The sequence below is a fragment of the Rathayibacter sp. AY1D5 genome, assembly GCF_002932515.1.
In the GTDB taxonomy this organism is placed as follows: Bacteria; Actinomycetota; Actinomycetes; order Actinomycetales; family Microbacteriaceae; genus Rathayibacter.
Genome location: NZ_PSVU01000012.1, coordinates 1 through 57,310 on the forward strand (window position 1 = coordinate 1; position 57,310 = coordinate 57,310).

The window sequence follows — 57,310 nt, forward strand, 5'->3', positions numbered from 1 at the left end:
CCAGGCCCCGCCGATCACATGCCGGTGTCGAGGCCGGAGTAGGCGTGGAGTCCCTTGAAGAACACGTTGACGACGCCGAAGTTGAACATGACGGCGGCGAAGCCGACGATGGCGAGCCAGGCGGAGGGGGTGCCGCGCCAGCCGCGGGTGGCGCGGGCGTGGATGTAGCCGGCGTAGATGGTCCAGATGATGAAGGTCCAGACCTCCTTGGTGTCCCAGCCCCAGTAGCGGCCCCAGGCCTTCTCGGCCCAGACGGCGCCGGCGATGAGCGTGAAGGTCCAGAGGATGAAGCCGAGGATCGTGACGCGGTAGGCGAGGTTCTCGAGGGTGAGGGAGCTGGGCAGGGTGCGCAGGAAGCGGAGGACCGAGCGGGGGCTGTCACCGGAGGATTCGCGGCGGGCCTGGAGGAGCTGGGTGACCGAGAGCGCGAAGCCGAGGGCGAAGAACGCGGTGCCGAGGATCGCGACGAGCACGTGGATGACCAGCCAGTAGGACTGGAGTGCCGGCGGGAGCGGGACGACGGCGACGTAGTAGTTGACGGTCGCGATGCCGAGGAGCACCAGGACGAGGCCGGTGATGAACGCTCCGAGGAAGCGGAGGTCCCAGCGCAGCTGGACGGCGAGGAAGACGCCGATGATGATGAGCGTCCCGGTCATCGAGAACTCGTACATGTTCGCCCAGGGGACGCGGCCGGCGGCGACACCGCGGAGGACGGTCGCGCCGAGGTGGAGCACGAAGCCGAGGAGCGTGAGCGAGAACCCGATGCGCATGGTCTTCGAGCGGGCGGGGGCGCGGTAGACCTCGTCCTCGACGCGGCTGCCGATGCGGGAGAGAGTCGCGGTGCGTCCGGAGCCTGCGGCGGCGACGGTGGCCTTGCCGCTGGCCGCGCGGTCGGCGGCGGCCGCGGAGGCGACGCGCTCCGCCTCCTGCACGACCTCGATCGACTCGCCGTCGGCCAGGGAGGCGCGGCGGGCGAGGTCGATCGCGAAGAAGACGAACGCCATGGCGTAGATGCCCATGGCGGAGGAGAGGCACAGCACCGAGTACTGCGAGAGGGTCGCGATCACCTCCTCAGGGTAATCGCTCGCCGCCCCGCCCGCCCCTTCGCGCTTGCACAGACTCGGCCCCTGCCCAGCCGGGCGGCGCCTGTGGAGGGGTCTCCGGCGCGTCCGGGAGCCGGGTCAGTCGAGCGGGGCGTGCCGGTCGGCGATCGTCCGCACGGCGCGCACCAGCTGGGGGTCCTCGCCGCGGGCGAGTCCCGCGTACTCGAGGAGGAGGCCGCCGTCGTCCTGGGCGGTCGCCTTCACCCACACGCGGCGCCGCGGGACGAACAGCGAGGTGAGGAGTCCGGCGAGCACGAGGATCGCGAAGAGCAGCACCCAGCCCTGGGTCGCGTCGTGGTGGATGTCGAACGAGGCGAAGCGCTTGACGCTGTCGGTGCCGATCCGCGTCGGGTCGGCGCCCGTGTTGTCGAAGGTCACGCTGCCGAGCCCGTTCGGGAGCTCGGCCGTGTCGCCGGGCTTGAGGGTGATCGGCGCGACGCCGGTGGTGCCGCCGGTGAGCCGGGTCAGCGAGTCGGTGTTGAGCACGTAGACGGATGTGGGCACTCCCCCGTCGAGGCCGAGGTCGCCCGCGAAGACGTTCAGCGAGAGCACGGGGTACTGCAGGTCGGGGAAGATCGAGGTCGACGCCCCGGAGGCCAGCGTGTCCTGCGTCGGGTAGAAGAAGCCGGTGAGGCCCAGCTGCTCCGAGAGCCCGTCCGGCACCTTCACGACGCCGACGGAGGTCAGGTTCGCGTCCTGCGGGAGGAACGGCACCGAGTCGGTGAAGATCGCCCGGCCGGAGGGGTCGCGGACCGTGATCGTCGGGGCGTAGCCGTTGCCGAGGAGGTAGACGTTCGTGCCGCCGATCGCGAGCGGGTCGTTGACCTTGATCGTGCGGTCCTCGGTGCCCCCGCCGCGCTCGGAGGTCGTGACGTTCGCGGTGAAGTCGACGGGCTGGCCGAGCGCCGACTGGTTCTGCTCCTCGTACTTCACGTCGAGGCTGTCGAGGGTCAGCTGGTACGGGTCGAGCTGGCTGCTGTCGAAGAAGCGGCCGGGGTTGAAGGAGTCGTAGGCCGCGAGGTTGTTCGCGAACCCCTGGGAGCCCTCGACCAGCACGCGCTGCCCGCTGTAGCCGAACCCGCCCCCCACTCCGACGGCGACGAGGATGCCGACCAGGGCGGAGTGGAAGACCAGGTTGCCGGTCTCGCGGAGGTAGCCGCGCTCGGCCGAGACGCTCGACCAGCGGCCGCGCGGGTCGTCGTAGCGCTCGACGCGGTAGCCCGCCCGGCGCAGGACGGAGTGGGCGGAGGCGACGGCCTCCTCCTCCGTCGCGCCCTCGACCTCGCGGACGGTGTAGCCGGCGAGGCGCTGCAGGCGCGCGGGGGTGCGCGGCGGGCGCGACCGCATCGCCTGGAAGTGGTGGCGCGTGCGCGGGACGATGCAGCCGATCAGGGAGATGAACAGCAGCAGGTAGATGCTCGAGAACCAGGCGGAGGTGTAGGTGTCGAACGCCTGCACCCTGTCGAGCAGGGGCGCGAGGTCGGGGTTGTCGACGAAGTACTGGGTCACGCCGTTGGGGTCGGAGGAGCGCTGCGGCACGAGCGATCCGGGGACCGCCGCGATCGCCAGCAGCAGCAGCAGGAACAGCGCCGTGCGCATGCTGGTGAGCTGGCGCCACATCCAGCGGAGCCAGCCGGTGAACCCGAGCGCCGGCTGGGTGACGGTGCCGTCGGAGTCGTAGTGGTCGGCGGGGCGGAAGGAGGCGTCCGTCCTCCGCTGCGCGGCCTCGTCGGGGCGGCGCGTGCTCTCCTCGGGCTCAGATCGCCGGCTGGAAGCCATCGATCACCGCCGAGAGGGATCCGTAGACGAGGGTGTTCCAGATGCCCGTGACCATCAGGACTCCGATCAGGACGAGGGCGGCGCCGCCGAGGATGTTGACCACGCGGATGTGGCGCTTCACGAAGGCGAGCGTGCTGGTCACCCAGCTGAAGCCGAAGGCGACGAGGAGGAAGGGGATGCCGAGTCCGAGGCAGTAGACCAGGGCGAGGAGGGCGCCGCGCCAGGGCGAGCCCACGCCGTAGCTGAGGGCGAGGATCGAGCTCAGCGTCGGGCCGAGGCAGGGCGTCCAGCCGACGCCGAAGACGATGCCGAGCAGCGGCGCTCCGATCAGCCCGGTGGCGGGACGGATCCCGGGCCGGAGCGTGCGCTGGAGGAACGAGAACTGGCCGATGAAGACGAGCCCCATCGCGATCACGACGAGCCCGAGGACGCGGGTGATCAGGTCGGTGTACTGGCGCAGCCAGAATCCGACCGTGCCCGCCGCCGCACCGTAGAGGACGAACACCAGCGAGAATCCGAGCACGAAGAGGAGGACGCCCAGCACGACCCGGCGGCGTCCGCGGGCCGCACGCTCGTCGGCGTCGGTGAATCCGCCGACGTAGGCGAGGTAGCCGGGCACCAGCGGGAGCACGCAGGGCGACGCGAAGGACACGAGCCCGGCCAGGAGCGCGATCGGCACGGCCAGCAGGAGCTGACCGCTGACGACGATGTCGCCCACGCCGCTACTGCCCCTCGGCGAGCGTGTCGCCCACGAGGGTCGAGAGGATCGACGCCTCCTGGAGCTGGCCGAGGATGCGCGACGCGACGCGCCCCTCCCTGTCGAGGACGAGCGTCGTGGGCACGGCGTTCGGCGGGACGGTGCCGGTGAAGGCGAGCTGCACCGACGAGTCGGTGTCGACGATGGAGGGGTAGCCGAGCCCGAAGGTCTCGGCGAAGGCGGCCGCGGTGGGGGCCTGATCGCGCACGTTGACGCCGACGAACGACACGCCCTTGTCGGCGAACTCCGTGTTCACCGTCTCGAGGTCAGCGGCCTCGGCGCGGCACGGGGCGCAGCTGGCGTACCAGAAGTTGACGACGACGACCTGCCCGGCGAGGTCGGCGGAGTCGATGGTGGCGCCGGTCTCGTCGGTGCCGGAGAAGACGATGGGGTCGTCCCGGTCGGCGGCGGCGATCTCGGTGACGGTGCCGTCCCCCGAGATGTAGCCCTTGTTGCTGCCGTTGCGGTACTGGTCGGCGAGCGGATCCTCGGAGCAGCCCGTCAGCGCGAGCGCGGCGGCCAGCGCGAGGACGCCCGCGGCGCGGAGCCGCCCCGTCCGGCGCATCAGACCGCTCCCACGTCGGTGGCCAGGCCCTGCAGGCCGGCGGCCGGGTCGGAGTAGCCGACCTCGACGAATCCGTCGCCGCGCCGCTCGAGGGTCGTGATGCTCGAGAGGGCGCAGCGGCGCTTGCGCGGATCGTGGAAGAGGCGCTCGCCGGCGAGGGCGCGGTGGACCGTCCAGATGGGGAGCTGATGGCTGACGATCGCGGCGTCGCCCTCCTCGGTGCCCTGCCACGCCGACTCGATCGCCGCGTACATCCGCGCCGAGATGGAGAGGTACGGCTCGCCCCAGCTGGGCTCGAAGGGATTGCGGAGCCACGGCCAGTGCTTGGGGTTCCGCAAGGCGGAGGTGCGCGCGGCGAGGGACTTCCCCTCGAAGCGGTTGCTCGGCTCGATCACCCGCTCATCGGTGCGGATCTCGAGCTCGAACGCCTGCGAGATCGGCTGCGCGGACTCCTGCGTGCGCTGGAGCGGCGACGCGATCAGCGCCGTGACGTGGCGCCGGCGCTCGAGCAGGTCGTCGGCGGCGGAGCGGGCCATGCGGTGGCCCAGATCCGAGAGCCGGAAGTTCGGGAGTCGTCCGTAGAGGACCCGGTCGGGGTTGAACACCTCGCCGTGCCGCACGAGATGGATCTGATCGGCAACCACGAACGTCAAGTGTACGGAACGCGGCGTGGGGGAACGCCGGGAAAAGGGTCGCCTGAGCCGGACCTGAGCGGAGCCTCAGCGCCGCGCCGAGACCGCCGCCGACAGCCGCCGCACGAGCGGTCCGGGCAGGTGCCGCACCACGGCCATCGGGACTCCGAAGCGCACCGACGGCACCGAGACGACGGAACCGCGCGCGACGTCGCGGAGGAACTCCTCCACCACTGCGTCCGCATCGAGCCAGAGGAAGGAGGGGATGGAGGAGGTGTCCATCGCCGCCCGCTCGTGGAACTCGGTGCGCACCCAGCCCGGGCAGAGCGCGGCCGAGCGGACGCCGGTGCCGCGCAGCTCGACGGCCAGCGACTGCGCGAAGGCGGTCGCCCACGCCTTCACCGCGGAGTAGGGGCCGAGGTGCACGAAGCCCGCGACGCTCGACACCGTGAGGATCGCGCCGCGGCCGCGGGCGGTCATCGCCTCCGCCGCCGCACCCGAGAGCACGGCGACCGAGCGCACCATCACCTCGAAGGCGTGGTCCTGGGCGGCGACGTCCGGCTCGGCGAAGGTCCCGTCGATCCCGAAGCCGGCGTTGTTGACGAGGACGCGGACCGGACGGGCCGGATCGACGAGCCGCGCGCGCACGCGCTCGACCTGCTCGCGGTCGCCGAGGTTCGCGGGCAGGACCTCGACCGCCGCGGCGCCGAGGCCGCGCAGTCCGGCCGCCGCCTCCTGGAGGCGCTGCTCGCTGCGGGCGACGAGGACGAGGCTCCAGCCGCGGCGCGCGAACGCCCGGGCGAAGGCGAGGCCGATGCCGGAGGACGCGCCGGTGATCAGTGCGGTGCTCATGCGCGCAGGAGGGCGGCGAGGCCGTCCTCGCTCACGACGGGGATCCCGTAGTCGCGGGCCTTCCTCGCCTTGCCGGACAGGGAGTCGGGATCGGCGGCGACGACCAGCTTGACCTTCTTCGTCACTGCGGGGTGGGCGATCAGCCCGCAGTCCTCGAGGACGGTCGTCCACTCCTGGCGGGTCCGGCGCATCTCCCCGGTCAGGACGACGAGGTCGCCCGGCTCGAGCGAGAAGCGGTCGACGACGGGCGCGGGCTGTTCGACGGCGTCCCGCGGCTCCGTGGCCGCGACGAGCCGCTCGTGATCGATGCCGAGCAGATCGGCGACAGTCGCGAGGTCCATCAGCTCGTCGTCGGCGAGGACGCCGTCCGACCAGGCGACCGCGGTCAGGTCGTCGAAGTAGCGGTCGTGGAGGACGCGCACGACCGCACGACCGATTCCGAGGTCGTCGGCCGCGGTGACCAGTTCGCGCTCCTCGTGCGCCGAGATGACGCGGTCCAGGAGGCAGCGGTCCAGGAGTGCGAGGTACTCGCCGTGCTCCACGGGTCCGGAGTGGTCGGGCATCCGCTGGACGACGCGCTCCAGGAAGGAGGCGGGAGCCACGGCGGTCGCGGGTCGGGGCGTCCACAGTGTGCGCCTCCGCGGAACGGGAGGCCAACCGTAGGCGAGTGCCTCTCTCAGGTGATCGTCCCAGCGGTCGCGACCACCGGAGACGGCGATGTACTCCGCAAGCAGGCGGCCCGTGGCGGTCGCATCGACGACCGCTCGGTGAGCGTTCTCCAGCGGGATGTCGAACGCGGCGCAGCAGTCGGCGAGCGAGCGCCCCGCACCCGGCAGGAACTCGCGTGCGAGCTGCATCGTGCACAGCAGCATCTCGCTCGAGAGTGTCGTCTCGACGCCGAGTCGGGCCAGTTCCGCTGTCAGGAACCGCCGCTCGAAGCTCGCATTGTGGGCGACGACCACCCGGCCGTCGAGATGTGCCAGCAGGTCGGAGGCGATCGCAGCGAAGGACGGTGCGTCCAGTATCTCGCGCGCCGAGATGCCGTGGATCCTCTGCGCGCCGAGATCGCGGTCCGGGTTCACGAGCGTCTCGAACGCCGCCTCGAAGCGCCCCTCCGCATCGAGATGGACGACAGCGACCTCGATGACGCGGTCGCCCCGCTCGGGACGGACCCCCGTCGTCTCGAAGTCGATGACCGCGAATCCCGGTCCCGCCATGGCACATCCCCCTCGGATCCTCTCGAGCCCGCGCGCTCGCTCCGCGATGCTAGCCCGACGCCGGAGCACGCAGGGGGACCGACTGCACCCCCTTTCGTGCCGCGCCGGAGGCCGCGGGCCGGCGCGTGCTCCTGCCCCGCGCCCGCCCGGCGGCCCCCGAGTAGACTCCCCTACCGTGACCGACGAGACCCGCCTCCCCCGAACCACTGTCAAGAAGCTCGCCGCGCTCGAGGACGGACCCGTCCGCGTGTCCGGCTGGGTCGAGACCGTGCGCGACCAGAAGAAGGTGCAGTTCGTCGTCCTGCGCGACGAGTCCGGTGCCGTGCAGCTGGTGAACCCGGCCGTGCGCGAAGCCGTCGAGGGCGACGACGCGTCGGCTGCGCGCCTCGCGATCACCGAGGAGATCTCCGGCCTCGCCCAGGGCTCCTTCATCACCGTCACCGGCGCGCTCAAGCACGACGAGCGCGTGAAGCTCGGCGGCATCGAGGTCAAGCTCGAGACGCTCGAGGTCGTCGCCGCGTCGATCCCGGAGGCGCCGATCGCGCCCGACTCCGGCATCGACAAGCGCATGGACTGGCGCTTCCTCGACCTGCGCCGTCCCGAGCAGAACCTCATCGCCCGTGTGCAGACCACGTTCGAGCACGCGCTGCGCACGTACTGGATCGAGCACGACTTCATCGAGATCCACACCCCGAAGCTCATGGCGAGCGCCTCGGAGTCGCGGGCCGAGCTCTTCGAGGTCGAGTACTTCGAGACGAAGGCCTACCTGGCGCAGAGCCCCCAGTTCTTCAAGCAGATGGCGCAGCCCGCCGGCTTCGGCAAGGTCTTCGAGGTCGGCCCCGCCTTCCGCGCCGACCCGAGCTTCACCTCGCGTCACGCGACCGAGTTCACGAGCGTCGACGCCGAGGTCTCCTGGATCGACTCGCACGAGGACGTCATGGAGCTGCACGAGCAGCTGATGGTCGCCGGCCTCACCGCCGTCGTCGAGAAGCACGGCGCCGAGGTCAAGGCGCTCTTCGACATCGACCTGACCGTCCCGACCACGCCGTTCCCGCGCATCCCGCTCGCCGAGGCCAAGCGCATCGTCGCCGAGCGCGGCTACGAGGTGCCCCGGGCCGACGACGACATGGACCCCGAGGGCGAGCGCCGCATCGCGGCCTACGTGCAGGAGGAGTTCGGGCACGACTTCGTGTTCCTCACCGACTACGCGTCGAGCATCCGGCCGTTCTACCACATGCGCCGCGAGGGCGACGGGACGATCACCAACAGCTACGACCTCATCTACAACGGCGTCGAGATCTCGACCGGAGCCCAGCGCGAGCACCGCGTCGACGTCCTCGTCGAGCAGGCCCGCGAGAAGGGCCTGGACCCGGAGGAGCTCGAGTTCTACCTCGACTTCTTCCGCTACGGCGTCCCGCCGCACGGCGGCTTCGGCATGGGCCTCTCGCGCGTGATCATGCTGATGCTGAACCAGGCGAACCTCCGCGAGGTCACCTACCTGTTCCGCGGCCCGACCCGCCTGCTGCCCTAGGCGCGCACCACGGTCGCGGGAACCCCGGACCATCGAGACCGCCGCGGACGGCGGGTCCCCTCGACGGGCCGGGGTTCCCTCGCGCCAGCGGCTAGGGAGCCGGCAGCACCACGAGGTCGAGGTAGTCGGCCAGGCACGCCACCATGTCCACCGCGTCGCGCTCGAGCAGCCACTGCAGCTGCACACCGTCCCAGAGCGCGATGATCGACGCCGCCACCCGCTCCGGATCGGACCCCTCGCGCAGGCGGCCGGCTGCCTGGAGCTCGCGCAGCTCGGCCGCGTACTCGCTGCGGAGGCGGCGGAACCGCGCGGCGAAGAAGTCGCGCCCCGGGTGCTCCTGCGTCGTCGACTCGCCGCAGAGCACGGCGTACAGCTCGATCACTCCGGGCGCCGTCTCGTTGTAGCGGGTCTGCCGCAGGATGCCGGCGACCAGCCCCTCCTCCGGGTCCGGCGGCGAGGAACCGTCGCCCGTGATCAGGTCGCGGTGCTCGAGGACCGCGAAGAGCAGGTCGGTCTTCGACGGGAAGTAGTGCAGGAGGCTCGTCTGGCTGAGCCCGACGCGGTCGGCGACCTCCTGGAGGGAGCCGCGGGCATAGCCCCGCGCGGCGAAGACCTGGTGCGCGGCCTCGATGATGGCTCGCCGGCGCTCGGCCGACTTCGCGTACGGGCCGCGTCGCCTCGTCGCCTCCGCCATCGACCCCTCCTCCGCACTGGAGGCGCCTCGCCGTGCCCCTCGAACGGCCAGCGTAGCGGCGGCGGAGGAGCAGTGCCGCCAATTTCGAGTACCTACTCGAATTCGTGGTAGCGTCCCGATCATCGCCGGGTGAGACTCCCCGGCTCTCCACCACGACGAAGTGAGGGAAGATGCATCCGTTCACCCGGAGACAGCTCATCGCCGCCGGTCTCGGCACCGCGGCACTCGGGAGCCTGACGGCCTGCGCGACACCGGGCACCGTCTCGGTCAACACGGCGCCGACGATCGCCCCGGCCACCGGCCCGGTCCGCCTGCAGTACTGGGGCTGGCTGAAGGACCTGCAGAAGGTCTGCGACGTCTGGAACGCCTCGCACCCCGAGATCCAGGTCGAGGCCGTCTGGATCCCCGGCGGCAACGCGGGCGGGTACCAGAAGCTCTACTCGGCCCTCGCCGCGGGCGGCGGGCCGGACCTCGGCCAGGTCGAGATCCGCTCCGTCCCCGAGTTCATGCTCGTCAACGGCCTGGTCGACCTCACCCGGTACGGCGTCGAGCAGTACCGCGACCTGTACGACCCCACGCTCTGGGGCCAGGTCAGCTACACGGGCGGCGTCTACGGCATCCCTCAGGACAGCGGCCCGATGGCGCTCTTCTACCAGCCCGAGGTGTTCGGGAAGGTGGGTGCGGAGCCGCCGACGACCTGGGACGACTGGGCTGCGGTGGCGACGGAGCTGCGCGGAGCCGGCTCCTACATCGACTGCTTCCCGCTCGCCGACGCCTCGGTCTTCGCCGCGTTCGCGACGCAGGCCGGCGCGCAGTGGCTGCGCCCGGAGGAGGACGGCTGGGTCATCGATATGACCGACGACGCCACGACGCGCGTCGCCTCCTTCTTCGACACGGCCATCGACCAGGACCTGGTGCAGACCGGCTACGGCGCCTACTCCCCCGCGTGGTTCGCGGCCGCGGCGAAGGGCGGCATCGCCTCCTGCGCCACCGGCAGCTGGGGCGACGCCCTGATCGAGGGGGTCAGCGGAGGCGCGGGCAAGTGGCGCGCGGCTCCCATGCCCGTCTGGGGCGACACCGGCTTCGGCTCGAGCTTCCTCGGCGGATCGACCGCGGCGGTGTTCTCGAGCAGCAAGCACCCGGAGGAGGCGATCGAGTTCGCCGTCTGGATGACCACCACGCAGGAGGGCATCGACGCGATGATCGCCAACAGCGGCATCGGCTGGTCTCCCGCGGTCGGCGAGATCGGCACGGCCCGCAAGGGTCCGAGCGACTTCTTCAGCGGGCAGAACTACAACGAGGACGTCCTCGTGCCCGCATCGAAGGAGCAGAACCCGGACTGGTCCTGGTGGCCCGTCACGCAGCAGTCCTTCAACATCCTCAGCGACGGCTTCCGGAAGAAGGCGTCCGGGCTCTCGCTCGTGGACGCGGTCGCCGAGGCGGAGCAGCAGATCATCACGGTCTTCGAGAACAAGGGCCTGAGCATCAGGAGGGCCTCCGCATGACCACCACGACCTCCCCCGCCGCCGCCGCGGTCGCGGCCACCACGCGGACGCCGGGCGCGCCCCGGCGCAGCCGCGCGGTCGCCCGCGCCCCGTGGATCCTCCTCGGACCCTTCCTGGCCCTGTTCGTCCTCACGTTCATCGTCCCGATCGTCGTCGCCGTCGGCTCCAGCTTCACGAAGGTGACGCGCTCCGGCCTCTTCGGCGAGGCCGGGGTCACCAGCGGGTTCGCGGGCTTCGACAACTACGCGCAGGCCCTCGCCGACGGCAACTTCATCGCCTCCATCGGGCGGATGTTCCTCTTCGGCATCGTCCAGGTGCCGGTGATGATCGCCCTCTGCACCGTCCTCGCGCTGATGCTCGAGTCGGCGTCGGCGAAGTTCCCCGGCTTCTTCCGGGCGGCCTACTTCCTCCCCTACGGAGTACCCGGAGTCATCGCGACGATCCTGTGGTCGTTCCTCTACGTGCCCGGCCTCAGCCCGCTCATCGACGCGGCGAACGTGGTCGGGCTCCAGCCCGACTTCCTCGGTGCGGACACGGTGCTCTGGTCGATCGCGAACATCTCGCTCTGGAGCTACACCGGCTACAACATGCTGATCATCGTCGCCCAGCTCAAGGCGATCCCGGTCGAGCTCTACGAGGCGGCGAAGGTCGACGGCGCCTCCACCTGGCGCGTCGCCCGCAGCATCCAGCTGCCGCTCATCCGCCCCGCGCTGGTGCTGACGACGATCTTCTCGATCATCGGAACGCTCCAGCTGTTCGCCGAGGCGCAGGTGCTGAAGACGGTCGCTCCGGCGATCGACAGCCAGTACACGCCGAACCTCAGCGCGTACACCACGGCCTTCGCCTACAACGACTACAACGTCGCCGCCGCCCAGGCCGTCCTGATCGCGCTGGTCGCGTTCCTGCTCTCCTTCACGTTCCTCTCGATCTCGAACAGGAGGTCGTCATGAGCCGCACCGAGAGCCCGCCGACCACGACCACCGGAGTCGTCACCGCCGACCGCCCCGTGAAGGCCGGACGCGGGCCCGACCGCTCGGCCGGCCGCAACCGCGCCTCGACCATCATCGTCACCGCGATCCTCGTCGTCGTGGCGATCTACTTCCTCATCCCCGTCTACTGGGTCGTCGTCGCGGCGACCAAGACGACCGAGGACCTCTTCGCCACCTACGGCTTCTGGTTCGCCCCGACGTTCGCGCTCTGGGACAACCTGACGCAGGTGCTGACCTACGGCGACGGCATCTTCGTCCGCTGGTTCCTCAACTCCGTCCTCTACGCCGGAGTGGGCGCCCTGCTCGCGACCTACCTCGCCGCGGCGGGCGGCTACGCGCTGGCCAAGTACGAGTTCCGCGGCAGCAGGCTCGTGTTCGGGACGATCCTCGCGGGCGTCCTGGTGCCGGGCACCGCGACCGCTCTGCCGCTGTTCCTGCTCTTCAGCCAGATGGGCATCGCGAACACCTACTGGAGCGTGCTGATCCCCTCGCTCGTCTCGCCGTTCGGGCTGTTCCTCTGCCGGATCTACGCTCAGGCGACCGTGGATACCGCGATCATCGAGGCGGCGCGCATCGACGGCGCCGGGGAGCTGCGGATCTTCCACACGCTCGGACTGCGCATCCTGACTCCCGCGCTGGTCACCGTGTTCCTCTTCCAGCTGGTCGGGATCTGGAACAACTACTTCCTGCCCCTGGTGATGCTCTCGGACACGAACCTGTTCCCGATCACACTGGGACTGAACAACTGGCTCGGACAGGTCGACCGCCTGCCCGAGTTCTACGAGCTGACGACCGGCGGCGTCCTGCTGTCGATCATCCCGCTCGCCATCGCCATGATCGTGCTGCAGCGCTTCTGGCGCGGCGGCCTGACGGAAGGCTCCGTGAAGTGACGAATCCCCCGACGACCTCCCACTACCTGACGGACACCGGACCGGGCTCCGGCCGCCGCCGGGCCCCCCGCTCGTGGCTGCACACCGACGCTCCGGCGCTCCCGCTGGACGGGGAGTGGCGCTTCCGCCTGCTCCCCGCCGCTCCGGGGACCCCGGGCGGCGCCGGCATGCTGCCGGAGGGCGAGGGCGTGGACGCCGTCGGGGACGAGTCGTTCGACGACTCCGGCTGGGACCTGATGCCGGTGCCCTCGCACTGGGTGCTGCAGGGCGACGGGCGCTACGGACTGCCGGTCTACACGAACGTGCAGTTCCCGTTCCCGACCGAGCCGCCGTTCGTGCCGGACGCGAACCCGACGGGCGACTACCGCCGCACCGTCGCGGTCCCGGAGGAGTGGGACTCCGCCGAGGCGGTCGTCCTGCGCTTCGACGGGGTCGAGTCCCGCTACCGCGTCTGGGTCAACGGCGTCGAGATCGGGATCGGCTCCGGCAGCCGGCTCGCGCAGGAGTTCGACGTCACCGGCGTCGTCCGCCCGGGCGAGAACCTCGTCGTGGTCCGCGTGCACCAGTGGTCGGCCTCGAGCTACGTGGAGGACCAGGACCAGTGGTGGCTGCCGGGGATCTTCCGCTCGGTGCACCTGCTCGCGCGCCCCGTCGGCGGGATCGAGGACGTGTGGCTGCGCTCCTCCTTCGCCGGCGGCGCGGGCCGCATCGAGGCGGAGGTGACCGCCGCGGCCGACGCGTTCCCGCTGACGCTGCGCGTGCCCGGGCTCGGGATCGAGACGGTCTGGGCCTCGGCGGAGGAGATCGCCGCGATCGAGGTGCCCGAGGTCGAGCCGTGGTCGGCGGAGGCTCCGCGCCTCTACGACGCGACGCTCGCCTCCGCCGGCGAGACGGTCTCGCTGCGGCTCGGCTTCCGCACGGTCGAGATCCGCGGCGACCGCTTCCTGGTCAACGGCGAGCGCGTCGTCTTCCACGGAGTCAACCGCCACGAGACGCACCCCGACCGCGGTCGAGCGTTCGACGAGGACTCCGCCCGCGAGGACCTCGCGATGATGAAGCGCTTCAACGTGAACGCCATCCGCACCAGCCACTACCCGCCGCATCCCCGTCTGCTCGACCTCGCCGACGAGCTCGGCTTCTGGGTGGTCCTCGAGTGCGATCTCGAGACCCACGGCTTCGAGCGGGTCGGCTGGGCGGGCAACCCCAGCGACGACCCCGCCTGGCGCGAGGCGTACCTCGACCGCATCGAGCGGACCGTCGAGCGCGACAAGAACCACCCGAGCATCGTGCTCTGGTCCCTCGGCAACGAGGCGGGCACCGGCGCGAACCTCGCCGCGATGTCCGCGTGGGTGCACGGCCGCGACCCCGAGCGCCCCGTCCACTACGAGGGCGACTACACCGGCGCGTACACCGACGTGTACTCGCGGATGTACTCCTCGATCCCCGAGACCGAGCGGATCGGCACCGACGGCTCGCTCACTCCGCTGCTCGGCTGCTCCCCCGGCGAATCCGCTCGGCAGCGCTCCAAGCCCTTCCTGCTCTGCGAGTACGTGCACGCGATGGGCAACGGCCCGGGAGCGATCGACCAGTACGAGGACCTCGTCGACCGCTTCCCGCGGCTGCACGGCGGCTTCGTCTGGGAGTGGCGCGACCACGGCCTGCGGGCGCGCACGCCGGAGGGCGTCGAGTACTACGCGTACGGCGGCGACTTCGGCGAGGTGGTGCACGACGGCAACTTCGTGATGGACGGCATGGTGCTCTCCGACGGCACGCCCAGCCCGGGCCTGTTCGAGTGGAAGCAGATCGTCGCTCCGGTGCGCCTCACGGTCCGCGGCGACGGCGTCGTCATCGAGAATCGCCGGCACGACGCCTCCACCGCCGATCTGCGCTTCGCGTGGCGGGTCGAGCGGGACGGGCGGGTCACCGCGGAGGGAGTGCTCGACGCCCCGGTCATCGCGGCCGGCGACGCCGTGCACGTGGAGCTCCCCCCGCTCGAGGTGCGCCCCGGCGGCGAGACCTGGCTCACCGTCGACGCGGTCCTCGACGCCTCGACCGCCTGGGCGGAGGAGGGCCACGTGCTCTCCACCGGTCAGCACCTCCTCGCCGCGCCGTCGGCGGTGCCCGCGTGGACCCGCGCCGTCCGCGCCGCTCCGCCCCTCGAGGGCGGCGCGCTCGGAGTCGCGCGGTTCCGCGACGGCCGGCTCGCCTTCCTCGCCGGCCTGCCCGTCGACGGACCGCGCGCCGAGCTCTGGCGCGCCCCGACCGACAACGACGAGGGCGCGGGCTTCCCCGGCTACGTCACCGGCGACCCGTACGACGGCGACGGCCGCGGGACCCCTGCCCCGTCCTCCGCCGCCCGCTGGCGCGAGGCCGGACTCGACCGCCTGGTCGGCCGCGTGCAGGAGGTGGACGCCTCCGCCGGGCTCCGCCGCGTGACCCGCTTCTCGGCCGCGGACCTCGATGCGGGACTCCTGATGGAGGAGCGCTGGAGCGTCGACGGGGAGAGCACGGTCCTCCGCGTCGACCTCGTGCCGACCCGGGGCTGGGACTCCGTCTGGCCGCGGCTGGGCATCCGGATCGACCTGCCCGCGTCGATCGACGGCGCGGAGTGGTTCGGCACCGGCCCGCTCGAGTCCTACCCCGACAGCCTCCGGGCCGCGCGGGTGGGGCGCTTCACGGCGGAGATGGACCGGCTGACGACTCCGTACGCCCGCCCGCAGGAGAGCGGTCACCGCAGCAGCGTGCGCGAGCTGACGCTGACGGAGGCGGGCTCGCCCCGCCTCCGCATCGAAGCCGCGCGCGACCTGCACGGGCGCCTCCCCGGCTTCACCCTGGCGCGGCACACGCCGCAGGAGATCACGGCCGCCGCGCACCCGCACGAGCTGCCGGAGTCGGAGCGCGCGGTCCTCGTGATCGACGCCGCCCAGCACGGCCTGGGCTCCCGCGCGTGCGGTCCGGACGTGTGGCCCGACTTCCAGCTGCGGCCGGAGGCGCGGACGATCCTCCTCCGCTTCACCGCGGCCGGCTGAGCGCCGGGAGAGGACGAGGGAAGGCCCGCGGGATCGCGTCCCGCGGGCCTTCCCTCGTCCTCGGGACGCGTCAGTCGCTCTGCGTGCGCGGCAGCGGTCCGCCGATGAAGAGGTCCGTGTTCATCCGCCGGCGGCGCATCACGACCAGGACGGCCGCGCAGGCGACGAGCGACGCGGCGACCGCGCCGCCGCCGATCATCAGCGCGGTGGTCGGCGTGATGCCGGCCGGTCCCGCCGAGGCGGCCGTGCTGAGGAAGGCGGTGCGCGCGGCGCTGATCGCGGTGCCGCAGACCTGCTGCGCCTCCCACGGTGCGGCCGTGGTGTCGCTGTCACGGTAGGAGACGGTCACGGCTGCCGTGCGGTGCGACTCGCGACCGAAGGCGACGACGCAGTAGACGGAGGGGTCGGGGTCGGCGACGACCGCGTCGCCCAGCGCCAGCTCGGCCCAGCCGATGGAGTCGGACTGCACGGCGACGTCGCCGGCGGCCAGGTCGGCGCGGGCCCCGGAGGTCTCGAAGGCGCCCACGGCGACCTCCTCGTCGGCGTCGAAGCCCCAGACGGCGCCGCGGGGCGCCTCGGTGCTGCCGTCGCCGAGCTCGCGCGGCTCGAGCAGGAGGCCGTTGCCGGTGGAGGGCGCGAGCCGGAAGACGACCTTGGCGGCGGAGCCCTGGTCGCCCGTGAGGTCGACCGTGAAGGCGCCCGACTTGGTGATCAGCGCGGTCGGCACGGTCGCGGTGCCGCTCCCCGCCTCGAGGGTCAGCGGGGTCTTGGTGCCGTTCGGGTCACGGAGGACCGCCGAGACGGCCTCGCCGCTCGCGAAGCCGGTGTACGAGAAGCCGACGCCGTAGAAGCGGGCGAGCTCGACGGTGAGCGCCTCCGGCTGGACGGCGAGCTCGCGGGTGAGGAAGACGTCCGCGGTCGCGGCACCGGCCGCCGGCTTCGCGCCCTCGGTCGAGGTGCCGAGCTCGGTGCGTCCGGGGGCCGACGCCGCCGGAGTGACGGCGCCCGCACCGGAGGAGCCGGCGGTGCCGGACGTGGTGGTGCCGGTTGTGGTGCCGCCGCCGGAGGTGCCGCCGGACGTCGCTCCGCCGGTGGTGCCGCCGCCGGAGCCGGAGCCGCCGGAGGACGATCCGCCGCCGGTGGAGGGCTGACCGCCGCCGGAGCCGCCCTGCTGGCCGCCGCCGGTCGAGCCGCCGCCGGTCGATCCACCGCCGGTCGAGCCGCCGCCGGTCGATCCACCGCCGGTGGATCCGCCGCCGGTGGAGGGCTGGCTCGGCTGCTGGGGCGCGGGGTCGACCGGTGCCGGATCGACCGGCGCGGGGTCCACGGGCGCGGGGTCGACCGGAGCGGGCTGCTCGGGTTCTGCCGGCTCCTCGGGCACTCCGGGAACGGACGGCTCCTCGGGGACGCCGGGAACGGGGTCGGAGCCGCCGTCGCCCGGCTGCTCGGGATCCTCCGGCACGCCGGGGATGGTCGTCGCGGCCGGCTGCTCGACCGTGGTCGAGACCGTCGAGGCTGAGGGGGCCGCGACGGCCGCTCCGGGGAGGGCCAGGCCGAGCACGAGCGCCGCGAGAGCGGCGGCGGGCAGGGCGAGTCGGCGGGATGACGGCATGGCGGTTCCTTCCTCCACGGGCGACGATCTGCGTCCGCGCACGGAGGAGCGCACTCCCCCCTCACGAGGGTAAGGGCGAGAGGCGAGCTATCGCGAGCCGTCCTGTCCCCCGTCAGAGGGACGTCGCGGTCGTGCTTCCGTCCGGACGGCCCGGTCGAGGCTCACCCGCGATCGAGGAGTGCCCGCCGGAGCCGCACGGGATCGACTCGCCAGAAGGTGTGCACGCGCCCGTCGATCAGCACCACCGGGATCTCCTCGACGAAGCGCTCGTGCAGCTCGGGATCGTCGAGGATCGACACCTCCGAGACGGCGACCGACGCCTCGGAGCCCAGGTCGGCGACCACCTGCTCGACCACGGTCCGCGCGTCGTCGCAGAGATGACAGCCCGGCTTGCCCACGAGCGTCAGCTCCACGTCCACCATGCGGTCAGTGTACGGCGGCCCCGGCGACGGGCGCCGAGACGGCGAGCGCCGCCGGGATCATCCGTGAACGCAGACGAGCGCCCGACCCCGGAAGGGCGGACGCTCGAGTGGGAAGAGGCGCGAGCCTACTTCTTGTTGCGACGCTGGTGGCGAGTCTTGCGAAGCAGCTTGCGGTGCTTCTTCTTCGCCATACGCTTGCGACGCTTCTTGATGACAGAACCCACGAAGACCTCACAACGTTCAGGGGGTCGACCGCCCGACGGGCGGCCGCTTACGAAAAACTGGCTCCCGCGAGCTTACACGACCCGGGGCTCCACCGGTTCCGGCTCCTCGGCGCCCCTCACTTGCGGATGCGCAGCGCCTCCGCCACCTTCGTCGCTCCCTCGCTGACGCCCCGCTGGATGTCCTGCACCACGGTGCTGACCTGGTGGGTCCGCTCGGCGAGCGCCCGGCCCAGCGACTCCGCCCGGGCCGCGGTCGGAGCGTCGAGCAGGGCGCCGGCCGCCTCGTCCTCGGCGAGGAAGGGCAGCAGCCAGTCCTCGACCTCCACCAGCGGCGCGTACTCGAGCGCGTAGAAGCGGTGCTGTCCGCTCTCGCGCACCGTGACGAGGCCGGTCTCGCGCAGCACCTTGAGGTGCTTAGAGACGGTCGGCTGGCTCAGCTCGAGGCGCGCCACGATCCGCGACACGCTCATGCCCTCGGCCGAGCCGTCCCGCCGCTGCTCGAGCAGCAGGGCGAGGATGTCCCGGCGGGTCCCGTCCGCGATCACCCCGAAGATGTCAGCCATGCGCCCAGGCTAGTCAGCGCCCCGGGGGCCCGGCACCGAGCGGGTAGCATGGCCGCGATCGAGTGGAGGATCCGCCGTGGTGGTTCGGCAGCAGTTCCGCAGCCCCGTGGGCGTCTCGCCCGTCTCCCCCTGGTCGGGGTTCGAGCGGGCCCGCGACCTCATCGACGACTTCGCCGGACGCTCGCCGTCCCGCTTCGCGATCCTCATCTTCTCGGCGCTCGTGCTCGTCTTCACCCTGCTGTTCTCGCTGCCGGTGTCGAGCACCACGGGCACCGTCACTCCGCTGCACGACGCCTTCTTCACCGCGATGTCGGTGATCTGCGTGACCGGCCTCGCGACGGTCGACATGGCGACGCACTGGTCGGCGTTCGGCCACTCGATCATCTTCGTCGGCGTGAACATCGGCGCTCTGGGAGTGCTGACGCTCGCCTCGATCATGGGCCTGGCGATCTCGCGCCGCCTCGGCCTCCGGGCGAAGCTCATGGTCGCCAGCGACTCGAATCCGCTGCGGATCCACTCCGGCCCCGTCGCCGAGGGCCAGGCCGTGCGCCTGGGCGAGATCGGCGGACTGCTCGCCACCGTCGCGATCAGCGCCGCCGCGATCGAGATCATCGTCGCGCTGCTGCTGTTCCCGCGGATGCTGATCGACGGGATCCCGATCGGCGAGGCCGTCTGGCACTCCTTCTACTACTCCGCGATGGCGTTCACGAACACCGGCTTCGCCCCGAACGCCGCGGGACTCACCCCCTTCGAGGACGACTACTGGTTCCTCGGCATCCTGATGCTCGGCGTCTTCCTCGGCTCGATCGGCTTCCCCGTCATCTACGCCTTCTCCCGCGGCTGGCGGCGCCCGCGCAAGTGGTCGGTGCACGTGAAGCTGACGCTGGTCACCTCCGTGATCCTGCTCGTCGCCGGGGCCGTCCTCTACATCGTGCTCGAGTTCGACAATCCGAGGACCTTCGGCAGCCTCGATGCGGGAGACACCGTCTTCCAGTCCTTCTTCCTCTCGACGATGACGCGGTCGGGCGGCTTCTCGACGATCTCGGTCCCCGACCTCAACGGCTCGAGCCTGCTCGTGACCGACATGCTGATGTTCATCGGCGGAGGATCGGCCTCCACGGCCGGCGGGATCAAGGTCACGACCCTCACGATCCTGTTCCTGGCCGCCTTCGCCGAGGCCCGAGGCAACAACGACATGGAGGCGTTCGGCCGCCGGATCCCGAACGACGTCCTCCGCCTGGCCGTCTCGGTCGTGCTGTGGGGCGCGACGACGGTCGCCGTGTCGTCCGTCCTGATCCTGCACATCACCAAGGCCTCGCTCGACCACGTGCTCTTCGACGTGATCTCGGCCTTCGCGACCTCCGGGCTCTCGACGGGGCTCACCGCGGAGCTGCCGCCGTCCGGGGTCTACATCCTCGCGCTGACGATGTTCATGGGCCGCGTTGGTACCGTGACTCTCGCCGCCGCGCTCGCCGCGAGCCAGCGGAGGCAGTTGTTCAGACGACCGGAAGAGAGGCCCATCGTTGGTTGACCGCATCAGGTACGACGCCCCGGTGCTGGTGATCGGCCTCGGGCGCTTCGGAGCCGCCACGGCCGGCCAGCTCGACCGCCTCGACCGCGAGGTCCTCGCCATCGACGCCGACGCCGGTCTCGTGCAGAAGTGGTCGGAGCGGGTCACCCACGCGGTGCAGGCCGACGCCCGCTCGCTCGACGCCCTCGCGCAGATCGGCGCGCAGGACTTCCAGGTCGCCGTCGTCGCGGTCGGCTCCTCCATCGAGGCGTCCGTGCTGATCACCGCGAACCTCGTCGACCTCAAGATCCCGCAGATCTGGGCGAAGGCGATCTCGCGCTCGCACGGCAAGATCCTCGAGCGGATCGGCGCGAACCACGTGATCTACCCCGAGGCGGAGGCGGGCGAGCGCGTCGCGCACCTGGTCTCGGGCCGCATGCTCGACTTCATCGAGTTCGACGACGACTTCGTGCTCGCGAAGATGTACCCGCCCAAGCCGATCCGGGGGCTGACGCTCACGGAGTCGGGCGTGCGCCGCAAGCACCGCGTGACCGTCGTCGGCGTCAAGAGCCCGGGCAAGCCCTTCACCTACGCGACCGAGCAGACCGTCGTCTCGAACCACGACCTCATCGTGGTCAGCGGCACCCCCAGCGACATCGAGCGCTTCGCGGCCCTCGGCTCCTGACCCGCGCCCCCTCCCTCCTCCTCTGCGGGATGCCGCTCCGGTACGCCCGCTCCGGGTGTCGCGTACCCGGGCGGCGTCTCGCGGAGAGGAGGGCGGAGTCAGGAGGCGGCGAGCTCGCGGGCGCGGGCCAGCGCGGCGTCGGTCGCCCGCGTGAAGAGGGCGGCGAGGTCGGCCTCCTGCAGGACCGCGACGGCCCGCTCGGTGGTGCCCTTCGGGCTCGTGACCCGCCGGCGCAGCTCCGCGGGCTCCTCGCCGGAGTCCGCGAGCAGCTCGGCGGCGCCGCGGAACGTGCCGACCACCATCGTCGACGCCTGCTCCGGAGTGAAGCCCTTCGCGACAGCGGCCGCGATGAGCTCCTCGATCAGCAGGAACACGTAGGCGGGCCCCGAGCCGGAGATCGTCGAGAGCGCGTCGAGCTGCGACTCCGGCACCTCGACCACCTCGCCGACCGTCTCGAACAGGCGGCGCACGAGCGCCAGGTCCTCGTCGCCGGACCGCGTGCCCGCGCTGAGGCCGGTGACGGCGCGGCCCACGACCGCGGGAGTGTTCGGCATCGAGCGGAGCACGGCGACGGACGCGGGCAGGTGCCGCTCGAACGTGGCCGCGGTCACGCCGGCGGCGACGGAGACGACGACCGCGCCCGGGGCGAGCGCGTCGGCGATCTCGTCGAGCAGGTCCGGCACCATGTGCGGCTTGACGGCCACGAGCACGATCGCCGCGCCCTCGACCGCGCGCCGGTTGGCCTCCGGGTCGTCCGCGGTGGCGAAGGCGGTGACCACCGGGTGGCCGTCCCACGCGGCGGCCTTCGCGGAGTCGCGGTTGGTCACCCGCACGCCCCCCTCGACGCGCACGCCGGGAGCCAGCAGGCCCTGGAGGATCGCGCCCCCCATCGAGCCGAGGCCGAGGACGGCGATGGACGGGAGCAGGACGGGCGCATCGGTCACGCCGCTCATCCTACGAAGAGCCCGCGGCAAGGGGGTCCAGGGGCGGTCCGGGGCCTCGTAGGATGGCCCGACCATCCAGCGGCGAGCCCGAGGAGACCACGTGAGCGCATCCGGAGGCGGCACCGCGATCATCGCGGCGCTCGCGGCCAACCTCGGCATCGCCCTGACGAAGTTCGTCGCCTGGTTCTTCTCCGGATCCGCCTCCATGCTCGCCGAGGGCGTGCACTCGCTCGCCGACTCCGGCAATCAGCTGCTCCTGCTGCTCGGCGGCCGCAAGTCGCGGAAGGCCGCCGACGAGGAGCACCCGTTCGGCTACGGACGGGAGCGCTACGTCTACGCCTTCGTGGTGTCGATCATCCTGTTCTCCGTCGGCGGCGTCTTCTCGCTCTACGAGGGCATCGAGAAGATCGCCGAGCCGCACGAGCTCGAGAATTCCTGGCTGCCGATCCTGGTCCTCGTGATCTCGATCTGCCTCGAGGGCTACTCGCTGCGCACCGGAGTGAAGGAGTCGAACCGGGTCCGCGGCTCGCAGTCCTGGTTGCAGTTCATCCGCCGGGCGAAGGCGCCGGAGCTGCCGGTCGTGCTCCTCGAGGACGTCGCCGCGCTCACCGGTCTGACGTTCGCGCTGCTCGGAGTCGGGCTGACCGTGATCACCGGCGACTCGGTCTACGACGCGATCGGAACGATCATGATCGGCACCCTGCTGATCGTGGTGGCGATCGTGCTGGGCGTCGAGACGAAGAGCCTGCTGGTCGGAGAGGGGGCGACTCCCGCCGACGCCGCCTCGATCCGCGCCGCGCTCGAGGCCGGGCGCGACGTCGAGCGCGTCATCCACATGCGCACGCTCTACCTCGGACCGGACGAGATCCTCGTGGCCGCGAAGCTCGCCTTCCCGGCCGCCGAGACCCTCGAGCACGTGGCCGCCGGGATCGACGCCGCCGAGAAGCGGATCCGCGAGGCCGTTCCCGCCGCCACCACGATCTACCTCGAGCCCGACGTCGACCGCGGACGCGCGGGACCGCCGGCGGCCCGTCCGGCCGTGACGGAGGCGGAAGGGACGGCCGCCGCGGCCGCTCCGGCCGCCGCCGCTCCGCCCGCCGCCTCCCCGCCGGCCGCGCCGCACGGGAGCGCCTGAGATGCGCCGGGCCCTGGCGATCGTCAACGAGCGCGGTGCCGGGCTCGGCGCGCTCGAGCCGATGCTGACCGAGCGGGGGTTCGCCGTCGACGCCGTCGCAGGGACGGACCTCGACGCGATCGACATCCTCGCCCCCGACCTCGTCGTCACGCTCGGCTCCAGCGCCGGCGTCTACGAGACCTCGCGGCACCCCTTCATCAGCCCCGAGATCGCGCTCCTGCAGGACCGGATGCACCACCGCCGTCCCACGCTCGGCGTCTGCTTCGGAGCGCAGCTGATCGCGACCGCCCTGGGCGAGTCCGTCCATCCCGGATCGGCCCGCGAGGTCGGCTTCCGCCCGGTCGTGCTCACGGAGGAGGGCGCCGGCTCCCCGCTCCGGCACCTCGCCGGCGTCGACGTGATGCAGTGGCACGGCGACACCTTCGCGCTGCCGAGCGGAGCGGCGCTGCTGGCGTCGTCGACGACCGGCGAGGTGCAGGCGTTCGCCGTGGAGGACTGGCTCCTCGGCGTGCAGTTCCACCCCGAGCTGACCGGCACGATGGCCGCGCAGTGGCTCGAGGGCGACGGGGAGTGGGCAGGAGCGGCGGGCTACGACGCCGCCGCGCTCGCCGACGACGTCGCGGCGGAGCGCTTCGAGCGGATGCACGCGGCGACGCGGCTCGCGCTGACGGAGTGGCTGGGCGCTCCGAGCTGAGGGGTTCGGCGGCGCTCGGCGTCAGCGGCGGTCGGCGTCAGCGGCGGTCGGCGAAGAAGTCGAGCAGGAGCCGCGAGCACTCCGCGGCGCGGACCCCGGGGTACACCTCGACCACGTGGTTGTGCCGGCGGTCGCGGAGGAGGTCGTGCACGGATCCGGAGGCGCCCGCCTTCTCGTCCCACGCACCGAAGACGACGCGGTCGATCCGCGCCGCCAGGATCGCTCCGGCGCAGAGCACGCACGGCTCGAGCGTGACCACCAGCGTGCAGCCCTCGAGATGCCAGTCGCCGCGGGCCTCGGCCGCCACGCGGATCGCGACCACCTCGGCGTGCGCCGTCGGATCCCGCCGCAGCTCGCGCTCGTTGCGCCCGAGCCCGAGCACCGCACCCTCCGAGTCGAGGACCACCGCGCCCACGGGGACGTCGCCCCAGCCCGCGGCCCGCCGCGCCTCGTCGAGCGCCAGGCCCATCCACTCCTCGGAGCGGCGGGGGACGCGGAGATCGCTGTCGCGCATCGCTCCCCCTCCTGCGGCGGCCCGCTGCGGCCGGTGGGGCGCCGCTCCGGCCAGTAGATTGAGCTTATGCGCGTCCACGTAGCCGACCACCCGCTGATCACCCACAAGCTCACCGTGCTGCGTGACAAGCGCACCCCCTCCCCCACCTTCCGGCAGCTCGCCGAGGAGCTGATGACGCTCCTCGCCTACGAGGCCACCCGCGGCGTCCGCACCCGCACCGTCACCATCGAGACCCCCGTGACGCAGACCACCGGCCTCGCGCTCAGCGACCCGCAGCCGCTGGTCGTCCCGATCCTCCGGGCCGGCCTCGGGATGCTCGAGGGCATGGTCAAGCTCATCCCGACCGCCGAGGTCGGCTTCCTGGGCATGGCGCGCAACGAGGAGACGCTCGAGCCGACCACGTACGCGGAGCGCCTGCCCGACGACCTGTCGAACCGCCAGTGCTTCGTCCTCGACCCGATGCTCGCGACCGGCGGCTCGCTCGTCGCGGCCATCCAGTTCCTCTTCGACCGGGGAGCGGTCGACGTCACCGCCGTCTGCCTGCTCGCCGCCCCCGAGGGCCTGGCCGCCGTCGAGAAGGCCTTCGGCGACCGCGACGTGACCATCGTCCTCGGCTCCCTCGACGAGAAGCTCAACGAGCTCGGCTACATCGTCCCCGGCCTCGGCGACGCGGGCGACCGCCTCTACGGCCTCGCGGGCTGAGCCCGCCGGCCCCCGGACGAGCGGGCCTTCCGTCGCGCCCCGGAACAGGGAGCCCCGCTGAGCCGTGCCGGTCGGCCGGCGCAGCGAGGGTCTCGACACCCCACCGCGACCGTCCGGCACCGCTCGTCCTGTTGATCGAGCAGCCCGCGCAGCGGGCGCAGCGGGATCCCCCGTCACGGCGCGCGCCTCCTCCCGAGCACCGGAACCACCCCCGACGCGCCGTCCATCCCCACGGAAGTGTTGACGCCGTGCACCGGCCTCCGCTTTACTGACGGACATGACTGACACCCTGCACGCCCTGACCTCCCTCGAGGCCGTCGGGAATGCCGGCATGATGATGGCCGGTGGCCCCGTCATGTGCTGTCGAATGTGTGCATGAGGAACTGACCTCGCCGGATCCCCGCACCGCCTCCGCCCGCTGATCGTCACGATCGGCTGAGCGTCCGAGGCGCGGACGATCCCCTGGATGCCCCGCATCCGTCTCTGCCGCCACCGCGCACCGCGGGACGGCTCGATCGCGCACACCCGGATCCGCTCCCTCGGACACTCGTCCCGGATCCGACCAGCCAAGGACTCGTCATGACCCTCCTCCACACCCGCACCATCACCGCCGCCACCTCCACCGAGGCGCCCCGCCTCCAGCCGGTCGCCGACGCCGCGCCCGCAGCACCCCGCCTCCGCGCCGTCCCCCAGGGCACCGAGGCACGCGGCTTCGCCCTCTACGTCGGCATCGACGAGGCCAAGGCCCGCGCCGCCGGAGTCGACCTCGGCCGCCTGGTCGAGGAGCTCAAGCGCGTCACGGCGCAGCTCGCCCCCGACGCCGAGACCTACGCCTCCGTCGCCCTCGCCCCGCAGGGCGCCGGCGGCCGCGACGTGGACGTGGTCCGCCTCGCGCTGCAGGACCCGGCCGCGGTCGCCAAGCGCCGCTCCGACGCCGAGCCCGACCCCGACCGTGCACCCGGCGGCGTCGTCATCGACATCTCCCGCAAGCGCGTCATCCTCGACGAGGAGACCACCCCCCTCACCTACAAGGAGTTCGAGCTCCTCCAGTACCTCGTGCTCCGCGAGGGCCGCACCATCGAGCGCGCCGAGCTCATCGCCTCACTCTGGGGCGCCGCGGACGACGACGCGCCGAACGAGCGCACCATCGACGTCCACGTCCGCCGCCTCCGCGCCAAGCTCGGCCGCTACGAGGAGATCGTGCGCACCGTCCGCGGAGTCGGCTACCGCTTCGACCGCCACGCCGACGTCGCCATCCGCTACGCGTCGACGCCGTCGCCGGATCTGTTCTGAATTGTAAGGAGAGCGCTTGCGCTCTCCTTACCGCGGTCGGCCTCACCGGTGGTCGCGATTCGGAGAGCGGGTCGCGACCGGCTAGCGGGAAACGCTGACACGCGTTTCCCGCGTTCGCCTGGAGGGCGGGACGTCCTCTCGACCTCGACGGATGTGCGCGACCGCTCCTCAGACGTGGAGGGCTGCTCGACGGCCCGCTGCGTGGTCGAAGGCGGGTCGGGTCGGGGCGCGCCCGCGGGGCTGGATGATCGGGCCCGGGCCGCGTCGGCGGGGGACGAGGGCAGGGGGTGCTCGTCGTGTCCGTCAACGGTCAGGGATGGGCTGCGGTTCGGTGCGGACGTCGGAGGCAGCAGACGGGGCGTCCTGGGTCAGGAGAGAGTCGTGCGGAGCGCGGACGGGCGCGGCGACGGGCGGGGCGGGGCGGCTCAGGGAGGATTCAGGAAAGAGAGGGTTGCGTCGTTACCGGGTCGTTATATAGTTCAAGTGCGTCGACCGTTTGCTGTGGCGGGAAGCGCGAGAAGTGATTGCAGGACACTCTTGGTGCAAGGGAATGAAGGCCGGCCGCTCGCCTCAGCGGCCGGCCTTCTGTCGTTCCCCCGGCCCCGTTCCTCCGACTCCCCTCCTCTCAGCACCCCGGCGTAGGCTGTACGGCGTCTGGATGTGAGGGAACCCTTTCCTGAGCGCCGAGAAGGAGGACCAGTGGGGTCGAGAGAGGCCGTCGCCGCCTGGGAGTCGCTGTTCCGCGCCCAGGTCCAGGTGATGCGCACCCTGAGCACCGAGTTCCCCTCGCGGGAGATCTCGATGAACGAGTACGACGTGCTCTTCAACCTCACCCGGCAGCCCGGTCGGCGCGCGCGGCTGCGCGACCTGAACCGGCACGTCCTCCTGACGCAGCCCAGCGTCAGCAGGCTGATCGACCGGCTCGCCGCCCGCGGCTGCGTCGAGAAGAGCGAGGATCCGGCGGACGCCCGCGGCACGATCATCGCGATCACCGACGAGGGCTATGCGCTCTTCCGCCGCGTCGCGCTCACCCACATGAGGACCATCTCGGAGCAGGTCGGCGGCGTCCTCGACGAAAACGAGCTGAAGCAGCTGACCGCGCTCTGCGACAAGCTCCGCGACGGCATCGCCTCCGCCTGATCCGTCCCCGCTAGCACGGGCCGCAGCGACCGGCCAGGTCTTCGCCGCGGCGCGGGACTCGCGGATCATGGGGGTCACCATGAGTGACACCTCCCCCACCCTCGTCTGGCTCCGCGACGATCTGCGCCTGGCCGACAACCCCGCTCTGCGCGCCGCGATCGACCGTGGCGGCCCCGTAGCGGTCTGCTACGTGCTCGACGAGGAGTCGGCGGGCATCCGTCCGCTCGGGGGCGCCTCCCGCTGGTGGCTGCACGGCAGCCTCGCAGCCCTCGCCGCCGACCTGCGCGAGCACGGCGCCCCGCTGATCCTGCGCCGCGGGCCGGCCGAGGCCGTCGTCCTCCAGCTCGCCGAGGAGATCGGCGCGGGAGCCGTGCACTGGAATCGCCGCTACGGGAGGGCCGAGCGCACCGTCGACGCGGCGGTGAAGGAATCGCTCCGCAACGGCGGCCTCGAGGCCGAGAGCCACCAGGGCTCGCTGATGTTCGAGCCGTGGACCGTGCAGACCGGCGCCGGCGGTCCCTACTCCGTCTATACGCCCTTCGCCCGCGCCTGCCGCGCCAAGCCGACGCCGCGCGCGCCGCTCCCCCGCCCCCGCTCGCTCGACGGCGTCACGGGAGACATCGCCTCCGACTCCCTCGACGACTGGGAGCTGCTGCCCACGCGTCCCGACTGGGCGGGAGGGCTGCGCGAGCGCTGGGTCCCCGGCGAGAAGGCGGCGGCCGACCGGCTGCGCGCGTTCCTCGCGGAGCAGCTCGACGATTACGCCGACGGCCGAGACCGGCCGGCGGAGGACGCCACCTCGAACCTCTCCCCGCACCTGAGGTGGGGCGAGATCAGCCCCTTCCAGGTGTGGCACGCCCTGGAGGAGGCGCACGCGAAGGGCCTGCACCGCGGCGACGGCAGCGACCGGTTCCTCTCCGAGGTGCTCTGGCGCGAGTTCTGCTACCACCTGCTGTTCCACTGGCCGGATCTGGCGACCGCGAACTTCGACACCCGGTTCGACTCCTTCCCGTGGGGACGCCCCGGCCAGGAGGCGATCGACGCCTGGCACCAGGGGCGCACCGGCTACCCCCTGGTGGACGCCGGCATGCGCGAGCTCTGGAGCACCGGCTACATGCACAACCGGGTCCGGATGGTGACCGCGTCGTTCCTGATCAAGAACCTGCTGGTCGACTGGCGGGTGGGCGAGGAGTGGTTCTGGGACACCCTGGTCGACGCGGACCCGGCGAGCAACGCCGCGAACTGGCAGTGGGTCGCGGGCTCGGGAGCCGATGCGTCGCCGTTCTTCCGGGTCTTCAACCCGGTCACGCAGTCGAGGAAGTTCGACCCGGCCGGCGAGTACATCCGCCACAATGTGCCGGAGCTCGGCGGAGTCGAGGGCGCCGCCGTGCACGAGCCGTGGACGCTCGAGGACACGCTGACCGGAGGCGCGGACGGCTACCCGGCGCCCCTCGTCGACCTCAAGGAGACGCGGGCGCACGCACTCGACGCCTTCGCGCAGATCAAGAGCGCCCCGCGCGACATCTCGCCGAGGGGCGACGACTGAGCGTCGCCGGCTAGACGCGTCCCGCCGGTCCGGTGGAGCGGCCGGACCCGGCGAGCGGGTCCTCCTCCCCGCCCTGATCGCGCAGATCGCGGGCCGGGATGCCGACGAGCACCGCTCCGTCGGGCGCGTCCTTCACCACGACGGCGTTCGCGCCCACGCTGACGTCGGATCCGAGCACGAGCGGGCCCAGGACGACCGCGCCGGCGCCGACGACCACCCGGTCGCCGAGCGTGGGGTGCCGACGCTCGCGCCGGGCCGACCTCCCGCCCAGCGTGACGGAGTGGTAGAGCATGCAGTCGTCGCCGATCCGCGCGGTCTCGCCGATGACGACGCCCATGCCGTGGTCGATGAACAGACGCCGGCCGATGGTCGCACCGGGGTGGATCTCCACTCCGGTCGCCGCGCGCGCCGCCTGGCTGAGCAGCCGGGCGGGCAGGCGGAGGCCGCGCCGCCACCAGGCGTGCGCGACGCGGTGCACCCAGACCGCGTGCACTCCCGGGTAGGAGAGGACGACCTCCACCGCGCTCCGGGCGGCGGGGTCGCGCTCCCGGGCGGTGCGGACGTCCTCGCGGAGCAGGGCGAGGAGCCCGGGACGCTCCGGTCCGGACGGGACGCGGCGCTCCGGCCGACCGTCGCGTCCGGAGCGGGGCGTCCCGGCTCGTCTCGAGGGGCTCAGCTGCGGAGGTCCTCGTACAGGACGGTCGAGATGTACCGCTCGCCGAAGTCGCAGACGATGGCGACGATGGTCTTCCCCGCGTTCTCGGGGCGCTTCGCGACCTCGAGCGCGGCCCACATGATCGAGCCGGAGGAGATGCCGCCGAGGATCCCCTCCTGCGCGGCCATCTCGCGGGCCACCCGCACGGAGTCGTCGAGCGTCACGTCGATGATCTCGTCGTAGACCTCGCGGTCGAGGATCGCGGGGACGAAGTTGGCGCCGATGCCCTGGATCTTGTGCGGACCGGCGGTGCCCTGGGTGAGGAGCGGGGAGTCGATCGGCTCCACTCCGATGATCTGCACACCGGGCTTGCGTTCCTTGAGCACCTGGCCAACTCCGGTGATGGTGCCGCCGGTGCCGATGCCGGCCACGAAGACGTCGACCTCGCCGTCGGTGTCCTCCCAGACTTCCTCCGCGGTGGTGCGGCGGTGCACCTCGGGGTTGGCGGCGTTCTCGAACTGGCGGGCGAGGATCGCGCCGGGGGTCTCAACGACGATCGCGCGGGCGCGCTCGACCGCTCCGCGCATGCCCTCGCTGCCGGGGGTGAGCACGATCTCGGCTCCGTAGGCGCGGAGGAGGACCCGGCGCTCGACGGACATCGTCTCGGGCATCGTGAGGACGACCTTGTAGCCGCGGGCGGCACCCACCATCGCGAGCGCGATGCCGGTGTTGCCGCTCGTGCCCTCGACGATCGTCCCGCCGGGGTGCAGCTCGCCGGAGGCCTCGGCCGCATCGATGATGGCGACGCCGATGCGGTCCTTCACGCTGTTCGCAGGGTTGTAGAACTCGAGCTTGGCGAGGACCGTCGCCTGGTCGGCGCCCTCCAGCCGGTTGATGCGGACGAGAGGGGTCCTGCCGACGAGCTGGGTCACGTCGTCGTGGATGCGTGCCATGGTGTGCGCTTTCTACCGGGGCCGGCCGCCCGGGGCCCCGGAGCGGTGGGTGGAACGGGTGCTGCAGCGCCCCTCGGAGCGGCGCTCCCCCCACGATACGGATGCATCGACCCGAGGTCAGCACCCCGGACGCGCCCGCTCCTGCGCATCACCCGCCAGCTCCTCATCTCCACCGGGAGGAGGACGCCCCGCGGGCGCACCCGTCACGTACCATGAAGCCGGGGGATCGCGCGACTGCTCGCGAGGCTTCTCGCCACCCTCCCTCAGATCTCCGCGGCCCGGCGCCGCGTCGAAAGGACGACCGCTCCATGGCACTTCCCACTGCATCCCGCCGCTCCGTCCGGCCGCTCGGGATGTCGCTGCGGGCGGTCATGGGGTTCATCGGGATGAGCGCCGTGGCGGGCGTCCTGATCACCGTCGGCGTCACGCCGGCCCTCGCGCTGACGGGCCTGGCGACGAGCAACACGATCGGCATGTTCCAGAACCTGCCGGGCTACCTCGACGTGGGCCAGCTGATGCAGCGCACCAACGTCTACGCGAGCGACGGGACGACCCTCCTCGCCTCCGTCTACGACCAGAACCGCGTCGAGGTGGGCTGGGACGACGTCGCGCAGTCCGCGAAGGACGCCGCCGTCGCCGGCGAGGACCCGCGCTTCTACGAGCACGGCGGCATCGACCTCCAGGGCACGCTCCGGGCCATCGCCGTCACGCTGACGGGCGACGACCTGCAGGGCGGGTCGTCGATCACGCAGCAGTACGTCAAGAACGTCCTGGTGCAGAAGGCGGAGTCGATCACCGACGAGGCCGCGCGCGACAAGGCCTACCAGGAGGCGACGGACCCGACCCCCGAGCGCAAGCTCAAGGAGATGCGCCTCGCGATCGGACTCGAGAAGGAGGCGTCGAAGGACGACATCCTGCTCGGCTACCTCAACATCGCCCTCTTCGGGGGCACCGTCTACGGCATCGAGGCCGCGGCGAACTACTACTACGGCATCCCCGCGAGCCAGCTCTCGACCTCGCAGGCGGCCGCGCTGCTGGCGATCGTGAACAACCCGGCGAAGTTCCGCTTCGACAACCCGGGCGACGAAGCGAACGGCGCCGCCAACGGCTACGCCGCCACCAAGGAGCGCCGCGACTACATCCTCTCGGAGGAGCTCAAGCACGGCCGGATCGACCAGGCCGCGCACGACGCCGCCGTCGCCGAGCCGATCACCCCGAACATCACGGAGCCCTCGACCGGCTGCACCACCGCCGGCAACGCCGCGTACTTCTGCGACTACGTGCTGAACGTCCTCCGCAACGACTCCGTCTTCGGGGCGACCGACGACGAGCGCTACCAGCGCATCCGCCAGGGCGGCTTCGACGTCGTGACGACCCTCGACCTCGACATCCAGCAGGTCTCGCAGGCGGCGCTCAACGCCTACATCCCCTCCGTCGACCCGCGCTTCCAGGTCGGCGCGACAGCCGCCTCCGTCGAGGCGAAGACGGGCCGCGTGCTCTCCATGGTGCAGAACACGCAGTACAGCCAGGACGAGCAGTTCCTCGCCGCGAACCCCGGCTACAGCGCGATCAACCTCAACGTCGACCTCAGCATGGGCGGCGGCTCCGGCGTGCAGACCGGATCGACCTACAAGGTGTTCACGCTGGCGCAGTGGCTGAAGGCGGGGCACACCGTCAACGAGTCGTTCGCCTCCCCCACCTCCGGCTTCAGCTCCTACCCCCAGAAGTGCAACGTCGAGGGCGACGGCGGCTACTACGGCAAGTTCTCGCCTCGCAACGACGACCCGTCGGAGGACGCGAGCTCGATGAGCGCGCTCGGCGCGACCACGAACTCGATCAACACCGGCTTCATGGGAATGGCGCAGCAGCTCGACCTCTGCGACATCCGCACCACCGCCGAGTCGTTCGGGATGCACCGCGCCGACGGCCGCGAGCTCGCCAACGGGCCGGCCTCGGTCCTCGGGACGAACGAGATCGCGCCCCTGACGGTGGCCAACGCCTACGCCGGGATCGCGAACGACGGCACGACCTGCTCGGCGATCGTCATCGATCGGATCACCGACAGCGAGGGCAACGCCGTCGCCGCCCCGGCATCGGCGTGCACGCCCTCCGTGTCGCCCGAGGTCGCCCGAGGGATGCAGTACGCGATGCAGCGGGTGATGACCTCCGGAACGGCCTACGCCTCGAACCCCTTCGACGGGATCGAGCACATCGGCAAGACGGGCACCACCGACGAGGCAGCCGACGTGTGGACGGCGGGCGCCAGCAAGGCCGCCTCCCTGGCGGTCTGGGTCGGCAGCATCAACGGCTTCGCCGACAACACCAAGCAGAACCTGCGCTTCATCAGCCTGACGGGCGAGAAGGGCACCATCCGCGCCTCCAACGCCCGGCACGCCATCTGGAAGCCGATCATGACGGCGCTCGACGAGAAGTACGGCGGCGACGACTTCACGGCACCGCCTGCCTCGATGCTCGCGTACTCGCCGCGATCGGCGGCGAACTCCGAGGTCCCCGACGTCACGGGCGAGACGGTCGAGAGCGCCACGGCGATCCTCACCGCCGCCGGTTTCGTCGTCGGGATGCACGAGTCGGTCGACTCCGCGACGATCCCGGAGGGCTCCGTCGTGTCGACGACGCCGAGCGCGGAGGAGACGGCGGTCGCCGGCGGGGTGATCCCCCTCCAGGTGAGCACGGGCAAGGCTCCGGCCAATCCGAACGACATCTCGGACCTGAACGGCGACCTGATCGAGTAGAGACGTCGCCCGTCCCGTGAAGGGGCCGATCCCTCCGGGGGTCGGCCCCCTCTGCTGTCGTGGCGCCGAGCCTGCGCGGGCGCCGTCGCGCCGACTCCGGGCGGACGGGCGTCCGGCGCGGCCGTGGCGCGCCTCGTCGGGGATGTCGCAGGCCTCGCCTAGGGTGCTGGTGCAGCGAGAGGATCCATCCTGAAGCGACCGAACGTCCCCGTCTTCCAGCCCCGTCGAACCGTCCACGGGGCTCTCGGCGCGCTGTTCGGATTCGTGATCGTCAGCGTCCTGGCGGGTCTGCTCGCCTCGCTCGTGGTCGCCCCCGCCGCCGCGCTCACCGGCGCGGCGACCTCCGGCACCATCTCGGCGTTCCAGTCCCTCCCGAGCTACCTCGAGGTCGGGCGCCTGATGCAGAAGAGCGACGTCTACGCGGGCGACCCGGGCGATCCGACGCTGCTGGCCTCCTTCTACGACCAGAACCGGATCGAGGTCCCGGCCGACCGGATCGCCGACTCCGTGAAGGACGCGCTCGTCGCGAGCGAGGACCCGCGCTTCTACGACCACGGCGGGATCGACCTGCAGGGCACCCTCCGCGCCATCGCCAGCACCTACCTCCTCGACGGCGACACCCAGGGCGGCTCGTCGATCACGCAGCAGTACGTGAAGAACGTGCTGGTGCAGAAGGCCGAGTCGATCCCGGACGAGGCGGACCGCGACCGCGCGTACGCGGAGGCGACGGCGACCACGGCCGAGCGCAAGCTCAAGGAGATGCGGCTCGCGATCGGGCTCGAGAAGGTGTCCTCGAAGGACGACATCCTCCTCGGCTACCTCAACATCGCGCTGTTCGGAGGCACCGTCTACGGCATCGAGGCCGCGGCGGAGTACTACTACGGCATCCCGGCGGCCGACCTCTCCCTCGCGCAGTCCGTCTCGCTCCTGGCCATCGTGAACAACCCCGAGAAGTTCCGCTTCGACCGTCCGGACGACACGGCCAACGGCGAAGCGAACGGCTACGCGCAGACCCGGGAGCGGCGCGACTACATCCTCGACCGGATGCTCGAGACGGGGAGCATCGACCAGGCCGCGCACGATGCCGCGGCCGCCGAGGCGATCACCCCCGACATCACCCCGCCGTCCACCGGCTGCCAGACGGCCGGCAGCGCGGCCTACTTCTGCGACTACGTGACCCACGTCCTCCGCGACGACCCGGCGCTCGGAGCGACCGACGACGAGCGCTACGCGGCGATCAAGCAGGGCGGCATCAAGGTCTACACGACGATCGATCTCGATCTGCAGAGGACCGCGCAGGAGCTGATGGACGAGCAGGTCCCCTCCTCCGATCCGCGCTTCGACGTCGGGGCGACGGCGGTCGCCGTCCAGAACGGCACCGGGCGCATCCTCACGATGGTGCAGAACAAGCGCTACAGCCAGGACCCGGACGTGATCGCGAGCGGGCCGGAGTTCTCGGCGATCAACCTCAACGTCGACGCGTCCGCGGGCGGCGGCAACGGCTTCCAGACCGGCTCCGCCTACAAGGTGTTCACGCTCGCCGAATGGCTCGACCGCGGGCACACCCTGCTCGAGCAGTTCGACTCGAAGCAGAAGAACTGGACCGGCTTCGCCGACAGCTGCGAGGGCACCTGGGACTACGACTCCTACAACCCCAAGAACGCCGGCGACGGCGGCTACACCGACACCCAGACGGCGCTGTACTCGACGATCTACTCGCTGAACACGGGCTTCACCGGGATGTCGCACCTGCTCGACCAGTGCGAGATCCGCAAGCAGGCCGAGGCCTTCGGAGTGCACCGCGCGGACGGGACCGCGCTCGTGCAGTCGCCGGGAGCGGTCCTCGGCACCAACGAGATCGCACCGCTCACCATGGCGACCGCCTACTCCGGCATCGCCGCGAACGGCACGACCTGCACCCCCGTCGCGATCACGGCGATCGTCGGAGCGGACGGCCGCGAGATCGAGCCGGTGGAGACGACCTGCAGCCGGGCGGTGTCGTCGAGGGTCGCCTCGGCGATGCAGTACACGATGCTCAAGGTGACCGCCGAGGGCACGGGTGTCGAGGACGATCCGAAGAACGGCATCCAGCACATCACCAAGACGGGCACCACCGACAACTCCGCCGACACCTGGGCCATCGGGGCCTCGACCGAGACCTCCCTCGCGGTCTGGGTCGGCAGCATCTCGGCACGCGCGGACGGCTCGAGGGTGAACCTCGACTCGATCGACTTCGACAGCGGCTGGGCGCCCTCGGCACGCCACCGGATCTGGAAGCCGTTGATGACGGCGATCGACTCCCGCTACGGCGGCTCCGACTTCCCGCAGGCCGACCAGTCGCTCATCGCGGCGCCGCAGGTCACCGTGCCGGACCTGTCCGGCCGGACCGGCGACTCCGCCGCACAGGCGCTGACCGCAGCAGGGCTCACTCCCGGAGCGACGTCGCAGGTCGACTCGACGCAGCCGATGAACACCGTGGCCGGCACCGGTCCGGCCGCGGGCACCCGCGTGGACAAGGGATCGGTGGTGGGCGTGCAGCTGAGCACGGGGAAGGCGCCGCCCGCTCCCGCTCCGGGCGGCTGACACCGCTGGACCGGGACGTCGCCGGTCGGCGAGGATCTGCGACGGGAACGGTTCAGGGGGGAACGGGTCAGGGAAGCCGGCTCAGGGCCCGACGGCTCCGGCGGGGAGCAGCCCGAACTCGACGAGCTCGTCGTCGGTGAGCAGTCGGCTGCGGATCATGAAGCGCTTGCCCTCGGGGGCTTCGACGCTGAATCCGCTGCCCCGCCCGTCGACGAGGTCGACGGTGAGGTGGGTGTGCTTCCAGTACTCGAACTGGGAGCGGGACATCCAGAAGTCGATCGGGTCCAGGCCGTCGAGCCGGAGCGACTCGACGAGCACGTCCGAGGCGCCGGTGCGGAACATCCCGGCGGGGAAGCACATCGGGGAGCTGCCGTCGCAGCATCCGCCCGACTGGTGGAACATGAGCGGCCCGTGCAGCGCCGTCATCCGGCGGAGCATGCTTGCCGCCTCCGCAGTGACGTCGACCCTCGTGGAGGTCATGATTGGTGCTCCTTCGCTCGTGGTGCGGAATGTCTGTGTGCGCCCGACCGCTGACGGCGGACGCTCCTCCGGGCGGCGTCTCGATACGCCGCTGCGCGGACTACTCGATCAACATGAGGGGGCGCCCCCTCGTCCGATGCCTCGCCCGAAGGGCCGAGCACCGTTCTCCCGCGCGCCGCCAGGTGCCTCGCCCGAAGGGCCGAGCACCGTTCTCCCACGCGCCGCCAGGTGCCTCGCCCGCAGGGCCGAGCACCGTTCTCCCACGCGCCGCCAGGTGCCTCGCCCGCAGGGCCGAGCACCGTCCTTCCACGCGCCGCCAGGTGCCTCGCCCGCAGGGCCGAGCACCGCTCTTCCGCGCGTCGTCAGGTGCCTCGCCCGCAGGGCCGAGCACCGTCCATCCGCGCGCCGTCAGGTGCCTCGCCCGAAGGGCCGAGCACCGAACGGCGGATCCGCGTGCCAGCGGATCCGTCTCGGTGCGAACGCTCCCCGCTCCTCCCCACCCGGCCACGTCGGCGAGCCGACCGCGGCACGGGCGACGAGGAACGAGGAGCCCGTGCGAACCAGCTCAGAAGAAGCCCATCGGTCCTTCCGCGTAGGAGACGAGGAGGTTCTTCGTCTGCTGGTAGTGGTCGAGCATCACCTTGTGGTTCTCGCGTCCGATGCCCGACTGCTTGTAGCCGCCGAACGCCGCGTGCGCGGGGTACTGGTGGTAGGTGTTCGACCAGACGCGGCCGGCTTCGATGGCCCGGCCGGCGCGGTAGAGCTGGGCGCCGTTGCGGCTCCACACTCCGGCGCCGAGGCCGTAGAGGGTGTCGTTGGCGATGCCGATCGCGTCGTCGAAGTCGTCGAAGGAGGTGAGGGCGAGGACGGGTCCGAAGATCTCCTCCTGGAAGATGCGCATCGAGTTGCGGCCCTCGAACACGGTCGGGTTGACGTAGTAGCCGCCGCTGAGCTCGCCGCCGAGGTCGGCGCGGTCGCCGCCGATGAGCAGCTTCGCTCCCTCCTGTTTGCCGATGTCCATGTAGGAGAGGATCTTCTCGAGCTGGTCGTTCGAGGCCTGGGCGCCGATCATCGTGGCGGTGTCGAGCGGGTTGCCCTGTTTGATCCGCTTGACCCGCTCGAGGCCGTCTCCGACGAAGTCGTCGTAGATCGAGCGCTGCACGAGCGCCCGCGACGGGCAGGTGCAGACCTCGCCCTGGTTGAGGGCGAAGAACGAGAAGCCCTCGAGCGCCTTGTCGTAGAAGGAGTCGCGTTCCGCGGCGACGTCGGCGAAGAACACGTTGGGGCTCTTGCCGCCCAGCTCCAGCGTCACCGGGATGAGGTTCTCGCTGGCGTACTGCATGATCAGGCGGCCGGTGGTCGTCTCGCCGGTGAAGGCGATCTTGCGGATGCGCGGGTGGGAGGCGAGCGGGGCGCCCGCTTCGAACCCGAATCCGTTGACGACGTTGAGCACGCCGGCGGGGATGAGGTCGCCGATCAGGTCCAGCAGAACGTGGATGGACGCCGGCGTCTGCTCGGCCGGCTTCAGCACCACGCAGTTGCCCGCGGCGAGCGCCGGCGCGAGCTTCCACACGGCCATCAGGATCGGGAAGTTCCAGGGGATGATCTGCCCGACCACGCCCAGCGGCTCGTGGAAGTGGTACGCGATCGTGTCGTGGTCGATCTCGGAGACGCCTCCCTCCTGCGCGCGGATCGCTCCGGCGAAGTAGCGGAAGTGGTCGATGGCGAGGGGGATGTCGGCGGCGAGGGTCTCGCGCACGGGCTTGCCGTTCTCCCACGTCTCGGCGACGGCGAGCAGCTCGAGGTTCGCCTCCATGCGGTCGGCGATCTTCAGGAGCATGTTCGAGCGCTCGGCGGGGCTGGTCTTCCCCCAGCTCGCGAACGCCTTCCAGCCCGCCTCGACGGCGCGGTCGACGTCGGCGGCGGTGCCGCGGGCGATCTCGCAGAAGGGCTTCCCGGTGATCGGGGTGATGTTCTCGAAGTACTGGCCGCTCGCGGGGGCGACGTACTCGCCTCCGATGTAGTGGTCGTAGCGCGAGCGGAAGGAGGCGACGGATCCCTCCGTGCCTGGATTCGCGTAGACCGTGGAACCCGGCTCCTGCGGTGCCTGCTCGGCGACCTGGTCGGCGTACAGCGTCATGTGGACCTCCATCGACGTCGTTGTCGTGGGCGCGGGGTGGGCGCCCGGTCCTGACGCTACGTCGCGGGGGGTTGCACGACGTTGCACGGGTCGACGCACCGGCGGGAACGGCGGGGACGGAGACCGGACCGGCCGGGCGGAGACGCGGCCGCCCGAGGAGGAGGGCCCCGCGGCCCGGACCTCAGACGCTCGCGAGCAGGCGCTGGGCGATCCGGCTCATGTAGACGCCGTAGGTCACCGTGGCCGCTGCGGCTCCCGCGCCGACCCAGGACCACACCTGCGGCCAGGCGGAGCCGTCGACGAGGACCACGACGACTCCGATCGCTCCGACCAGCGTCGTCCAGGTGGCGAGCCAGAGGTCGAGGGTCCGGCCGAAGATCCTCGCCATCGGGTAGAAGTGCAGGCCCACGATCACGGCGATGGCCGGCACGAGGAACCGGTCGAGCCCGGTGCCGGTGAGGACTCCCACCGCGACACCGATCAGCACGCCCTCCGCGGCGAAGACCGCCCCGAAGAGCACGCCGTTCGGCTTCGCCGCGCGGTCGGCGTCGGTGAGCTCCACCGCCATCCTCCGCCGGGCGACGAGGACGCGGACGGCCTGCACGGCGAAGACCACGGCCGCGAGCGCGCAGACGGTCACGGCGGTCGTCGCCGCCGGTGCCGGCCAGCCGACCGTGGTGTCGCTCGCCCACCACATCGTGAAGACCGCCATCAGGAGCAGGCCCCCCGCGACTCCGCTCGCGAGGGCCCGGGGAGGTGGTGCGAGGGTGCTCATGCGTCGAGGCTAGCGAGACGGCTCCGCGGCTGGACGCTCCGGCGGGAGTCCCGGGAGCGACCGGGACGGCTCAGCGCTGCTCCGCCTCGATCGTCTCGAGGTGCGCGGCGACACCGGCACGCCGCGGCGAGCGGGGCGGGAGGACGCGCAGGAGCTCCCGCCACACCTCCGCGTCGTCGCGGCCGTCGGGGCCCTCCGCCCAGGCGAGGAGGGTCGCGGGCGCCGCATCGGCGAGGACGCTCGCCCGCACCCGCAGGCGCAGCTCGCCGGCGATCGCCCGGATCCCTGGCGCCTCGGACGAGGGCAGCGGCGCGCCCCGGTACGCGTCCAGGGCGAGGCGGTGGGAGCCGCGGTCGAGCAGGCCGAGCACCTGGCGGGCGTCGAGGTCGACCGGGCTCGCCAGGCGGTAGGGGCGCGAGAGGGGCACCAGGCGCGGGAGGGTCGGCTCGAGCGCGCGGCGCAGCCGCACCATCTCGGCGCGGACGGTGACCACCGCGTCGTCCCGGCCGTGGAGCAGGAGGGCGAGCTGCTCGGCCGAGAGCCCGGCCCGGTGCCAGGCGAGCAGGGTCAGGATCTCGGCGTGCCGGGTGCTCAGCTCGAGCGTCGCTCCGGCGGCCGTCACCAGGCCCGTCTCGCGCCCGAGGACCCGCAGGCTCGGCGCCCGGGCCGCCGCTGTGCTCCGTGCAGCGGGCCGCCGCGGGCGGAGGAGCCGCTGCACCATCAGCTCGCTCTCGACGGCGGCGGCGGTCGCCTCCATCAGCGGGAGGGTCTGCGGGGCGACGACGTCGGCGCCGCCGGTGATGTCGATCACTCCGAGGATCTCGTGCGTCTCGGGGTCGTGCACGGGGACGGCGGTGCAGCTCCACGGGTGCACGAGCGAGGCGAAGTGCTCGGCGCCGTGGATCTGCACGCCGTGATCGAGCACGAGGGCCGTCCCCGGCGCGGACGTCCCGACGTCGGGCTCGGCCCACGCGGCGCCCTCGACGAACGACATCCCCTCGGCGAGGCTCTTGAGGTGCTGGTCCCCGTCGATCCAGAGCAGCCGCCCGAGCGCGTCGCCCACCGCGACGAGCACGCCGCTGTCCTCGTCGGCGTCACGCACCAGCAGGCGGCGGATCACCGGGAGGACCGAGGCGAGCGGATGCCCGGTGCGGTACTCGCGGAGGTCGTCGCCCGAGAACGAGAGCGGTGCCGTCAGCCGGTCCGGATCGAGGCGCCGCCGCCGTGCGCGCTCCCACGACTCCTCGACCAGCGCGCGCCGCCGACCGCTGCCAGGGCGGGCCAGCCACGGGTTGGTCATGCGCTCCGCCTCGTCGTCGGGTCGGTGGGAGTCGACGCTACTCCGCGGAGCGCGGCGGCGCCTCTCTCCGCGCACCGGAACGGCGGCGCCCCCGCACCGCCAGCAGCAGCACCGCCGCCACCAGCACCGCGATGCCCAGGACGGCTCCCGCGGTGAGCCGCTCCCCCAGCACCGCCACGCCGAGGAGAGTCGCGGTCGCCGGCTCCAGGAGGGTGAGCGTCGAGACGGTCGCCGCGGGAAGCACTCGCAGGCCGCGCGCGAAGAAGGTGTAGGCCACGGCGACCGTCACCACTCCGAGCCAGAGCACGGCCGGGATCGAGCCGGAGAGCCGCGACGGATCGCCCAGCAGCAGGAACGGGAGCGCCAGCAGCGCCGCGGCCCCGAACTGGGCTCCCATGGCGGCGACGGGGCTGAGCCCGCGCTCGAGCAGCAGCTTGCCGCAGACGGCGTAGAGCGCGTAGGAGGCGCCGGCACCGGCCGACGCGGCGAGGCCGGGGAGTGTCACGCCGCCGGACCCGCCTCCGCTGAGGAGCACCACGCCGACCGCGGCGAGCGCGGTCGAGGCGAACCAGCGCGGGCTCGGGGTCGTCCGCAGGACGAGCCACTCCAGCAGGCCGGTGAAGGCGGGAGCGGAGCCGAGGGCGACGATCGTGCCGACCGCGACTCCGTTCTGCGCGGTGCCGGTGAAGAAGGCGGGCTGGTACGCGGCGACGCCGACCGCTCCGAGCACGACGAGCAGCACGACGGCGCGGGTCGGGCGGGAGCGGCTCCGCCGGCGCAGAGCCTCCACGCCGAGGAGAGCGGCCAGCAGGGCGCCGCCGAGGACGATGCGCGCCGCCCCGAGGAGGAGCGGATCCACGCCCGCCGCTCCGAGGGCCTGGGCGGTCCCCGTCGTGCCGAAGCAGACGGCGGCGAGGAGGACGGCGCCGATCGCCGAGGTCCGGGCCCCGCTCATCCCGCCCCGCTCCCCCGGCCGCCTGACGACCGGCTCCCAGTGTCCCAGGGATGGGCGCGTGCTCTTCCGCCTCTCGCACCGGGGGCCCAGGATGGAGGGACCGGACTAGCGGAGGAGCACGACGTGGGCATCGCGGAACCGTTCGACCTCGAGGACCACCACCGCAGCGCGCACGGCGCCCTGCGCGAGCACTTCTCAGTGCGCGAGTTCGAGGAGGTGCCGCTGGACCGCGAGGCCATCGTCGCCACCGCGTACCTGCGGGCGATCGAGCACGCCACCGTGGCCCGGGTGCTCCCCCTCGCGCGCGCCCACCCCGACGAGCAGGTCCGCGCGTTCGCGTCCGTCTGGGCCGCCGAGCGGCACCGGATCGCCGACGCCCTGGGCGAGGTGCTCGCGGCCTCGCCGCAGATCCGCGGCATCGACGTCCGCCCGCCGGAGCCGACGGTCAGGTCGCGCCCGCTCCTCGACCGTGCCGCGGCCTCCCTCGCCGGCCCCGTCGCGCTGGCCCTCGCGGTGGACGCCCGGGTCGCGGTGCACGGCTACCGCCGGCTCGCCCGGCTCTCGCTGCACCCTGAGATGGAGCGCCTCGCCGAGACGGTCACGGGCATCCTCGAGCGGCAGGCCGACTTCTTCACGGTGCACGCGGCGGGACGCCTCGGACGCCCGCTGCCGCGCCGGGTGCAGGCGGCCGGCCTGCTCGCCGTGCTGCGCCTCCCGATCGGCGAGGCCGACCTGCCGGAGGCTCTCGCGCGCGAGGGCCGGGAGCTCGTCTTCGGCCGGGACGACGGCGGACTCGACGGGATCGACGCGGGCGTCGTCGCGGCGTTCGCGCTGCCCTGCACGGCGGCCCGGCGGCTCGTGCACCCGTACCGGCCGGTGTCGATCCGTGCCGCGCACCGCCTCGGACGGCTCGCCGCCGACACCCGCGCCGCCGTCACGACCCTGCTGGAGCAGGTGCGCGAGTAGCGGCGGCGCTCAGCCCAGCAGCTCGCGCACGTCCTCGGCCGTGATCCCGCCGGTGGCCGCCGCGCCGTCGTCCGACATGACCGCGGCGAAGAGCGCGGCCTTCGCCTCCTTGAGGGCCATCACCTTCTCCTCGATCGTGTCCTTCGCGACCAGGCGGTAGACCATGACCGAGCGGGTCTGGCCGATGCGGTGCGCGCGGTCGACCGCCTGCGACTCGGTGGCGGGGTTCCACCACGGGTCGAGCAGGATGCAGTAGTCGGCCTCGGTGAGGTTGAGCCCGAAGCCGCCGGCCTTGAGCGAGATCAGGAACACGCCCGCCGCGCCCGAGCGGAACCGATCGATGACCTCGTCGCGCTTCTTCGTCGCTCCGTCGAGGTAGGCGTACTCGATGCCCGCCGCGTCCAGCCGCCCGCGGACCCGGCCGAGGAACCGCGTGAACTGGCTGAACACCAGCACGCGGTGCCCCTCGCCGAGGGCGTCGCCCAGCAGCTCGTCGAGCAGGTCGAGCTTGGTGGAGGGCACGCTCTCGTGCGCCTCGTCGACCAGTGCCGCGTCGAGCGCGACCTGGCGCAGCACGGTCAGCGCGCGGAAGATCGCGAAGCGGTTCTTCTCGAAGTCGCCGATCAGGCCCAGCACGCGCTGCCGCTCCCGCGCCAGGTACGTGTCGTAGACCTTCCGCTGCTTCGGGCCGAGCTCGACCTCGAGGGTCTGCTCCTGCTTGGGCGGCAGCTCCTTGGCGACGAGCTCCTTGGTGCGCCGCAGCATCAGCGGGCGGATGCGCCGCCGCAGCTGCGAGAGCTTCTCGCTGTCGGCCTCGCGCTCGATCGGCTTCTGGTAGAACTCGACGAACCCGGCGGGCGAGGGGAACAGGCCCGGAGCGACGATCGACAGCAGCGACCAGAGCTCCATCACGTTGTTCTCCATCGGCGTTCCCGTGATGGCGAGCTTGAAGGGCACGTCGAGCCGGCGCGCGAGCTGGTGCGTCGCCGACTGGCGGTTCTTGACGAACTGCGCCTCGTCGAGGAGGAGCCCCGACCACTGGATGCCCGAGTACGACTCGTAGTCGAGCCGGAACAGGGCGTAGGAGGTGACGACCAGCTCGGCCTCGCCGATGACGCTGGAGAGCGCCTTCCGCTTCTTCTTCGACGTCTCGTCGATCCCGACGACGCGGAGGTCCGGGGCGAAGCGCTTGGCCTCGCCGACCCAGTTGGGCACCACGCTGGTGGGAGCGACGACGAGGAACGGGCGCGGCGAGGTGCCCGCCTCCGCGGCCGCGGCGCGCTGCTCCTGCATCACCCGGGTGACCAGGGCGAGGGACTGCACGGTCTTGCCCAGGCCCATGTCGTCGGCGAGCACGCCGCCGAGCTGGTTGTCGTAGAGGAACGAGAGCCAGTCGTAGCCGAGCTGCTGGTAGGGCCGCAGCTCCACGGCGAAGCCCTCGGGCAGGACCCGCGACTCCAGCGCACCGGTCGCGGTGAAGCCGGAGAGCCCCTCCACGGAGCGGCGCCAGGCGGCGGCCTGGGCCTCCACGACGCCCAGCTCGACCAGCTCGTCCCAGAGGGAGGACTGGAACCGGCTGATCCGCAGGGTCTCGCCGGGGTCGTCCGAGAGCTCGCGGGCCTCGGCGATCAGCTCGCGGAGGCGGCCGAACCGCTCGTCGTCGAGGGCGAAGTAGACGCCGCTGGGCAGCACCATGTACTCGTCGCCGCGGGCGAGCGCGAGGAAGATCTCGGCCAGCGGGACCGCCTCGTCGTTGACGGTGACGGAGATCTCGAGGTTGAACCAGTCGCGGCTGTCGGGCTGGGCGACGGTCTGCACGGCGACCACGGGCGCGGTCTGCGCCTCGCGGTACTCGACGCGCTCGCCGATCTCCTCGATCTCGACGGTGCCGAGCTCGCGGAGCCGCTCGACCTCGCCGGTGAGGAAGCCGACGGTCTGCATGCCGCGCAGGTCGAAGGTGGGGCGCAGGCGCCTGCTCGACGGGGACACCAGGGCAGGCGTCGACTCCGGGTCGAGACCCGCTCCCACGAGGGAGTCGAGGATCCGCTGCTCGGCCTCGGGGTCGCGGTAGCCCGCGTCCTCGCCGACCCGCAGCGGGAGCCGCTCGGCGTCCACGCCGCCGCGCGCTCCCTCCACTCCGTAGCGCCACCACCACGAGCCGCGCAGGCCCGCGCCGTCGGTGTGCTCGAGGGTGAGGCCGAGGCGCGGCTCGGGCACCGCGGGCGCCTCGAAGGAGCCGTCGCGGGAGACGATGTCGAACAGCCGGTGCAGCCGCTGGTAGTGCTCGGTGAGGAACGCCGACTCCTCGGCCACCGGGATGCGGATGGCCTCGCGGCTCCAGAGGAACGTGCGCGCGGAGGACAGCAGCGGCGCGGCGAACGGGATGAGCGTGACCGGGCGGGCGCGCATCTCGTCGCCGCCCTCCCACGTGTAGAGGCCGACGGCCGGGTCGCCGATGAAGCCGAACTCCTCGGGCGCCGGGTGGTCGCCGATCGCGACGAGCGAGCGCAGCTCGAGGCCGGCGGCGGTGCGCGTGACGTCGATGGAGGCGGTGGCCGTCGTGTCGAGGATCTTCAGCGGCGTCTGGTCGCGGTCGCCCATCACCAGGCCGATGCCCGCGCGGACGGCGCCGTGCAGTGCCGCCCAGATCGCCTCGCTCCGGCACTGGTCGAGGTAGAGCCAGGTGTCGGGCGAGTAGTAGCTGGAGGCGCTGTGCCCGGACAGCAGGCCCTGCATCTCGCGGATCACGTCGATCTGGCGCTCGTCGTAGTCGTGGCTGTAGTGCAGGTAGCCGAGGTCGCGCCAGCTGGTGCCGGTGCGGACCCAGCGATCGCGGTCGCCCATCCGCACCGGGCGCACGCCCAGGCGCGGGCGCGGCTCGGGCGGCGGCCGGTAGGAGTTGTAGCGGCCGGGCGGGCGACGCACGGGCTCGCCGGGCAGCAGCTCGAACTGCAGGCCGAGCGGGATGCCGGTGTGCGAGCGCTCCGCGCCGGCGAGGAGCGGGGCGAGCGCGCTGCGCCACTCGGGGACGGCGTCGACAGCGGCCTCGCCCGGGAAGGGACCGGCCACTCCGCCCTCGCGCTCGCGGCGCAGGGCCTCGATCAGGACGGCGGCGACGTGCTTGCACTCGTGCTTGACCGGGCAGCTGCAGGCGCCGCCGAGGAGGGTCCAGTGCTCGCCCTCGTCGCGGAGCTGCACGCTCACGGCGTACGGCGAGCGCCCGGATCCGCGGACCTGGCCGAAGAGGCGGGTGCGGCCGCCGAACCACTGCAGCTCGCGCACGCGGCCCTCGTCCGCGTACGCGGTGCCCTTCTCGACGGCGGCGGTTCCGACGAGGGCGCGGATGTCCTGCTCGGAGAAGGGCTCGTGGCCGGCGGTCACCGGCCCGGGTGCGGCCGACGGCAGCACCTCACCGGGGGGACTCTGGCGGGCCATGGACCTCACGCTCTCCGCGCTCGAACGAGCGCATCCGTCTATTCAACCCGATTCCGGAGGCGCTGCGAGCCGCGGGCCGGGATCCGTGGAGGACCCACGGCCGTCCCTACGATGGAGGGATGCCCCGTCTGGCCGTCGTCTCGGCGCACACCTCCCCGCTCGAGCAGCCGTCGACGGGCGACGCGGGCGGGATGAACGTGTACCTCGCGGCGGTGCTCCCGGAGCTGGCGGCGCTCGGCTGGGAGATCGAGGTGCTGACCCGCGGCGAGGGCGTCCGGATGCTCGCGCCGGGTGTGCGGGTGGTCGGCGTGCCGGTGCCGGCGGGCGACAAGTACGCGCTGGCGGCCGCGGCGCCGGAGTTCGCGCGCGCCGCGGAGGGAGCCGACGTCGTGCACTCGCACTACTGGGTGTCGGGCCTCGCGGGGGCACTCACCGGCAGGCCGCACGTGCACTCGATGCACTCGGGCTCGCTCGCGAAGAACGCCCGGCTCGCCCCGGGCGACGTCGCGGAGCCGCAGCAGCGGATCGACGCGGAGCGCTCCGTGCTCGCCTCCGCCGACGCGATCGTGGTGGCGGGCGCCTCGGAGCGGGAGGACGTCGTCAGCGGGTACGGCGCGGATCCGGACCGGGTCGTCGTGGTGCCCCCCGGAGTCGACGCGCGGTTCCGCCCGGGCGGCGGCGAGCGCTCCGGAGTCGTCCTGGTCGGCCGGGTGCAGCCACTCAAGGGCCAGCTGCTGGCGGTCGAGGCGCTCGCGAGAATCGCGCCGGCGGAGCGGCCGGTGCTGCGGCTGGTGGGCGGGGCGGCACCGGGCCGGGAGTCGTACCTCGACGCGGTGCGCGCCGCGGCGGCTCCGCTGGGAGACCGCGTGCTGATCGAGGGGGCCGCCGACCGCGACCAGGTGGCGGAGCGGCTCCGGAGCGCGCAGCTGGCGCTCGTGCCCTCGGCGGCCGAGACCTTCGGGCTGATCGCGCTCGAGGCGGCCGGCAGCGGCACTCCCGTGCTCGCGCGCAGGACGACCGGCCTGGTGGACGCGGTGCGCGACGGCGGGAGCGGCGTGCTGCTCGACTCCGACTCCCCTGCGGCGTGGGCCGAGGCGATCCTGACCCTGCTGGGCTCGCCCGGTGAGCTGGCGCGACTCGGCCGCGGCGGCGTCGACTGGGCGGCCGCCCACTCCTGGCCGGCCGCCGCCGCCCGGCTGGACGCCGTCTACCGCGGCCTGTCGGCCCGCTGAGGGAACCCCGGACCGTCGAGGGACCCAGCGCCTTGGGAATGCCACGACGGGTCGGGGTCCCCTCGGTGCAGGGAGGGTGTCAGTCGGCGATGGCGGGGGCCCCGGGGTCGAGGCGGGCGCCGCGGGTGGAGCGGTACCAGGGCGCGAGGCGGTCGGGCGAGACCGCGACCATCGCGGCGCCCGTGAATCCGGCGTCGTTGCCGAAGCGGGCGGGGACGATCTCGGTGCCGATGTCGAGGAAGCGGGCGAACTCGTCGAAGACGTGCGCCGCCGCGCCGCCGATCACGAACAGCTGCGGCGAGAGCAGCATCTCGAGGTGCCGGTAGTAGACGCTGAGGCGACCCGCCCACTCCTCGAGGGTGATGCCCTCGCGGCGGACGGCAGAGAAGCCGACCTGCGGCTCGAAGTCGGGACCGTCGATGTGCAGGTGACCGAGCTCGGAGTTGGGGATCACCACGCCCTCGTGGACGAGCGCCGTCCCGATGCCGGTGCCGAGGGTGGTCAGCAGGAGGAGGCCCTCGCGTCCGCGCATGGCCCCGAACTCGCGCTCGGCGACTCCTGCCGCGTCCGCGTCGTTGACGACGACGACGTCGACCCCGGTCGCCTCCGAGAGGAGGGCCTGCGCGTCGAGCCCGACCCAGCGCTGCGAGACGTGGGTGGTCTGGCGGACGACGCCGCCGCGGACGATCCCGGGGAAGCCGACGCCCACGGGCGTGCCCGCGATCGGCGAGACGTCGCGGACGATGCCGGCGATCGCCTCGGCGAAGTCCTCGGGCTCCTTGCCCAGCGGGTTCGCGACCGCGAAGCGCCGAGCCGCCCGCTCGCCGGTGGTGACGTCGACGAGGGACGCCTTGATCGACGTCCCCCCGATGTCGACGCCGACGGCGAAGCGCGGGAGGAGGCCGTCGTGGGGCTGGGTCACGGATGCTCCGTCTGCAGTGGTGGGCGAGCGCGGGGACTCGCGAAAACGGTCGGCCCGTCGGATCCGGGATCGCGACGAGCCGAAGGCGATTCTACGAGCCGTCAGGTGCGCGCGGGCTCCGAGAGGGCGCGGAGGACGAAGTCGATCACCGGCTCGTAGAGATGGACGGCCAGCCCGTCGTCGATCGGGACGACCACCTCGATCGAGCCCTGCGCCTCGGCGACGAACACCGCCGGGTCGTTGCAGTCGGCGATCGCGATGACCGGCAGCCCCCGCCGGCCGGCCGCGCCCGCGAAGCCGTGGTCGGCGACGACCAGGTCGGGGCGGATGCCGAGCTCGTCGAGGCGGTCGAGCAGCGCGTCCATCGGCTCCGGCGAGTGCGTGTGCTGCAGCCCTCCCCCGCGGTAGACGCAGGTGACCCCGCCGGTGCACCACAGAGCCTGGTGCTCGTCCGCGAGAGGCACGCGGATCCCGTCGGGGGCGGCGAACGGGAGCGCATTCACGTCGATCACGCGAGCGCCCCGTTCCGTCGCGGCAGCAGCGAGGCGGCGGTAGACGTCCATCAGGGTCGCCGGGTGCGCGGTGGCGAACAGGAGGAGCGCCCCCTCGCGGACAGTGGCGGCGAACCGGTCGCGGTAGCGGGCGAGACCCGCGACCGTCAGGCGGGCGTCGATCCGGTCCTGCCCGCTCTCGAAGGAGGGGTCGGTGCTGATCCCCACGCGCTCCCCCATCAGGGCGAGCAGGCTCTCGAGCGTCCAGTGCTCGGCCACGTCCACCCCGTAGAGGTGCGCGGGCTCGCGGGCGGCGAGGCCGCGGAGGTTGCCGAGGTTGCTCGCGCGGCCGGTGAGGACGTCCCCGGCGAGGAGGGAGGAGTCGAGGTACGCCTCGAGCTCGGAGTCGGGACGCGGCATGCGGGACCTCTCGATCGACGGGGAGCTCCCAGGCTACGGGCAGTTCAGGTGTTGACATCCGATCCGTCGCCGATATATCGTTACTGCATCGCCGACAGATCGGGAGGAGCCGCTCCCGACGGGCGACCGGATCCGATCGAAAGGGATCCCCTCACGACAGAGAGCAGCACACCCATGAACTCCAGGACCTTCTTCTCCGACGACCGCCGCGACTCCTGCGACGGCGACCACTCCTCCCGCCACGAGCACCCCGGCCGCGGACAGCGCCGCGGACCCGGCGGTCACGGCCGCGGCTTCGGGCCCGGCTTCGGCTTCGGCCCGGGCTTCGGCCCCGGCTTCGGCGGCCCCTTCGGCCGCGGCGGAGGACGCGCCCGACGCGGTGACGTCCGCGCGGCCCTCCTCTCTCTCCTCTCCGAGAAGTCCTCGAACGGCTACGGCCTGATCAAGGCCATCGCCGAGAAGACGAACGGATCGTGGCGTCCCAGCCCCGGCTCCGTCTACCCCACCCTCCAGCAGCTCGTCGACGAGGGCCTCATCACGGCCGTCGGCGAGGGCCGCGGCACCGAGTACCAGCTCACGGACGCGGGCGGCACCTACGTGCGCGAGCACGCCGACGAGCTCGACGCGGCCTGGGAGGCCACCCCCGGCGCGAGCGACGCCGATCGCGCCTTCATGGAGAACGTCGGCAAGCTGATGGGCGTCGTGCAGCAGTTCCGCGGAGCGACCGAGGCGCAGCGCGCCGCCGCCTCCGCCAAGCTCGATGAGACCCGTCGCGCGCTGTACCTCATCCTCGCCGACTGACCTCGGCTCCCCTCCCGAGATCCGTCGCGGGAGCCCCCGGACGGACGGGACCCCCTCGCCTCGGCGACGGGGTCCCGTCCGTTCTCCGTCTCCGGAGCCGGCGCCTCAGCGGGCGGCGGACAGACGGGCCAGGCCCTCGTCGAGGGTGACCGACGGGCTCCACTGCAGATCGGCGCGCGTGCGGCGCTGGTCGAACCAGTGCGCGGTCGAGAGCTGCTCGGCGAGGAAGCGGGTCATCGGCGGCTCATCGGCGCCGGGCCGCACGGCCCACACGCGCTCGACGAGCGAGCCCGCAGCGCGGGCGACGGAGGCGGGGACGGACCAGCGCGGCGGCTCGACGCCCGAGGCGCGGCAGATCCCGGCGAGCAGCTCGGCGACCGGGCGCGGCTCGCCGTTGGTGACGACGTAGGAGCGGCCGTGCACCTCCTCCGCCCGCCCGAGAGCGGCGACGATCGCCGAGGCGGCGTTGTCGATGTAGGTGGAGTCGATCAGCGCCTGGCCGTGCCCGAGGAGCGGCAGCCGGCCGGCGCGCGCCCGCTCGACGATGCGGGCGACGAGCTGGGTGTCGCCCGGACCCCAGACCAGGTGCGGACGCACGGCGACCACCGCGAAGCCGGGGGCGTCGGCCGCCAGAGCCAGCAGCTCGGCCCGGGCCTTGGTGCGCGCGTAGTCGCCGCGGGCGCGGTCCGGATCGGCGGGTTCGGCGTCGTCGCCGGTGATCGAGGAGCCGGAGTGGGCGACGGAGGGCGACGAGATCTGGACGAAGCGGCTCACGCCGGCGCGGGCGGCGGCGGCGAGCAGACGCCGGGTGCCGTCGATGTTCACGCGGTCGAAGTCGCCCGGATCGCCGGCGAGCGAGACCTTCGCGGCGAGGTGCACGACGCCCTCGGCCGCGTCGACGGCCTCCTCGACCGCGCGCGGATCGGTCAGCGAGCCCCGCGCCTCCTCGACGCCCGCGACCCCGGAGGGCCGGCGCTGGAAGGTGCGGACCTCGTGCCCCTGGGCGACGAGGCCCGCGGCCACCGCACCGCCGAGCAGGCCGCTCGCGCCGGTGACCAGGACCCTCACGGCGCCACCATCCGGCCGCCGGCGAGCACGCCCTCGGCCCAGCGCGAGAGCGCGGCCCTGTCGATCTTGGAGTTGTGGCGGATGTCGGTGGGCAGCGCCGGGACGACGAGCACCGCGGCGACGGGCCGGCCGACGGCCGCGCGCACCTCGGCGGCGAGGGCCTCCTCGGCCAGCACCACGCGGCGCGCGCCCGAGCGCAGCTCGACCACGGCGACCAGCTGCGCGACTCCGCGCGGGCCGGCTCCGACGATCGCGGCGCGGGCGACCGAGGCCACGCGCGCCTCGATCCGCTGCTCCGGTCCGACCGGCGTGACCACGCCGTCGGGAGTGACGACGACGTGCGGCATGCGGCCCTCGACCCAGAGGCGGCCGCCGGAGTCGATCCGCCCGACGTCCCCGGTGCGGTGCCAGCGCTCACCCGGGACGGCGCCGACGCGGGCGGCGCGGTCGGTGAGCCAGAGGCGCTCGTAGTGGTCCTCGACGTGACCGGCCGAAACGACGATCTCGCCGGTCGTGCCGGTGATCTCCTCCGGCTCGTCCGCGGCGCGGCCGTCGGCGTCGAGCGGGGCGATCCGCAGCCGGACGCCCGCGGCGGGCACGCCCACGCAGACGCCTCCGCGCGGATCGTCGTCGGAGGCGGCCTCGCGGATGCCCTCCAGCGACGCGTCGGTGAGCAGCAGCCCCTCGGTCATGCCGTAGGGAGTGCGGGCGGAGGCGTTCGGCATGAGCGCCTGCGCGTCGCCGAGCAGTCCCGCCGAGACGGGGGCGCCGGCCGAGAGGAAGGTGCGCACGCCGGCGAGGGCGCGGTGGTCGTCAGCGTCGAGCGCGCCGGCGGTGGCCACGACGTTGGCCAGTGCGGCCGGCGAGAGGAACAGCACGGTCGCGTCGACCCGGGCGGCGGCCGCGGCGACGGCGGCCGCGGTGAGCGTTCGGGGCGCGGTGACGTCCATGTCCGGAGTCGCGGAGCGCGTGCCCAGCGCGGGGCCCAGCAGAGCGAACGGCGCGAAGCCCGCGACGAGCCCTGTGCCCGGTCCGATCCCGTACTGGCGGGCGAGCGCGTCGCGGACGCCGGCGAGCTGGCGGTGCGTGTAGACGACGCCCTTGGCGGGGCCGGTCGAGCCGGAGGTGAACAGGATCGCGGCCACGGCGTCGGCGGCGGGCGCCTCGCCCAGCGCCTCCGGGTCGGCGGCCAGCTCGGCGCGGCCGAGCTCGATCAGCTGCCCGAGCGACGTGTCGACCCCGAGGGCCGAGGCGGAGGCGCGGGGCAGGGTCTGCGTCGAGACCCGGCCGCCGGGCCAGCGGAGGGCCCGCGCGACGGCGAGGCCGGGCAGGGCGCCGACCACCAGATCCGGCCAGGCGCCGCGGACCGCGCGGGTGAGACCGCGCAGGCCCAGGCCCGCGTCGGCGACGACCACGACGGCTCCGATGCGCAGGCACGCGTAGAGCAGCGCCGTCAGGTCGGCGCCGGGCGGCACGAGGAGCGAGACGCGGTCGCCCGGGGAGACGCCGGAGGCGCGGAGCCCGGCGGCGAGCTCGCGGACCCGCTGCGAGAGCAGGCGCCACGAGACCGAGCGGGGCCCGCCGCCTCCGGGAGGCGCCATCTCGACCAGGGCGAGCGAGTCGTCCTGCGCGTTGCGGTCGAGGTGCGCCCAGAGCGGCTCGACCGGCGCGGTCGGGCGGCGGACGTCGGGGGCGGGGTCGCCGCCGAACGGCTCCTCGCCGTCGGAGAGGTCGCCCAGCCAGGCGAGGACGGCGGACGAGTAGTCGACGTCCTCGGCTACCAGGTGGCCCGCTCCCTCGTAGCGGTGGACCTGCGCGTGCGGGAGGCGGTCGACGAGGTCGTCGAGGTAGCGGTCGGAGAAGATCGGGTCCAGCGGGCCCCAGAGCATCAGGGCCGGCGTCGTCAGGGCGCTGACGCCCTCGGCGATGCGCTGCAGCTCCGGGTCGCTCGGGTGCGCGGAGTCGACCGGGATGTCGGCGACGAAGCCGCCCACTCCGCCGCGGCGCGAAGCGGACCGGTAGGGCGCGCGGTACCCCTCCTTCACCGCGGAGGGCAGCGCCGGGTGCCCCAGCGCGAGGGTCGTCTCGAGGAAGGCCGGCGTGCCGACCGTCGAGGCGCCGAGCACACCCGAGGCGAGCGCGAGCCGGAGCGGGGCCGGGATCGGCTCGTCGGCGCTCTGGTGGATCGCGGTGTTCAGGAGCATCGTGGCGCGCAGCTGCTCCGGGTGGTCCACCGCCCAGCCCAGCGAGACGACTCCGCCCCAGTCGTGGCCGAGGGTGACCACGTCGTCGAGGCCGAGCACATCGGTGAGGTTGGCGAGCTCGCGCACGCGGTCGGCGAGCGTGTGCAGGGCGCCGGTCCGCTCGGAGAAGCCCATCTCGAGCTGGTCGACAGCGACCACCCGCCAGGCGGGGCCTCCGCGGCGGGCCGACTCGAGCGTGGCGGCCGCGAGGCGGCGCCAGAGGTAGGACCAGGTGGGATTGCCGTGCACGCAGAGGACGGTGCCGACGGGCTCCGTGCCGAGGGCCTCGCCCGTGTCGAGCAGGTGCCAGCGGCGCGGCACGCCCTGGGCGTCCGGAGCGTCGACGAGGCGCGACCACGCGGGATCGAGCCCGTCGAGCCCGGCCGGGGGCAGCTGCGCGGCGGCCGTGGAGCCGACCGCTCCGCGGATCCGCTCGGCCGGGTGGGGCGCGGTCACCAGGCGATCTCGAGCATCGCGGTGTTGATGCCCGAGCCCACTCCGATGAGCAGCACCCGGTTGCCGGGCTGCAGGGTCTCGGCCTCCTGGGCCAGGGTGATCGGGATCGACGCCGGGCCGACGTTGCCGAGGGTGGGGTAGGTCGTGGGGACGCGGCTGCGGTCGATGCCGACCGCCTTCACCAGGGCGTCGGTGTGCACGTCCGACACCTGGTGCGTGATGTAGCGGTCCATCCCGCTCCAGTTCCAGTCGCGGGTGGCCTCCTTCCACGCCGAGAGGACGAGCTCCATGCCGCCCTTGAGCAGCGCCTTCGCGTCCGTGAACATGCCGTCGACGCTGCCGACGCAGAGCTCGTTGAACTGCGTGGCCGCGCGGGTGATGCCGCCGAGGATGCGGTGGCCCTTGGGGTGCTCGTCGGCCGGGCCGAGGACGGCCGCGGCCGCGCCGGAGCCGAGAGTCAGGCTCGCGAACTCGCTCATGAAGTCCTTGCGCTTGACGCCCTCGCGGCTCAGGCGCTCGATGGTGTTGACCTGGATCTCGTCGGCGTCCTCGCCGTCGATGATGAGCGCGTAGCGGATCTGGCCGGAGTCGATCAGCTGCGCGGCGAGGGTCATGCCGTTGACGAAGCCGAGGCACGCGTTCGCGATGTCGAAGTTGATGGCCGACGAGGGCAGGCCGAGCCCGTGGTGCAGGCGCACGGCGACCGAGGGCTCGAGGTGCTTGCGGGTCACCGACGTGTTGATGATCAGGCCGATCTGGTCGGCGCGGACGCCGGCCTCGGCGAGAGCGCGCTTGCCCGCGTCGATCGCCGCTCCGTCGAAGCCCTGCTCGGAGCCCCAGTTGCGGCGCTCGTGCACTCCGGCGACGCGCTGGAGGAGCCCGGTGGGGAGCCGCAGGCGCTTGAGCGCCGGAGCGAGCCGCGCCTCGATCTCGGCCGAGGTGGTCACGCGCGGAGCCAGCGTGGTCGCGACGGATAGCAATGCGACGTTGCGGTGCGTGGTCGTTGCGTTTCCGTCCAACGGAACTCCCTGTCGAGTTGTCGATCCTGGCATGTGCCTCCGTGATTTTACGCTGTCGTTCAGGCTGCGCTTCCTGGACGCCCGCTGGGCGGTCGCGGAACGCGTCCTCGGCGGCCGGGCGGGGGCTCCTCCCCCGGAACGACGGGCGAGGAGCCGCCGAGGCCACACGCGACGCGCGGTGTCAACCCACCCGCCGGGGCGTCAGGTCCCCATCGCCCACGGCTCGCGATCGCCGCGGAGGCGGGCGGCGAGCGCCATCGCCTGCTCGTCGGTCAGGGTCGCGACGTAGTCGACCACACCGCGCCCCCGGCCGAGCCGCTGCAGCGCGGCCGGGTCGGAGGTCGGCCGGCCGCGCTCGTCCGCCGGGAGCCAGTCGGGGTGCTCGGCGCGCAGGCGGAAGTAGCCGTCGGTCGCGAGCTCGATCAGGTCGAGCAGCTTCTGCGGAGCCCGCGAGCCGTCGCGCGGGTCCTCGAGCCAGGCGTCGAGGTGGGTCACCAGCGTCTCGAGCACCTGCGACTGGCCGCGCTGGTAGGTGGCGAAGTCCGGCCGGTCGATCACGAAGCGGGTGTGCACGAACTTCAGCACGGCCACGTCGTGCCAGGCGTCGGGGAGGAGGGAGAGGTGGCCCGAGCGGACGTTCGGCTCGGCGAGCACCACCACGGAGCGCTGCAGACGGCCGATCCAGGAGGAGACGAACGCCTCGATCGCGCGCTCGGTGCGCGTCGATCCGTCGAACGGGAGCGCGAGGAGCCCCTCGACCAGCTCGGTCGACACCCGCTCCACGGAGGCGCGGAAGTGCTCGTCGCTCGCGATCCACGGGTCGCGGGCCACGAGCCTCCGGCGGAGCATCTCGAGCGAGTGCCCGGGGGCGCGCGCCCACAGCTCCTCGGCGTCGAGGGCGGCGAGCGCGTTCTGCTCGCGGAGGAACGCGCGGAACTCCACGGCGACGGCCGCCTGCTGCAGCACTCCCGCGCGGTAGAAGTCGTCGAGGTCGTGCAGCGAGTAGGCGATGTCGTCGGCGACGTCCATCACCGAGCACTCGAGGGTCTGCTGCCAGGGGGCGATCGCGGTGAAGCCGGAGCGGGCGTCGAGCAGGTCGTCGAGGTCGAGCGTGTACGCCGAGAACTTCGGCGGAGCGGTCTCCCACCGGCTGGCGGTCGACCCGCGGGGCAGCTCGGTCGGGTCGGCGGAGTCGATGCCGGGGCGGTGGACCGTCCGCCCCCACGGGTACTTGAGCACGGCGGCTCGGGAGGCGGCGGTGAGGTTCAGCCCCACCTCCACCGTCTCGCAGACGTCGAGCTCGGAGAGGATCCGGAACGACTGCGCGTTGCCCTCGAAGCCCTCCGCGAGCCCCAGCCGCTCGCGCGCGAGGCGGTCGAGCGCCTGCTCGCCGAGGTGGCCGAACGGAGGGTGGCCGAGGTCGTGCGCGCTGGCCGCGGCCTGCACGACCACCGGGTCGCAGCCGCCGAGCCGCTCGACCAGCTCGCGCTGGGCGGGATCGGTGGTGGTCAGCTGCATCGCGATCGCGCGGGCGACCGCGGTGACCTTGATCGAGTGCGTGAGCCGGTTGTGCACGACCTGGCCGACGCCGGAGGGCGAGATGACCTGGGTCACCGCGGAGAGTCGGGCGAAGTAGGGCGAGAAGCGGATCCGCTCCAGGTCGACGCGGTACTCGGGGTACTCCTCGCCGGTGGCGAACCGGTCGACCGGCTCGGGGATGCGCCGGTCGCGGCGGTGGTCGTGCGGGGCCGAGGCCCGCGGGGCCGTCGTCTCGGGGAGTGCCGGCTCGCTCATGGCTTCACCCTAATCAGGGGCGCGGGGGCGGAGGGACCGCGCCGCTCCGGCCGGCGTCGCTCCTGTGGCGAGACACCGCGTCCGCCGGCGAGGCACCGCGGGGACGGCGGCGCCTCGGGGAGCGCACGAACACCTCGGCGGTCCGGTGGGCGGGGCCGGCGCCTCGGCGGACGCCGGGACGCCCCGCGGCAGCCCGGCCGACGGGCGGACAGAAGACGGGGGGCGCGGACTCCGTCAGGCGGACTGCTCGCGCGGGGCGACGGCGAGGTGCACGGCCGCGGCGACGACCGCGCCGAGGACGTAGGCCGCGATGTCGAGCCAGGAGAAGGTGGTGCCGACGACGAGGCGGAGCGGCGCCCACAGCTCGACCAGGCGCGCCGCGACTCCGATCGCCTGCAGCTGCTCCATCGCGATCGACCAGGCCAGCGCGATCCCGGCAGCCGTCGCGCCCGGGATGCGCGGCAGGAGCACCGCGATCAGCAGCGCCACCAGCACGACGTAGGCCACTCCGCCGGCGAGGTCGGCGAGCAGCCCCGTGAGCACGAACCGCAGCGCCAGGCCCAGGCCGAGCACGGCGACGGCCGCGAGGGCGAAGCGGAGCCGCGCCCTCACCGTGCACGCTCCTCGAGGGCGCGCTGCAGGCGGTCGAGAGCGAGGAGGAACGTGCGGTCGTCGGCCACGCGCCAGCCGAGAGCGGCCGGGGCGGCGACGACCAGGGGCACGAGGACGGTGCGCGGGCGCCGCCTCGCCGCACGCAGGACGGCGGAGGCGGGCGGCGGGGCGAGGACCGCCAGGACCAGCGCGCGGACCCGGTGGGCACCCGAGGGCGAGGTGCCGACGCCCACCGAGACGATCCGATCCCACTCGGCGATGCGCAGGGCGTCTGCGCGCTCGGCGGCGAGTTCGAGTCCGTCGCGGCCGACGGCCAGCACTGCGGCGGCGGCGGCCGGAGCGGCGGAGGCGGGTGCCGCGATCCGGCGCAGCGCCCGGGCGAGCTCGGGAGTGCGCAGGACGGCGAACCCCTCGGTGACCGCGGCGAGCGCCGCCAGCCGGCGCTGCCGCTCCGGGGCGGCCTGGCGGACCCGGGCCCGGACGGCGGCCGGGGCGGGCAGGGGCGCGGCGAGCAGCGCCGTCGGCTCGAACCGCGTGCGCGGGGGCAGCGGGACCGCCGGCGGCGTGCGCGGCGGGGGCTCGCCCCAGTGCGGCGTCGATGCGGGATCCATGCGCCCCTCCTTCCTCGCGCGGCTCCGAGCCGCCCCTGAGATCATCCCTCCTCCGCCCTCCCGCCTTGCCGAGAGGGCTCGCTGGGCTTACGATGGAGTACCCCCCGGGGGTATGCCGC

48 protein-coding genes are annotated in these 57,310 nt (G+C 72.8%); 18 read left to right on the top strand and 30 right to left on the bottom strand.

The features are described from left to right. Positions 1-14: 14 nt before the first annotated feature. The 7 genes from ccsB to C5C82_RS05345 form a co-directional block, all read right to left on the bottom strand. Positions 15-1,019, bottom strand: a complete 1,005-nt coding sequence (gene ccsB, locus C5C82_RS05315; RefSeq protein WP_104224871.1) for a c-type cytochrome biogenesis protein CcsB — start codon at positions 1,017-1,019, stop codon at positions 15-17. A 162-nt stretch (positions 1,020-1,181) separates the two neighbouring features. Continuing rightward, complete coding sequence (locus C5C82_RS05320) at positions 1,182-2,882, bottom strand: cytochrome c biogenesis protein ResB (RefSeq protein WP_104225914.1); 1,701 nt, start codon at positions 2,880-2,882, stop codon at positions 1,182-1,184. Further along, positions 2,860-3,600, bottom strand: a complete 741-nt coding sequence (locus C5C82_RS05325) for a cytochrome c biogenesis CcdA family protein (RefSeq protein ID WP_244230512.1) — start codon at positions 3,598-3,600, stop codon at positions 2,860-2,862. Before C5C82_RS05325 ends, C5C82_RS05320 begins: the two co-directional genes overlap by 23 nt. 4 nt (positions 3,601-3,604) lie before the next feature. After that, positions 3,605-4,204 carry a TlpA disulfide reductase family protein gene (locus C5C82_RS05330; protein WP_104262952.1) on the bottom strand — a complete coding sequence of 200 codons (600 nt, stop codon included), beginning with the start codon at positions 4,202-4,204 and terminating at the stop codon, positions 3,605-3,607. After that, positions 4,204-4,848, bottom strand: coding sequence for a histidine phosphatase family protein (locus C5C82_RS05335; protein ID WP_104354725.1), 645 nt, complete (start codon positions 4,846-4,848; stop codon positions 4,204-4,206). Before C5C82_RS05335 ends, C5C82_RS05330 begins: the two co-directional genes overlap by 1 nt. A 75-nt stretch (positions 4,849-4,923) precedes the next feature. Further along, a complete protein-coding gene (locus C5C82_RS05340; protein ID WP_104354726.1) occupies positions 4,924-5,688 on the bottom strand; it encodes an SDR family oxidoreductase in 765 nt (254 codons plus the stop codon). Then, positions 5,685-6,905 (bottom strand): exonuclease domain-containing protein, encoded by a 1,221-nt coding sequence (locus tag C5C82_RS05345; RefSeq protein WP_104354727.1) that lies wholly within the window; start codon positions 6,903-6,905, stop codon positions 5,685-5,687. Before C5C82_RS05345 ends, C5C82_RS05340 begins: the two co-directional genes overlap by 4 nt. 175 nt (positions 6,906-7,080) lie before the next feature. Between C5C82_RS05345 and aspS the strand changes: the two genes are divergently transcribed. Beyond that, complete coding sequence (aspS, locus tag C5C82_RS05350; RefSeq protein WP_244229585.1) at positions 7,081-8,436, top strand: aspartate--tRNA(Asn) ligase; 1,356 nt, start codon at positions 7,081-7,083, stop codon at positions 8,434-8,436. Positions 8,437-8,527: 91 nt separating this feature from the next. Here the strand turns inward: aspS and C5C82_RS05355 are convergent, their stop codons facing one another. Then, the gene (locus C5C82_RS05355; RefSeq protein ID WP_258059745.1) at positions 8,528-9,130 is read right to left on the bottom strand and encodes a TetR/AcrR family transcriptional regulator; all 603 of its coding nucleotides are present in this window, start codon (positions 9,128-9,130) and stop codon (positions 8,528-8,530) included. Between the two features lie 170 nt (positions 9,131-9,300). Here C5C82_RS05355 and C5C82_RS05360 point away from each other — a divergent pair, with 170 nt between their 5' ends. The 4 genes from C5C82_RS05360 to C5C82_RS05375 are packed head-to-tail and all read left to right on the top strand — an operon-like array spanning position 9,301 to position 15,543. Continuing rightward, on the top strand, positions 9,301-10,635 hold the full coding sequence (locus C5C82_RS05360; protein WP_104224859.1) for an ABC transporter substrate-binding protein: 1,335 nt from the start codon (positions 9,301-9,303) through the stop codon (positions 10,633-10,635). Further along, complete coding sequence (locus C5C82_RS05365) at positions 10,632-11,585, top strand: carbohydrate ABC transporter permease (RefSeq protein WP_104225918.1); 954 nt, start codon at positions 10,632-10,634, stop codon at positions 11,583-11,585. Before C5C82_RS05360 ends, C5C82_RS05365 begins: the two co-directional genes overlap by 4 nt. Continuing rightward, positions 11,582-12,514, top strand: a complete 933-nt coding sequence (locus C5C82_RS05370; RefSeq protein ID WP_104354728.1) for a carbohydrate ABC transporter permease — start codon at positions 11,582-11,584, stop codon at positions 12,512-12,514. The genes C5C82_RS05365 and C5C82_RS05370 overlap by 4 nt, the downstream gene beginning before the upstream one ends. Then, positions 12,511-15,543: a glycoside hydrolase family 2 TIM barrel-domain containing protein gene (locus C5C82_RS05375; RefSeq protein ID WP_219814825.1), complete on the top strand. Its 3,033-nt coding sequence runs from the start codon at positions 12,511-12,513 to the stop codon at positions 15,541-15,543. Before C5C82_RS05370 ends, C5C82_RS05375 begins: the two co-directional genes overlap by 4 nt. A 70-nt stretch (positions 15,544-15,613) precedes the next feature. Here C5C82_RS05375 and C5C82_RS17445 read toward each other — a convergent pair whose 3' ends face one another. The 4 genes from C5C82_RS17445 to C5C82_RS05400 all read right to left on the bottom strand — a co-directional run bounded on the left by C5C82_RS17445 (position 15,614) and on the right by C5C82_RS05400 (position 18,364). Further along, positions 15,614-17,155 carry a hypothetical protein gene (locus C5C82_RS17445; protein ID WP_181127700.1) on the bottom strand — a complete coding sequence of 514 codons (1,542 nt, stop codon included), beginning with the start codon at positions 17,153-17,155 and terminating at the stop codon, positions 15,614-15,616. A 161-nt stretch (positions 17,156-17,316) separates the two neighbouring features. Next, the gene (locus C5C82_RS05390; protein ID WP_104266726.1) at positions 17,317-17,577 is read right to left on the bottom strand and encodes a glutaredoxin family protein; all 261 of its coding nucleotides are present in this window, start codon (positions 17,575-17,577) and stop codon (positions 17,317-17,319) included. A gap of 125 nt (positions 17,578-17,702) precedes the next feature. After that, positions 17,703-17,801 carry a 30S ribosomal protein bS22 gene (locus C5C82_RS05395; protein ID WP_003792170.1) on the bottom strand — a complete coding sequence of 33 codons (99 nt, stop codon included), beginning with the start codon at positions 17,799-17,801 and terminating at the stop codon, positions 17,703-17,705. A gap of 116 nt (positions 17,802-17,917) precedes the next feature. Beyond that, positions 17,918-18,364, bottom strand: a complete 447-nt coding sequence (locus C5C82_RS05400; protein WP_104354729.1) for a helix-turn-helix transcriptional regulator — start codon at positions 18,362-18,364, stop codon at positions 17,918-17,920. A gap of 160 nt (positions 18,365-18,524) precedes the next feature. Between C5C82_RS05400 and C5C82_RS05405 the strand changes: the two genes are divergently transcribed. Continuing rightward, positions 18,525-19,895 carry a TrkH family potassium uptake protein gene (locus tag C5C82_RS05405; protein ID WP_258065967.1) on the top strand — a complete coding sequence of 457 codons (1,371 nt, stop codon included), beginning with the start codon at positions 18,525-18,527 and terminating at the stop codon, positions 19,893-19,895. After that, on the top strand, positions 19,888-20,559 hold the full coding sequence (locus C5C82_RS05410) for a TrkA family potassium uptake protein (RefSeq protein WP_068255410.1): 672 nt from the start codon (positions 19,888-19,890) through the stop codon (positions 20,557-20,559). The genes C5C82_RS05405 and C5C82_RS05410 overlap by 8 nt, the downstream gene beginning before the upstream one ends. A 98-nt stretch (positions 20,560-20,657) precedes the next feature. Here the strand turns inward: C5C82_RS05410 and proC are convergent, their stop codons facing one another. Next, entirely contained in the window at positions 20,658-21,449 is a 792-nt protein-coding gene (gene proC, locus C5C82_RS05415) for a pyrroline-5-carboxylate reductase (RefSeq protein ID WP_374953059.1), read from the bottom strand. Positions 21,450-21,603: 154 nt separating this feature from the next. Here proC and C5C82_RS05420 point away from each other — a divergent pair, with 154 nt between their 5' ends. Beyond that, entirely contained in the window at positions 21,604-22,638 is a 1,035-nt protein-coding gene (locus C5C82_RS05420; protein ID WP_104257150.1) for a cation diffusion facilitator family transporter, read from the top strand. Between the two features lies 1 nt (position 22,639). Next, positions 22,640-23,332, top strand: a complete 693-nt coding sequence (locus tag C5C82_RS05425) for a gamma-glutamyl-gamma-aminobutyrate hydrolase family protein (RefSeq protein WP_104257149.1) — start codon at positions 22,640-22,642, stop codon at positions 23,330-23,332. 37 nt (positions 23,333-23,369) lie between these two features. On the opposite strand, the gene C5C82_RS05430 is transcribed toward C5C82_RS05425, so the two are convergent. After that, on the bottom strand, positions 23,370-23,846 hold the full coding sequence (locus C5C82_RS05430; RefSeq protein ID WP_219812330.1) for a nucleoside deaminase: 477 nt from the start codon (positions 23,844-23,846) through the stop codon (positions 23,370-23,372). 66 nt (positions 23,847-23,912) lie between these two features. Between C5C82_RS05430 and upp the strand changes: the two genes are divergently transcribed. The 4 genes from upp to C5C82_RS05450 all read left to right on the top strand — a co-directional run bounded on the left by upp (position 23,913) and on the right by C5C82_RS05450 (position 28,527). Then, entirely contained in the window at positions 23,913-24,548 is a 636-nt protein-coding gene (upp, locus tag C5C82_RS05435) for a uracil phosphoribosyltransferase (protein WP_104224850.1), read from the top strand. A gap of 579 nt (positions 24,549-25,127) precedes the next feature. Next, positions 25,128-25,841, top strand: a complete 714-nt coding sequence (locus tag C5C82_RS05440) for a winged helix-turn-helix domain-containing protein (protein WP_104257148.1) — start codon at positions 25,128-25,130, stop codon at positions 25,839-25,841. 759 nt (positions 25,842-26,600) lie between these two features. Next, entirely contained in the window at positions 26,601-26,981 is a 381-nt protein-coding gene (locus C5C82_RS05445) for a MarR family winged helix-turn-helix transcriptional regulator (RefSeq protein ID WP_104257198.1), read from the top strand. 79 nt (positions 26,982-27,060) lie between these two features. After that, positions 27,061-28,527, top strand: coding sequence for a deoxyribodipyrimidine photo-lyase (locus tag C5C82_RS05450; RefSeq protein WP_104237825.1), 1,467 nt, complete (start codon positions 27,061-27,063; stop codon positions 28,525-28,527). A gap of 10 nt (positions 28,528-28,537) precedes the next feature. On the opposite strand, the gene epsC is transcribed toward C5C82_RS05450, so the two are convergent. Together epsC and cysK are read right to left on the bottom strand one after the other, a co-directional pair. Next, on the bottom strand, positions 28,538-29,104 hold the full coding sequence (epsC, locus tag C5C82_RS05455) for a serine O-acetyltransferase EpsC (RefSeq protein ID WP_104224204.1): 567 nt from the start codon (positions 29,102-29,104) through the stop codon (positions 28,538-28,540). Between the two features lie 95 nt (positions 29,105-29,199). Further along, positions 29,200-30,135: a cysteine synthase A gene (cysK, locus tag C5C82_RS05460; RefSeq protein ID WP_104317168.1), complete on the bottom strand. Its 936-nt coding sequence runs from the start codon at positions 30,133-30,135 to the stop codon at positions 29,200-29,202. A 308-nt stretch (positions 30,136-30,443) separates the two neighbouring features. Here cysK and C5C82_RS05465 point away from each other — a divergent pair, with 308 nt between their 5' ends. Together C5C82_RS05465 and C5C82_RS05470 are read left to right on the top strand one after the other, a co-directional pair. After that, on the top strand, positions 30,444-32,888 hold the full coding sequence (locus tag C5C82_RS05465) for a penicillin-binding protein (protein ID WP_159939720.1): 2,445 nt from the start codon (positions 30,444-30,446) through the stop codon (positions 32,886-32,888). Positions 32,889-33,152: 264 nt separating this feature from the next. Then, positions 33,153-35,471 carry a transglycosylase domain-containing protein gene (locus C5C82_RS05470; protein WP_104354730.1) on the top strand — a complete coding sequence of 773 codons (2,319 nt, stop codon included), beginning with the start codon at positions 33,153-33,155 and terminating at the stop codon, positions 35,469-35,471. Between the two features lie 81 nt (positions 35,472-35,552). Here C5C82_RS05470 and C5C82_RS05475 read toward each other — a convergent pair whose 3' ends face one another. The 5 genes from C5C82_RS05475 to C5C82_RS05495 form a co-directional block, all read right to left on the bottom strand. Then, positions 35,553-35,951, bottom strand: coding sequence for a DUF779 domain-containing protein (locus C5C82_RS05475; protein ID WP_104233437.1), 399 nt, complete (start codon positions 35,949-35,951; stop codon positions 35,553-35,555). A 565-nt stretch (positions 35,952-36,516) separates the two neighbouring features. Next, a complete protein-coding gene (locus C5C82_RS05480) occupies positions 36,517-38,091 on the bottom strand; it encodes an aldehyde dehydrogenase family protein (RefSeq protein WP_104233506.1) in 1,575 nt (524 codons plus the stop codon). A 181-nt stretch (positions 38,092-38,272) separates the two neighbouring features. Then, on the bottom strand, positions 38,273-38,866 hold the full coding sequence (locus C5C82_RS05485; RefSeq protein WP_104354731.1) for a hypothetical protein: 594 nt from the start codon (positions 38,864-38,866) through the stop codon (positions 38,273-38,275). Positions 38,867-38,936: 70 nt separating this feature from the next. Further along, positions 38,937-40,166 (bottom strand): GAF domain-containing protein, encoded by a 1,230-nt coding sequence (locus tag C5C82_RS05490; protein ID WP_104224191.1) that lies wholly within the window; start codon positions 40,164-40,166, stop codon positions 38,937-38,939. 37 nt (positions 40,167-40,203) lie between these two features. Next, positions 40,204-41,121, bottom strand: a complete 918-nt coding sequence (locus tag C5C82_RS05495) for a DMT family transporter (RefSeq protein ID WP_104233440.1) — start codon at positions 41,119-41,121, stop codon at positions 40,204-40,206. Positions 41,122-41,244: 123 nt separating this feature from the next. On the opposite strand from C5C82_RS05495, the gene C5C82_RS05500 reads away from it, so the two are divergent. Further along, a complete protein-coding gene (locus C5C82_RS05500) occupies positions 41,245-42,087 on the top strand; it encodes a hypothetical protein (protein ID WP_104291697.1) in 843 nt (280 codons plus the stop codon). Between the two features lie 9 nt (positions 42,088-42,096). Here the strand turns inward: C5C82_RS05500 and C5C82_RS05505 are convergent, their stop codons facing one another. Beyond that, the gene (locus C5C82_RS05505; protein WP_104233442.1) at positions 42,097-45,522 is read right to left on the bottom strand and encodes a DEAD/DEAH box helicase; all 3,426 of its coding nucleotides are present in this window, start codon (positions 45,520-45,522) and stop codon (positions 42,097-42,099) included. Positions 45,523-45,641: 119 nt separating this feature from the next. Between C5C82_RS05505 and C5C82_RS05510 the strand changes: the two genes are divergently transcribed. Further along, entirely contained in the window at positions 45,642-46,754 is a 1,113-nt protein-coding gene (locus C5C82_RS05510) for a glycosyltransferase (RefSeq protein ID WP_104295869.1), read from the top strand. A 79-nt stretch (positions 46,755-46,833) separates the two neighbouring features. Here the strand turns inward: C5C82_RS05510 and C5C82_RS05515 are convergent, their stop codons facing one another. Both C5C82_RS05515 and C5C82_RS05520 read right to left on the bottom strand, forming a co-directional pair. Beyond that, the gene (locus tag C5C82_RS05515; RefSeq protein ID WP_244229583.1) at positions 46,834-47,676 is read right to left on the bottom strand and encodes an ROK family protein; all 843 of its coding nucleotides are present in this window, start codon (positions 47,674-47,676) and stop codon (positions 46,834-46,836) included. Between the two features lie 101 nt (positions 47,677-47,777). Continuing rightward, entirely contained in the window at positions 47,778-48,587 is an 810-nt protein-coding gene (locus C5C82_RS05520; RefSeq protein ID WP_104354732.1) for a phosphatase, read from the bottom strand. A 174-nt stretch (positions 48,588-48,761) separates the two neighbouring features. Between C5C82_RS05520 and C5C82_RS05525 the strand changes: the two genes are divergently transcribed. Then, the gene (locus tag C5C82_RS05525; RefSeq protein ID WP_104224185.1) at positions 48,762-49,388 is read left to right on the top strand and encodes a PadR family transcriptional regulator; all 627 of its coding nucleotides are present in this window, start codon (positions 48,762-48,764) and stop codon (positions 49,386-49,388) included. 105 nt (positions 49,389-49,493) lie between these two features. On the opposite strand, the gene C5C82_RS05530 is transcribed toward C5C82_RS05525, so the two are convergent. The 6 genes from C5C82_RS05530 to C5C82_RS17455 all read right to left on the bottom strand — a co-directional run bounded on the left by C5C82_RS05530 (position 49,494) and on the right by C5C82_RS17455 (position 57,191). Then, complete coding sequence (locus C5C82_RS05530; protein WP_104224184.1) at positions 49,494-50,456, bottom strand: NAD(P)-dependent oxidoreductase; 963 nt, start codon at positions 50,454-50,456, stop codon at positions 49,494-49,496. Further along, positions 50,453-53,155, bottom strand: coding sequence for an alpha/beta fold hydrolase (locus tag C5C82_RS05535; protein ID WP_258065960.1), 2,703 nt, complete (start codon positions 53,153-53,155; stop codon positions 50,453-50,455). The genes C5C82_RS05530 and C5C82_RS05535 overlap by 4 nt, the downstream gene beginning before the upstream one ends. Continuing rightward, entirely contained in the window at positions 53,152-54,207 is a 1,056-nt protein-coding gene (locus C5C82_RS05540) for a 3-oxoacyl-ACP synthase III (protein ID WP_104224183.1), read from the bottom strand. Before C5C82_RS05540 ends, C5C82_RS05535 begins: the two co-directional genes overlap by 4 nt. A 168-nt stretch (positions 54,208-54,375) precedes the next feature. Next, positions 54,376-55,968 carry a deoxyguanosinetriphosphate triphosphohydrolase family protein gene (locus C5C82_RS05545; protein ID WP_104354733.1) on the bottom strand — a complete coding sequence of 531 codons (1,593 nt, stop codon included), beginning with the start codon at positions 55,966-55,968 and terminating at the stop codon, positions 54,376-54,378. Positions 55,969-56,202: 234 nt separating this feature from the next. After that, positions 56,203-56,580: a DUF2809 domain-containing protein gene (locus C5C82_RS17450; RefSeq protein ID WP_181067800.1), complete on the bottom strand. Its 378-nt coding sequence runs from the start codon at positions 56,578-56,580 to the stop codon at positions 56,203-56,205. Further along, positions 56,577-57,191, bottom strand: a complete 615-nt coding sequence (locus C5C82_RS17455; RefSeq protein ID WP_181067801.1) for a hypothetical protein — start codon at positions 57,189-57,191, stop codon at positions 56,577-56,579. The genes C5C82_RS17450 and C5C82_RS17455 overlap by 4 nt, the downstream gene beginning before the upstream one ends. Between the last annotated feature and the right edge of the window lie 119 nt (positions 57,192-57,310).

Coding starts and splice junctions, on each gene's coding strand:
- ccsB (WP_104224871.1), bottom strand. CDS start 1,019: ATGGGCATCTACGCCATGGCGTTCGTCTTCTTCGCGATCGACCTCGCC.
- C5C82_RS05320 (WP_104225914.1), bottom strand. CDS start 2,882: ATGGCTTCCAGCCGGCGATCTGAGCCCGAGGAGAGCACGCGCCGCCCC.
- C5C82_RS05330 (WP_104262952.1), bottom strand. CDS start 4,204: ATGCGCCGGACGGGGCGGCTCCGCGCCGCGGGCGTCCTCGCGCTGGCC.
- C5C82_RS05340 (WP_104354726.1), bottom strand. CDS start 5,688: ATGAGCACCGCACTGATCACCGGCGCGTCCTCCGGCATCGGCCTCGCC.
- C5C82_RS05345 (WP_104354727.1), bottom strand. CDS start 6,905: ATGGCGGGACCGGGATTCGCGGTCATCGACTTCGAGACGACGGGGGTC.
- C5C82_RS05355 (WP_258059745.1), bottom strand. CDS start 9,130: ATGGCGGAGGCGACGAGGCGACGCGGCCCGTACGCGAAGTCGGCCGAG.
- C5C82_RS05360 (WP_104224859.1), top strand. CDS start 9,301: ATGCATCCGTTCACCCGGAGACAGCTCATCGCCGCCGGTCTCGGCACC.
- C5C82_RS05365 (WP_104225918.1), top strand. CDS start 10,632: ATGACCACCACGACCTCCCCCGCCGCCGCCGCGGTCGCGGCCACCACG.
- C5C82_RS05370 (WP_104354728.1), top strand. CDS start 11,582: ATGAGCCGCACCGAGAGCCCGCCGACCACGACCACCGGAGTCGTCACC.
- C5C82_RS17445 (WP_181127700.1), bottom strand. CDS start 17,155: ATGCCGTCATCCCGCCGACTCGCCCTGCCCGCCGCCGCTCTCGCGGCG.
- C5C82_RS05390 (WP_104266726.1), bottom strand. CDS start 17,577: ATGGTGGACGTGGAGCTGACGCTCGTGGGCAAGCCGGGCTGTCATCTC.
- C5C82_RS05400 (WP_104354729.1), bottom strand. CDS start 18,364: ATGGCTGACATCTTCGGGGTGATCGCGGACGGGACCCGCCGGGACATC.
- proC (WP_374953059.1), bottom strand. CDS start 21,449: ATGGGGGGCGCGATCCTCCAGGGCCTGCTGGCTCCCGGCGTGCGCGTC.
- C5C82_RS05425 (WP_104257149.1), top strand. CDS start 22,640: ATGCGCCGGGCCCTGGCGATCGTCAACGAGCGCGGTGCCGGGCTCGGC.
- C5C82_RS05430 (WP_219812330.1), bottom strand. CDS start 23,846: ATGCGCGACAGCGATCTCCGCGTCCCCCGCCGCTCCGAGGAGTGGATG.
- upp (WP_104224850.1), top strand. CDS start 23,913: ATGCGCGTCCACGTAGCCGACCACCCGCTGATCACCCACAAGCTCACC.
- C5C82_RS05440 (WP_104257148.1), top strand. CDS start 25,128: ATGACCCTCCTCCACACCCGCACCATCACCGCCGCCACCTCCACCGAG.
- C5C82_RS05445 (WP_104257198.1), top strand. CDS start 26,601: ATGCGCACCCTGAGCACCGAGTTCCCCTCGCGGGAGATCTCGATGAAC.
- C5C82_RS05450 (WP_104237825.1), top strand. CDS start 27,061: ATGAGTGACACCTCCCCCACCCTCGTCTGGCTCCGCGACGATCTGCGC.
- cysK (WP_104317168.1), bottom strand. CDS start 30,135: ATGGCACGCATCCACGACGACGTGACCCAGCTCGTCGGCAGGACCCCT.
- C5C82_RS05465 (WP_159939720.1), top strand. CDS start 30,444: ATGGCACTTCCCACTGCATCCCGCCGCTCCGTCCGGCCGCTCGGGATG.
- C5C82_RS05475 (WP_104233437.1), bottom strand. CDS start 35,951: ATGACCTCCACGAGGGTCGACGTCACTGCGGAGGCGGCAAGCATGCTC.
- C5C82_RS05480 (WP_104233506.1), bottom strand. CDS start 38,091: ATGACGCTGTACGCCGACCAGGTCGCCGAGCAGGCACCGCAGGAGCCG.
- C5C82_RS05485 (WP_104354731.1), bottom strand. CDS start 38,866: ATGAGCACCCTCGCACCACCTCCCCGGGCCCTCGCGAGCGGAGTCGCG.
- C5C82_RS05490 (WP_104224191.1), bottom strand. CDS start 40,166: ATGACCAACCCGTGGCTGGCCCGCCCTGGCAGCGGTCGGCGGCGCGCG.
- C5C82_RS05495 (WP_104233440.1), bottom strand. CDS start 41,121: ATGAGCGGGGCCCGGACCTCGGCGATCGGCGCCGTCCTCCTCGCCGCC.
- C5C82_RS05505 (WP_104233442.1), bottom strand. CDS start 45,522: ATGGCCCGCCAGAGTCCCCCCGGTGAGGTGCTGCCGTCGGCCGCACCC.
- C5C82_RS05510 (WP_104295869.1), top strand. CDS start 45,642: ATGCCCCGTCTGGCCGTCGTCTCGGCGCACACCTCCCCGCTCGAGCAG.
- C5C82_RS05520 (WP_104354732.1), bottom strand. CDS start 48,587: ATGCCGCGTCCCGACTCCGAGCTCGAGGCGTACCTCGACTCCTCCCTC.
- C5C82_RS05525 (WP_104224185.1), top strand. CDS start 48,762: ATGAACTCCAGGACCTTCTTCTCCGACGACCGCCGCGACTCCTGCGAC.
- C5C82_RS05540 (WP_104224183.1), bottom strand. CDS start 54,207: ATGCCAGGATCGACAACTCGACAGGGAGTTCCGTTGGACGGAAACGCA.
- C5C82_RS05545 (WP_104354733.1), bottom strand. CDS start 55,968: ATGAGCGAGCCGGCACTCCCCGAGACGACGGCCCCGCGGGCCTCGGCC.
- C5C82_RS17455 (WP_181067801.1), bottom strand. CDS start 57,191: ATGGATCCCGCATCGACGCCGCACTGGGGCGAGCCCCCGCCGCGCACG.